Here is a 56,423-nt window from a genome sequence, read left to right on the forward strand (position 1 = left end):
GCCGACGTGCAGCCGGATCGTCCCGTCCCCCGCAGCCACGACCCTCACCCGCGTCAAGTCCTCCACGACCACGTCCGGCCCGTGGAACCGGGCTCGTGTCCCGACCCCCACGACCCGCATTCCGGCGGCCCGGCCGGCCGCGATGCCCGCGCCGGAGTCCTCGAACACGATGCAGTCGGCGGGGTCGACGCCCAGTGCCGCAGCCCCCTTCAGGAAGCCCTCGGGGTCGGGCTTGCTCGCGCCGACCGACTCGGCGGTGACGCGGACGTCCGGGAGGCCGAGCCCCGCCGCGGCCATGCGGGCCGTCGACAGTGCCATGTCGGCGGAGGTCACCAGGGCGTGCGGGAGCCCGCGCAGGGAGGCCAGGAACTCCGGCGCGCCGGGGATCGCGACGACGCCCTCCACGTCCGCGGTCTCCTCCGCGAGCATGCGGGTGTTGTCGGCGAGGTTCTGCTCGACGGGCCGGTCCGGCAGCAGGACCGCCATGGACGCGTGTCCCTGGCGCCCGTGCACGACCTTCATCACCTCGTCCGCGTCCAGCCCGTGCCGCTCGGCCCAGCGCCGCCAGATCCGCTCCACGACGGAGTCCGAGTTGACGAGGGTGCCGTCCATGTCGAGCAGGAGGGCACGGGCGGTGAGGACAGTGGGCGTGGCGGTGGCCGTCATCGGCAGCTCCAGGGCGGAAGGGAAGGCCAAGGCGGCCCCGCCCGCCGGTCAGGGAAAACGGGCGGGAGCCACTTTGTTCCTCCACGGTACAAAACCCGGGCGGGATCCCGCCACCCCCGGCAGGCATTCACCTGACGTTCAGCTCAGCCCGCCACGGCCTCCCACAGGCTCCACGCGCCGAGCGCCAGCATCAGCAGCGCCGCGATCTGCGTGATGAGCCGTAGCGGCACCCGCTTCATCAGGGCCTTTCCACCGACGATGCCGAGTCCGGCCACCGCCCACAGGCCGAGCACCGCACCGAGACCGACGGAGATCGGGTCGTCGTAGCGGGCGGCGAGGTTCGCGGTCATGATCTGCGTGAGGTCACCGAACTCGGCGACCAGGATGAGCATGAAGCCCGTACCGGCGACCTTCCAGAAGGACTGGTCGGCAGGCTTGCGGATCTCCTCGTCGTCCTCGTCCTTCTTCAGCAGCAGCATCGCGGCGCCGCCGAGGAAGAGGACACCGGTCAGCGCGTGCACGATCTGCTGGGGCAGCAGCGTCAGCACGCTGCCGGCCGCGACGGCGAGCGCCACGTGCAGCAGAAAGGCGGCGGCGACGCCCGCGAAGACGTACGAGGACCGGTAGCGGGTGCCGAGGACGAGGCCGGCCAGGGCGGTCTTGTCCGGCAGCTCGGCGAGGAAGATGACGCCGAAGGCGAGCGCCGTCACGGTGATGCTGATCAAAGTCCCTCAATCGGTCGGGGCTGCCCCACCGAGAGTGCTGTACGTCACACGGAGACACCTCGGCATGGCAGCACACGGCACCCGTGCCGTGAGGCACGGGCGTGCACTGCTTGCCGAAGGTCTCGCTGGCCGGCCTCGTGACCGAGGTCCGGCTCCGGGCGCCGGCTCAGGCTGGCTGAGCAGTATGTCGACGGTCCGGCGAGGAGCTACTCCCCTTCTGCGCCACCCATGGTACGCGACCGAAAGTTCGACCGTAAACCTTGTTGTGTCATGAACACGTCACTAACTTCTTACCGGACACACACCAAACGGCAACGCGGAGCCGGGAGCATTCCCTCGCTCGTGCTCCAACGCCCCCACCCCACAAGGGAGTTCGCATGCCGAAGTTCTACGCGCGTCGACGCCTCAGCATACTCGCGGCTCTTACCGGTCTCATAGCCTCCGCCGCACTGTTCAACTCCCCGAGCGCCTCCGCCGCCCTCCCCACCCCGGTCAGCGCCGCCACCGCCCGCAGCTACCTCGCCCAGCTCACCGTGGCCACCGAGAACCGCACCGGCTACAACCGCGACCTGTTCCCGACCTGGATCACGATCAGCGGCACCTGCAACACCCGCGAGTACATCCTCAAGCGGGACGGCACCAACGTCGTCACCAACTCCGCCTGCACCGCCACCAGCGGCAGCTGGTACTCCCCCTACGACGGTGCCACCTGGACCGCCGCCTCCGACCTCGACATCGACCACCTGGTCCCGCTGGCCGAGGCCTGGGACTCCGGCGCCGGCGCCTGGACCACCGCCCAGCGCCAGGCCTTCGCCAACGACGTCACCCGGCCCCAGCTGCTCGCCGTCACGGACAACGTGAACCAGGCCAAGGGCGACCAGGACCCGGCCACCTGGATGCCGTCGCGCACGGCGTACCGCTGCACCTACGTGCGCGCCTGGGTCCAGGTGAAGTACTACTACGACCTCTCGGTCGACTCGGCCGAGAAGACGGCGCTGACGAACTACCTCGCCGGCTGCTGATCGACCCACCGCAGATCGGCCAACTACTGATCGCCGAGGTCTGTCCGCCCTCCCCCGTCGTTCAATACCGTACGGATCACGACGACGGAGGTGAGCCGAAGGGGCGCGGCCGACAGCGCCCCGGAGGCGAACCGAGCAAAGAAGAGGGCGGGCGCCGTGGCCGGACTTCTGCTGGGACCGCTTCTGAGATACGCCGACGGCTCGTCCGCGACCGTCTGGGTCGAGACGAGCCGGCCGTGCGGCGCCGAGGTGCGCTGCGCCGACGGTGCCGGCGGCACGGCCCGCACCTTCCAGGTGGCCGGGCACCAGTACGCCCTGATCCAGGTGACCGGACTCACCCCGGGCACGTCACCGTCGTACGAGGTGCTCCTCGACGGCAATCGGGTGTGGCCGCTGCCCGACTCCCGTTTCCCGCCCTCCGTCATCCGCACGCCCGCCGAGGGCGACCCGGTCCGCGTGGTCTTCGGCTCCTGCCGCTGGGCCGCGCCCCCGGCCGACGACAAGGATCCGGCCGGGCCGGACGCCCTGGACGCGCTGGCGGCCCGCACTGCCGCCGACGGCGAGCTGCCCGACGTACTCCTGCTGCTGGGCGACCAGGTGTACGCCGACGAGGTCTCCCCGGCGACCCGGCGCTGGCTCGCCGCCCGGCGCGACCTGGGCGACCCGCCCGGCGGCGAGGTCGCGGACTACGAGGAGTACACCCGCCTCTACTACGAGTCCTGGCTCGACCCCGAGGTGCGCTGGCTGCTGTCCACCGTGCCCAGTTGCATGATCTTCGACGACCACGACGTCATCGACGACTGGAACACCTCCGGCTCCTGGCTCGCCGACATGCGCGCCACCGCGTGGTGGCAGGAGAGGTTGCTGAGCGGTCTGATGTCGTACTGGGTGTATCAGCACCTGGGCAATCTGTCGCCCGGTGAGCTGGCCGCCGACCCGCTGTACGCGGCGGTCCGCGAGACCCCGGACGGCACGGACGTACTGCGCGCCTTCGCCGCCGAGGCCGACGCCGACCCGGCCTCGGTCCGCTGGAGCTACCGGCGCGACTTCGGCCGGGTACGGCTGCTCATGGTGGACACCCGGGCGGCCCGGGTGCTCGACGAGGAGAGCCGTGCGATGCTCGACCCCGGCGAGGCGGCGTGGCTGCGCGAGCAGGCGCTCGGCGACCCGGGCTCGTACGACCATCTCCTCGTCGGCACCTCCCTGCCCTGGCTGCTGCCGCACCTGGTGCACGACGCCGAGACCTGGAACGCGGCCCTGTGCCGGGGCGACCGCGGCGCACGCTGGGCGCGCTTCGGCGAGGACCTGCGCCGCCGGGCCGACCTGGAGCACTGGGCCGCCTTCCCCGCCTCCTTCACCGCCCTGACCGATCTGTTCGCCGAGGCCGGATCCGGACCCCGCGCACCGGCCACGGTCTGCGTGCTGTCCGGAGACGTGCACCACGCCTATGTCGCCGAGCCCTCGTGGCCGGCCGACGGCCCCGAGGCCCGCGTCCTGCAGCTCACCTGCTCCCCCGTGCACAACGCCGTACCCCTGTCGCTGCGGCTCGGCTTCCGCTTCGGCTGGAGCGCCGCGGCCCGGCTCCTGGGACGCCGGCTCGCCCGGCACGGCGGCTGCCCTGCGCCGCCGGTCGACTGGCGCAGGACGGGCGGCCCTTGGTTCGGCAACCAGCTCATGTCCCTTACCCTGCAGGGACGTTCGGCGCGACTGAGGCTGGAGCGGGCACGGCGGGACGGGTCGCTGAAAACCGTGGAGGAGTCCTCCCTCACCCCCTCATGACGGACAACTGTGACGTCTGAGAAGCGCGTTGGCTTACGTGACGGGCGACGGCATGATGAGGCGGACCGTCCGCTTCCTGCGGGCGGTCTGCCGCCCTGCGCCCCACACGCCCGGGAGTCACCTCTTTGTCTGCACCGACCGAGGAATCCGCCGCGTTGTCCGTCGCCCTGGTCGGCGCCGGCCCACGCGGAACCAGCGTCCTGGAACGCCTCTGTGCCTCGGCACCGGAACTCCTCCCCACAGGTGTCCGGCTGACCGTCCATGTGATCGACCCGGCGCCGCCGGGACCGGGCCGCGTCTGGCGCACCGCACAGTCGCCGGAGCTGCTGATGAACACCGTGGCCTGCCAGGTGACCCTGTTCACGGACGACAGCGTGGACTGCTCGGGCCCGATCCGTCCGGGTCCGAGTCTGTACGAGTGGGCGGACGGTGAGCTGGATCCGGACGACTACCCGACCCGCGCCCAGTACGGCCGTTACCTGGAGTGGGCGTTCGGGAAGGCGGTGCGTGAGGCGCCGGGGGCCGTGCGTGTGGAGGCGCACCGGGCCCGCGCCGTACGGCTCTCCGACGGCACGGGCGGACGGCAGACGCTGGAGCTGGACGACGGCCGAGTGCTGTCGGGGCTGTCCGCCGTGGTGCTGGCGCAGGGCCATCTGCCCGTGGCCTCGGACGCGGCACAGCGGCGCCTCGCCGCCGACGCCGCTCGCCACGGCCTGCGCCACATACCGCCCGCCAACCCGGCCGACGTGGACCACTCCCCGCTGACGCCCGGGGAGCCGGTGCTGCTGCGCGGCCTGGGCCTCAACTTCTTCGACCATCTGGCCCTGCTGACGACCGGCCGGGGCGGCCGCTTCGCCCGCGCCGCCGACGGCTCCCTGCGCTACACGCCCTCCGGCCGTGAGCCGCGGCTGTACGCCGGTTCGCGGCGCGGGGTGCCGTACCAGGCGCGGGGCGACAACGCCAAGGGCACATACGGACGGCATCTCCCGCTCGTCCTCACCCCGGAGGTGATCGCTGGCTTCCGCAAGCGCGCGGACTCCGGGGAGGCGCCGGACTTCCTGACGGAGGTGTGGCCGCTGGTGGCGAAGGAGGTGGAGACCGTCCACTACGAAACCCTGGTGCGGCACGAAGAGTTCAGGGACCGCTTCCTCGCCACGGCGCACGGCAGCCCCGAAGAGGCCCGGGTCCTCGAGGAGTTCGGGATAGGCGACGCCGAGCGCTGGTCGTGGGAACGGATCTCGACGCCGTACGCGGGACGGTCCTTCACCGGCCCGGACGACTGGCGGGGGTGGCTGCTCGCCCACCTCCGCGAGGACGCCGCGCAGGCCGCCCTCGGCAATGTCGCCGGGCCGCTGAAGGCGGCCCTGGACGTGCTGCGCGACCTGCGCAACGAGATACGGCTGATCGTCGACCACGGCGGGCTGGCCGGCGCCTCCCGCCGCGACCACCTGGACCGCTGGTACACCCCGCTCAACGCCTTCCTCTCCATCGGCCCGCCCCGCCGCCGCACAGAGGAGCTGGCCGCGCTGATGTCGGCGGGCGTGGTGGAGGTGCTCGGGCCGCGCCTCGAGGTACGGGCGGAGGACGGGGCCTGGGTGGGCAGCTCCCCCGACGTGCCGGGCTCCGCCGTGCGCGCGAAGACGCTGGTCGAGGCCCGGCTTCCGGAACCGGATCTGCGGCACACGGCCGACGGGCTGCTCGGCCGGCTGCTGGAGTCCGGCGGCTGCCGGCCGCACACCGTGGACGGTTACGAGACCGGAGGGCTGGACGTGACGGAGCGCCCGTACCGCCTGATCGACGGCCAAGGGCGCCCACACGCACGGCGGTTCGCATTCGGGGTGCCCACGGAAGGGGTGCACTGGGTGACCGCGGCGGGGGCCCGGCCCGGGGTGGATTCGGTCACACTCTCGGACGCGGACGCGGTGGCGAGGGCGGTTCTCCGTGCGGCGGGCGCGGAAGCGGAAGCGGAACCATGGCCGGATGTTGAACTTGCAAGCATTAACTAGGGGTTCACCTGACCTGAGCCCCTCATCCGGTACCGACGCCCCCCACCGACCACCGAGGGAGCAACCCCCACATGTCCGGACGCCTCACCGAGGCAGGCACCTGGGCCGGCTGGTACGCGGCTCCGGCGCGTTCGGCCTGGACCGGCTGTTCGCCCGCCGCACCCCCGGGACATGCCGAGAAATTCCGTCGCCCGGCCGGGCCCGGAGTTGACAGACTGTGCGAACACATAAGCCCCCCGTGACCCTTCTGTCACACCCCAGGCGTACGCTGTATGGCTGTTATCGGGGGAGTAACGGGGAGTAGTCGTGTTCGATGACGTGGGGTCGCTGATCGCCGGCCCATGGATCTATGCCGCGGTCGCGCTATCGGTTCTGCTGGACGTCTTCCTGCCGGTGCTGCCCAGCGGGGTGCTGGTGATCACGGCGGCCACGGCGGCCGCGGCGGGTTCCGGGGCGACGGGGCATGTGCCGGACATTCTGGCCCTGACCCTCTCCGCGGCCACCGCCTCGGTGCTGGGCGACCTGGTGGCGTACCGGCTGGCCTGGCGCGGCGGTGAGCGACTGGACCGTGCGATCGCCCGCTCCCGGCGCCTGACCAGCGCGCAGGAACGTCTCGGCGCGGCCCTCTCCAAGGGCGGCGGCCCGCTGGTGATACTCGCGCGATTCGCCCCGGCCGGCCGCTCCATCGTCTCGCTGTGCGCCGGCGCGGCACACCGCCGCGCCCGCGAGTTCGTCCCCTGGTCCGCCCTGGCCGGCCTCTCCTGGGCCGCCTACAGCGTCGCCCTCGGCTACTTCGGCGGCCAGTGGCTGGGCGCCAGCTGGCTGGCCACGGCGGTGTCCTTCGCGGCACTGTTCGGAGCGGGGGCAGCCGCGGCCTACCTGATGCGCCGCCGACCGGAGGCTCCGGAGGCGTCGTGACGGGCAAGCGGCGCAGTCCCACCCCCCAGTGGCGGGCCCGCGTGCCAGACCTTCCGGAGGGGGCTGGGTGCAGCTCGGGGGCATCTGCGGGGCGGTCGCCGTCGGCTCTCGGGGGCCGACGGGCGCCTCGTGGCCCGCAAGACCAGCGGGCGCCCCAATGACCCCGCTCGGCCGACGGGCGCCTCACGGCCCCGCAAGTGCCGGCCGGCGCCCCTCGCCCCACGCCCAGCCGACGGGCACCCTACGGTCCCCCACGGCCCGCCCAGCCGACGGGCACCCCACGGTCCCGCGCGCCCCCGCCCATGAGGCGCCGACACCTTTTCCGCAGCCTGGTCCCGGTGGGGTGGCTCTACGCGCCCGTGCGGGCCGCCTGGCCCCGGATCTCCAGGGTGCCCAGCAGCTCGGCGGTGGCCAATGTGACGGCCTCCACGGCTCTGTCGAACGCCTCCCGGTTGTGCGCGGCCGGTGCCCGGAAGCCGGACACCTTTCGCACGTACTGCAGGGCGGCGGCGCGGATTTCCTCCTCCGTGGCCTCCTCGGCCAGCGCAGGCGGGCGAAGTGTCTTGATGCTGCGGCACATGCCCCCAGTCTCACGCACTCCCGCGCGCCCTGGAAAGATCTCCCTCGAAGGCGGCCACCGTTCCCGGGGCCGACCGACGAGAGGAACAACCACATCATGGCGAACGACCGACTCACCGTGGCCGTCCTGGGCCCGGGCGGCATCGGCGGCCTCCTCGCGGGCCTGCTGGCGCGCGACGGCCACCGGGTGATCTGCCTGGCGGGAGAAGAGACCGCCGACGCCGTGCGGACGGGTGGAATCCGCGTCCGCAGCGCCCAGTTCGGTGACTTCACCGCGCCCGTGGAGGCGGACACGGAACTCCGCGAAACCATCGACGCCTGCCTGGTCACGGTCAAGCACACGGCACTCGACGCGGCCCTCACCCGAGTCCCGCCCGGCGTCCTCGGCGACGCCCTCCTCGTGCCGTTCCTGAACGGCGTGGAGCACCCCGCGCTGCTGCGCGCCCGCCACCGCCCCGACCGCGTGGCCCCTGCCGTGATCCGGGTCGAGTCCACCCGCATCGCGCCCGGGCTGATCGAGCACGGCAGCCCCTTCACCGAGATCGATCTGGCCGGCGACCCGGTACCCCGCCCCCTCCTGGACACGCTCGCGACAGCCCTCGGCGCCGCCGGTCCGGCCACCCGGGTCTGCGAGGACGAGGCGTCGGCCCTGTGGGCGAAGATGTCGTTCCTCGCCCCGTTCGCCCTGCTGACCACCCGCTACGGACTGCCTCTCGGTGACGTACGCACGCGCCACCGCGAGGAGTTGACGGCCCTCGTCACGGAGACCGCGGCCGTCGCGGCCGCCTGCGGCGCCCCCGCGGACCCGGCCGGGGCGCTCGCCCGCTACGACGCCTTCCCCCCCGGCACGAAGTCGTCGATGCAGCGCGACGCGGAGGCGGGACGTCCCCTCGAACTCGACGCCATCGGCGGCGCGTTGCTGCGCGCGGCCGAGCGCCACGGAGTAACGGTTCCGGTGGCGGCACGTCTGGTCCGGGAGTTGCGGGCCTCCGGCCACTGAGGCAGACAGGTGGGCAGGCCGGTCATCCGGCCGACAGCCACCACGCCGAAACCAAGTGCACCACCCCGAGCGCACCCGCCGTGACCAGCATCCCCAGGTTGCGGCGGGCCGCGCCGATCGCCGCGTCGCCCAGTTGCGCGGCACCGGAGACGATCAGCACCGGTACGAGGGCTTCCCAGGAGCCGAGGGCGACGAGCGTCAGGACCGCCGCGCTGAGCGGGATCGCGCGGACGGCATAGGCGCGGGCGAAGAAGACGACTCCCGAGTTGAGGGGCTCGCCCGTGGCGAGGGGCAGGGACGGCCGGGCGAGTCCGACGCCCGCGGAGATTCCCGAGACGAGCGCCACGAGTGCGTTGAGGAGGCCTGTCAGCAGGTGCGCGGTGTGCGTGGTCAATTTAATCACCCCGTGAATCATTCTGATTGAGAATGGTTCTTGGAAGGTACCATCTCTGACATGAACGAAGTCAAGGGGCCCGACGGACTGCCGCGCACGCTCACGTTCCGGCTCGGCACACTGGGGGCGGTGATCGGCGACCGGTTCGCCGAGCGGATCGAGCGCTACGACCTCAAGCCCAAGCACGTGGGGCTCCTCACGGCCCTCACACAGGGCCCGTTCGCCTCCCAGCAGGACCTGGCGGGCCGCCTCGGCGTGGCCCCCAGCCTGGTGGTCTCGCTGGCCGACCACCTGGAACGGCTCGGCGCGGTGGAGCGCGTGCGCGACCCCGGCGACCGCCGCCGCCAGGTCCTCACACTCACCGACCGGGGCCGCGAACTGCTGGCCGACTGCGCCACCGAGGCCCGCGCCCTGGATGCCGAGATCACCACCCACCTCAGCGCCGACCAGCGTCAGCTCCTCCACGAGACGCTGGGTTCGCTGGCGGCGCGGGCGGGCCTGCCCACGGACTGAGCACTCGTTCGCATGAACCTCCGGAACGAACTCGCCTCCCAAAATCGAACAGGCGTAGCATTGCCGCGTGGCTGCGATCCATGACTTTCCAAGTGACCTCCTCGCCGGTCAGGAGGAGCTGCATCAGGTCCGGGCCGAGCTGTCGGCCCTCCTGAAGCGCCTCCCCTGGTCGGTCGAGCCGCTGGACGGATTCAGCGACGACAGCGGCTGGCGGAAGGTGGAGCGCCCCGCCTCCCCCGGCTGGACGGCCGACGAACAGGCCGAGGTGGAGAAGCTCAGGCAGCGGGAGCACGAGCTCGCGGTGTTCGTGAGCGGTCACCGCTTCTGGGCGGAGGTTGCGGAGGCGGACCGGGTGGATGCCCGGATGACGCTGAAGCACGCGCACGAGGGCCGCGAGGACGCGGACGACTGACGCGACGGCGAGAAGAACGGCGGCGAGAAGAACCAGGAGGAGCCGGGAACCAGAAGACCCCGGCCGTCAGCGGCCGGGGTCTTCTTCCTGTGTGGGCGCGGACGGTTTCGAACCGCCGACATCCTGCTTGTAAGGCAGGCGCTCTACCCCTGAGCTACGCACCCAGGACGAGTCGACAGCCTACATTGCCCCGGGCACTGTCTCGCAAACCCGTTTCGGGACTGCCGGCGCGGGAGACGTCCGGGGGTTATCCCCACCTCGAATACGGGAGCCGCCCGGATCGGCTCCCGGGCCGCCGATTCCTACCGTCGATGACATGACCTCCACTGCCCGAGCCGCCCGAACCGCCCCCGTCCGCCGTACGGCCACCGCCCTCGGCGCCACCGTGCTCCTCACCGCCGCGCTCTGCGCCTGCGCAGGCTCCGCGGCGGACGACAAGCACCCCGACCACCGTTCCTTCGCCCTGCACGGGCACACCCTCACCGTCGACTCCGACGACTCGGCGCTGGAGATCGTCGCCGCCGACTCGAACAAGGCGGGGACGGTCGAGGTCACCCGCTGGTTCAAGGGCAAGGTGGTCGTGGGCGGGGACCCGAAGGTGACCTGGTCGATGAAGGACGACCGGCTGGTGCTGCGGATGAGGTGCTCCGGGTTCGTCGCCGACTGCTCCGCCAGGCACCGCATCGAGGTGCCGCGCGGTATCGCGGTCAAGGTGGAGGACGGCGACGGCAGCGTGCGGGCGCGCGGGTTCGCCGACGCGCTCGGGATCCGTACGCACGACGGGTCCGTGCACGTCACCGATTCCACCGGGCCGCTGGAGCTCAGCTCCGACGACGGCTCCGTGCACGCCGAGGTCTCCTCGCCCCGGGTGCGGGCGACCACCCATGACGGCTCCGTCCGTCTCGAACTCGGCGCCGTACCCGACCTGGTGGAGGCCGGCAGTGCCGACGGCTCGGTCACGATCGCGCTGCCCCGGGCCACGTACCGGGTGACGACGAAGACCGGCGACGGCGGAGTGGACGTCTCCGTGCCCCGCAGCGACTCCAGCCCCCACGTCGTGTCCGCCCGCACCGACGACGGGAAAGTCACGGTGCGAACCGCGAACTGACCGGCTCGTGTGTTCGTCTTCAACGGGTGGGAGAATGACACCACCCAGGGCGAACCACAGCACGGGAGAGGGATGTGACGGCGACACCGGCGACACCCGAGCAGCCGACTTCGCCGTCCGCACGGCCCCGGCGCGGCCCCACGGCCCTGCGTGACGCCCTCACCCTGATGGGCCTGCCCGTGCTCGCCGTCCTCGCGCTGCCCGGCGCGTTCGCCGGCGGCGGCACCCGGCGCTGGTTCGGCGGCCGGTCCGAGAGCCAGCGGGCCGAGGCACAGGCCGCCAAGGACGCCGCGGCGGCCGCCTTCTACGAGCTCGACACCGCCCAGCGCGATCTGCGGATCTCGATCGAGACCATCTCGGCCGTCGACGACTCCCCCGCGGCCCGGCGCGCCGTCTCCGACTTCGAGGCGCTCGGCCGCCGTATCGACGAGGTCAGCAACCGCTACATCCAGGCGATCGACGCGCACGACCTCGACCGGGACGACCTGGAGGCCTCCGCGGCCGCCCGGGCCCGCTCCGAGCTGACCGCGGCCAAGGACGAGCTGGTCCGGGTCAAGCAGGAGCTGGACCGCTTCGGCAGCGGGCTCGGGTCGCTGCTCGGCAAGGCCGAGACCCAGCTGGCCCGGCTCGCGCCCGCCGTGGAGCGGGCCCGCCAGGCGCTGCTGGCCGCGTCCAACGCCCTGGACGCCGTACGGGGCTCGGGGCTGACGGCTCAGGACCTCGCGGCCCGGCTGGCGGCCCTCTCCCCCGAGCTGACCAAGCTGAACCAGGGCGCGGGGCAGCACGGAGTGCAGCAGACGCTGGAGCGGGCCGAACGGGTCCAGCGGGAGGCCGAGGCCGTCCGGGTGGAGGCCGGGCGGCTGCCGGAGAAGGCGGCCGAGATCGACCACCGGCTCGTGTCGCTGCGCACCCGGGCCCAGGCCCTGACCAACCGGGCCGGCCAGGTCGCCCCGGTGCTGAGCGAGCTGCGGCGCCGGTTCGCGGCGGCCTGCTGGCAGGACCTCCAGAACGTGCCGCAGCAGGCCGCGGAGAACGTGCGGCAGGCCGAGCTGAAGCTGAAGGAGGCGCAGGCCGCCCGGGACTCCCAGCGCTGGCCGGACGCCACCTCGCTGCTGTCGACGGTGCGGGCGCTGCTGAACACCACCGACGAGGCCGTGTCGGCCGCCGGTGACCGGCTGAACCGGCTGAACGCCGTGCAGAAGGACCCACAGCAGGAGATCGACCGGACCCGGTTCGCGATCCGGGACGCACAGCGGCTGGCCATGACGGGCCGTACGACCCCCGACCCGCGCCACGCCCGGCCGCTCGACGACGCCGTGGGCCGTCTGGAGCGGGCCATCGCCGGTCTGGAGGGCCGCCATCCCGACTACTGGCACTTCCTGACCGAGGCGGAGGCCGTGCGGCAGACGGTGGCACGGGTGGTGGCCCAGATCCGTGAGGATCGCGGGGGTCCCGCGCACTGAGCCGTTGCCGCCGGGGCATGGCGGGCGGATATTGGGAGAGACGTACGGCCTGCGCCGGTACTCACCCGCACAAGGAGGCGGACATGGCCTCACACGCATCGCGCTCGGACGCTCGGCGGATCAAGTTCGACGAGCACCTTCCCATGGACCACCGGCTGAACAAGGTCTACCGGGTGGGCGCCGGTCTGATGGGCCTGTTCCTGCTCGCGTTCGGCATCCTCGGCCTGACCAACAACATCGGTTTCTTCGACACCGGTGGGAACACGGCCATGGGGCTGAACACCAATGGCGCGCTGAGCGTCCTGTCCGTCTGTGTCGGGCTGCTGCTCTTCGTGGGCATGGTGATCGGCGGGAACTTCGCGTCCACGCTGAACATGACCCTCGGCATCCTGTTCCTGCTCAGCGGGTTCCTGAACCTCGCCCTGCTGGACACGCCCCACAACTTCCTGGCGTTCAAGATGCAGAACGTGCTGTTCAGCTTTGTGGTCGGGATCCTGCTGATGGTGTTCGGGATGTACGGCAGGGTCAGTTCCACCCTGCCGGACGACAACCCGTACTGGCGGGCCCGCCACCCCGACGCGGTGCGGCCGGAGCGGCGGGACCGGCCGGATCAGGTGCGGTAGGCGTAGAACGCGGCGTTCGGGTACGACGCGACGAGGCTCGCCACCGACCGGTTGTAGGTGTTGGTGGAGTGGTACGACACGTACGGCACGCCCATCGGGCTGCGGTAGGTGACGATCATGGAGTGGTCCTTGGACCCGTCCTTGTTGAAGTCCATCTGCAGCACGTCGCCCAGGTCCAGCTGGTAGACGTTGGCGAGGCTGGTGACCCGCTTGGAGGACAGGGCGAACCAGGAGAACTCGTTGACGCCGACGAACGAGTCCGACTGGATCTCGGAGTTGCCGAACCACTTGTGGAAGTCGTACGTGTAGCCGGGGACGTGCTTCCAGCCGCCCGCCTTCAGGGACTGGCTGACGAAGTTGGTGCAGTCGCCGCCGGCACCCTGACCGTTGTAGTCCGGGTAGTCGGGGTTGTACTTGTTCCAGTACTTGGTCGCGTACGCCACCATGGCCTTGTAGTCGTAGCCGCTGGCGGTGAAGTTCTTCGGGTTGGAGGGCCCCGGCCACGAGGTGCCCGCGCGGGGCGCCGAGGGCGGGGCGTCGTCGGCCGGGCTGGCCTTCACGGCGACGGTCGGCTGCTTGGCCACCTGGTTCACGGCGATGTAGCCGTTGTCGGTGTCCTTGATGTCGGTCAGCTGCCAGGTGCCGTGCCGGTCGGCCCGGAAGGTCAGCTCGTGGTGGGCCTGGAAGCCGGTGGTCTTCGGCTCTTTGCCCTTGACCTTCGCGTAGGTCAGCGTCGTGGTCTCGGTGACGTCGGCCTTGGCCGTGCGGCCGGTCACCCGGGTCGCGTCCAGCGTGACACGGGTACTGCCGGCGCGGTACTTCTCGCCCAGCTTCGCGAGACGCGACTTACGGCCGTGCAGTTCGGTCAGCGCCGAGGTCTCCTGGCGCGACTGCGTGGCGGACAGCTTGACGTCGCCCGAGAAACCGGACGTGGCCCGCTTCTTCTGGCCCCCGTCCACCAGGGCGTCCGTGCGGTCGGTGAAGACCGCGTCGGCCAGCCGCTGGAAGGTCGCCTTGGTCGCGGCGTCCACGGTCGGGTCGTCGACTACGGCCGCGCCCGCGCTCCAGTTGGGCACCAGGGCCACTCCGGCGACGACCGAGGCGGCGGCCACCGAGACTATTCCGGCACGACGGCCCTTACGGCTCAATCTTCTAGATTTCAATGATGTTCCCCTCTACACCGGTACACCTACCGGGGGATGGCATCTTCGCACGGCACGTGTGTCGGTTGTGAAGGGGGTTGCACAAGTGGAATCACCAGTGCACGGACCTCACTTGACCACCGCCGACCAGTCACCCGGCGACTGCGCCGGGTCCAGGCTGCGCAGGTTCGCCAGCGTCTCCGGCTTCTGCACGTCCATCCAGTCGGCCAGTTCCTTGAAGGAGACGCACTTGACGCCCTTCTTGGTGCAGACGTTCTTGACGACCTGGTCGATGGCCTTCATGTAGATGCCGCCGTTCCAGTCCTCGAAGTGGTTGCCGATGAACAGCGGTGCCCGGCTGCCGTAGTACACGCGGTTGAATCCGGCCATGTAGGAGTCGACCGTCTGCTGCTTCCACTGCGGGTACATCGCCGGGTTGCCGGTGGTCTCACCGTCGGACTGGTTGTAGAGGAAGTTGAAGTCCATCGACAGGGCCTGGATCTTGTCCCCGTACGGGAGCAACTGCAGCGGGAAGTTCCAGATGCCGTTCTTCTTCGACGGCCATATCTGGAAGTCGCCCGTGGAGCTGGCGTCATAGCGCCAGCCGTAGCTCTTGATGGCCTTCAGCAGGTTCGGCTGGCCCTCCAGACAGGGCGCGCGGCCCCCGGTGACCTCCTTCTCGAAGTCGAAGGGCAGTGCCGGGATGTCCGTGTAGCCGGTGTTGGTCTTCCAGTTCTCCACGAGGGAGAAGAACTGGTCGATCTCCTGCTTCCAGTCGTCGACGCTCCAGTCCTTGCCGCTGCCCTTGGTCTCGCAGAAGTGGCCGTTGAAGTGGGTACCGATCTCGTTGCCCTCGTCGTACGCCAGGCGCAACTGCTCCAGGGTGGTGCGGATGTGCTCGTCGGTGGGGTAGTCGATGGCCGCGGCGCCGGGCTTGTGCTGCGGCGGGTGGTACAGGTCCTTCTTGCTCTTGGGCAGCAGATAGATGCCGGTGAGGAAGAACGTCATATGGGCGTCGTACTGCTTCGCCAGCTCCCGGTAGTGGGAGAAGAGCTCGTCGTCGCCCTGCAGCGCGCCGTCCCAGGAGAAGACGACGAACTGGGGCGGCTTCTCGCCCGGCTTGAGCGGTACGGCCTTCAGCTCCCCCTTCTGGGGGCCCGTGTAGGAGGTCGAGCCGTCGCCCAGGATCTTGGTCTTACCGTCCCACTTGGGCTCCTTGCCGGGCTTCGGCGTGGCGGACCTGGAGCCCTTGGCGGACGCGGCGGGCGCCGTGTTGTCCTGGCGGGTCAGCGCCAGGAAACCGGCGACCAGCGAGGCCACGACGAGGAAGGCGGCCAGGGTCATCACTTCCGGGCGCGTTGCGCGGCGGGGTGCACGGCGGCGGGCACGGTCCCGGCGGCGACGGCCGGTCGGCTGCTTCCTGTTCATGCGCGGCTCATTCTGTGCGGGGGGGTGGGAGGTCGTGGGGTCATCGAGGTCAACCGAGGCCCATGGCCTTCGCCCATATGACGTACGGAATGCTGTCAGAGGTTGTACCGGCCAGGCCCTTGAGCGGAAGTGGTTCGAGGCTCTTGGCCAGGTCCATGCGGTAGACGACGACCGCGGTCGACACGGAGTCGGCCGTCCCGGCGTACCAGGCGGCGGTGTCGTTCTCGGTGGTCCCGGCCTTCCCGCCCGCCGAAAGGGCGGCGCCGGTGCGCCCGTCCACCGGCGTGGCGGGGGTGGCCGCGGTCGGGTGTGCGGTCAGCAGGGAGTCCGTCAGCGCCTGGGAGACCTCCTCCGCCACCCGGGCGCCGATCGCCCGGCGCTGTGCGGGGATGTCCATCCTGACCACCGAGCCGTTGCGGGTGATACGGCGCACCGAGTACGGGTCGGTGTGCTGCCCCTGCGCGGCGAAGGTGGCGTAACCGCTCGCCATCCGGATCGCGCTGGGCGTCGAGTTGCCCATGGACATCGCGGGCACCTGCGGCCCCATGCTGGAGGAGAGCAGGCCGGCCGCCTCGGCGGTCTGCCGCACCCTGGCCAGGCCGGTGTCCATGCCGAGCTGCATGAACGGCGTGTTCACCGACAGGGCGAGCGCCCTGCCCAGGCCGATCTGCCCGTAGGACTGCCGGCCGTCGTTGTGGGCGGCGACCCGCTTGCCGCTGCGGTCCCAGTACGGCCCCTCGGGGGTGGTGACCGGGACGCCGTCGTCGCCGTTGTAGAGGGTCTGCGGGGTGACCGGGGTCGCGGGGCCGTTGCGGGTCTTGTGGACGCCGTGCTCCAGACCGGCGGCATAGACGAACGGCAGGAAGGCCGAACCGGCCCGGACGGTGGACGCGTTGGACTCGTTGAAGCCCTGCGTACGGTGGTCGGGGCCGCCGTACACGGCGAGGATCCGGCCGTCGGTGGCGACCGAGGCGGCACCGTAGTGCGCGGTCTTCACGCCCTTCGGGTCGTCCTGCTTCGCCTGCTTGCGGGCCTTGGTGACGGCGTCGGTGAGCTGGAACTCCCGCTTGCGGTCGAAGGTCGTGTAGATCTGGTAGCCGCCGAGGTCGAACTGCTTGTCCGAGATGTGCGCGGACTTCTTGGCGTACTGCTGCGCCAGCTCGACCAGGTAGTCGCTCTGCTTGCCGGTGTCGTAGACCCGGGCCGTCTTGAGCGGCTCGGGGAACGTCTTGTACCGGGCTCGCTCCGACGGCGACAGCTTGCCGATCTTGACCATCCGGTCGAGGATCCAGGTCCAGCGCTCCACAGCCCGCTTGTGGTTGGCCGCGCTGAGCGTGGGGTCGTAGAGTCCCGCGCCCTTCAGCAGGGAGGCCAGCATGGCGGCCTCGCTCGCGTTGAGCTTGCTGACGTCCTTGCCGTAGTAGGCCTGTGCCGCGCGCTGGATGCCGTACGTTCCGCGGCCGAACCAGCTGGTGTTGAGATAGCCCTCGAGGATCTCGTCCTTGCTCATCTTGTTGTCGAGCTTGAGGGCGATCATCGCCTCGGTGAATTTGCGGCTGATGGTCTGGTTCTGGTTCAGATAGACGTTTTTGACGTACTGCTGAGTAATAGTGGAGCCACCCTCGGTGTCCCCTTGGCCGACCGTTCTCCACAGCGCTCGGGTGATGCCCTTGAAGGAGATTCCGGGGTCGGAGTAGAAGCTCTCGTTCTCCGCCGCCAGCACCGCCCAGCGCACGTCCTCGGGTATGTCCTTGAGCGGCATGGCCTGCCGCTGCACCCAGCCGGTGCGGGCCATCGGCGTCCCGTCGGACCAGAAGTAGACGTTGTCCTGCTGGGTGGCGTACGTGTTCAGGTTGGTCGGTATGTCCGTGGCGGCGTAGGCGACGACCAGGAACAGGCTGAGCAGACCGAAGGACGTCAGCCAGGCGCCCAGCCACTGGCGCCAGGAGGGCACCCAGCGGCGCCAGCCGGCGCGGCCGGGGCGCGGATAGAGGGGTTTGAGGCGGCGGGCGTACGGGGCGAGCGGCGCGAGCCGGGGGCCCACGGCGGCACGCAGGCCGGAGAGCGCGGCGATGAGGCGGGCGCGGGGGGTGGGGCGGGCGCTGCGGCGGCGGTCGGCGCGGCCGCCGGAGGCGGGGGGCGGCGGTGGAGGCGGCACGCGGAGTTGCATGGTGGCGTCCGCGCGCAGGGCGTCGACCTTCAGATGAAGGGTCTCGTCCGCGTTCAACGGCTCACCGGCTCCGGGCCGGGCGTGGTCTTCGCCCTCCGGGTCGTCCGCCCGCTGCGATGCGTCGGTCACGACTGCGTCTCCCCTCGCACTTCGTCTTGCTCGCGTGGGTTGAGACTCAGCGGGTGGCACAGCCGCGGCGGGCGCGGCGTCACGAGCCCCCCTGTTCCCCCGGTCTTACGGCTCCTCGCGGCCTGCCTAAATTATCAGTGATCTTTTCAAAATCTCCGCACAAGTATCGGACAGAGTCGAACACTCATGAAATTCTGAGGTGTAGTGATTACCGTCACGCCGGTTAACCTGTGCTTATGCCTCGCTACGAGTACCGCTGCCGGACCTGCGGCGACACGTTCGAACTGAGCCGTCCCATGGCACAGTCCTCCGACCCCGCCTCCTGTCCCGCCGGCCACGACGACACGGTCAAGCTGCTGTCGACGGTAGCCGTCGCGGGTTCGGCCTCCGCACCCGCCCCCACGCCCCGTGCGGGCGGCGGCGGAGGCGGCTGCTGCGGCGGGGGCTGCTGCGGCTGACGCCCCCTGGGAGAGCCCCTGGGGTCAGCCTAGGACGGCCGCCGCACCGTCCGCAGGAACTCCCGCAGGATCCGCTCCCCGGCCAGCACGCCCCGCTCGTGCAGCGCGCTGATCGCCGGCGCCGTCCAGTCGGCGTCGGCCAGTTCGCCGTGCCCCGGGCGCCAGCCCCGGTCGGCCGCGAGCAGCAGGTCGGCGTCGAGCAGGGAGTCACCGGCCGCCAGGGTGAGGTCGGCGCCGGTGCGGCGGGCGAGCTCACGGACGGCGGCACTCTTGGTGAGCGGCTTCGGCACGGCGTAGATCTTGCGGCCCTGCAACGAGACCGTCCAGCCCCGGTTCTCCGCCCACACCGCGAGCTCCTTCACCCACTCCTCGGGCAGCAGCTCGCGCTCGACCACCAGATAGGCGAAGAGGTCCTCGGCGACCCGGTGCTTGCGCACCCAGGCCGGGTCGGCGGTCTCCGCCAGATGCGCCCGCACCTCGTCCAGCGGCGCGCACTCGTCGGCCAGCCGGTTCACCACCTGCGCGTGCCAGTCGGGGTCCGAGACGCCGTCCACCAGCAGATGGCCGCCGTTGGCACAGATCGCGTACTTCGGCGCCGGGCCCGGCAGGTTGATGCGCAGGTACTGCTTGCGGGTCCGGGTCGTCGTCGGCACGAACACCGCCGAGTCGCCGAGGTCGCCCAGCAGCTCCGCCGCCGTCTCCGTCATATAGGACAGCGGCCTGCTCTCGTGCACCTCCACGCACAGCAGCCGGGGCGCCCGCGCGTCCGGCATGGTCAGCGCCAGGGCCGCGGAGGAGTAGATCAGCGTACGGTCGAGGTCGCTCGCCACCAGCACCGGCATCAGACCGTCACCGCCTTGCCGTCGGCACCGGTCGCACCGCGCGTGTACCGGGGGTGGATGAGACCCACACAGGTGTACGGCAGTTCGTCGACCTCCTCGACGGGCACCCCTCTCTGCTCGGCCAGCAGCCGGACGTGATCGAGGTCGGGGCCCGCCCCGGCGCGGGCGAGGATCTTCCAGGGCACCCGGCGCAGCAGCACCCGGGTGGTCTCGCCGACGCCGGGCTTGACGAGGTTCACGTCGTGGATGCCGTACTCCTTGCTGATCCGCTCGACCGCGGCCCAGCCCTCCCAGGTCGGGGTGCGGTCGGCGGCGAGGAGCTCCTTGACCGCCGTGTCCACGGCGTCCGTGACCTCGGGGAAGCGCGCGGCGACGGCGTCCAGGAAGGCCACCGACACATCCACGCCGGCGAGTTCGCGGTAGAACTTGGCGCCGTGGAAGTCGTTCGGGCCGACCAGGTCGGCGCGCAGGACGGTGCGTGAGATCAGGCCCGAGACCGTGGAGTTGAGGCAGGCCGACGGGATGAGGAAGTCCTCGCGGGTGCCGTACGTCCGCACGCAGGAGCCCGGGTCGGCGAGCACCGCGATCTCCGGGTCGAAGCCGGTGATCCCGTCGCCCGCCTCGAACTCCTCGATGGCGTCGGCGAGTTCGCGGGTGATCGCGCCCTTGCCCGTCCAGCCGTCGACGAAGACGACGTCCCGCGGATCGTGGTGTGCGGCCAGCCAGCGCAGCGCGTTTGCGTCGATGCCCCGCCCGCGCACGATCGACACGGCGTAGTGCGGCAGGTCGAGTCCGTGCCGGTACTTGGCCCAGCGGCGCATCAGCACGCCGACCGGGGTGCCCGCGCGGGCCAGGGAGACCAGCACCGGCCGGGGCGACCGCTCGGCGATCACCGTCTCGGTGACCACGCCGACCGCGTGGGCGATCCGTTCGGCCGAGTCCTCCAAGGCCGCGTGGAACAGTCTCTGGTACTGCTCGCTCGGCTGGTACTCCACCGGCAGCGACTCGGCGTAGTGCGCGCCGCCGCTCTGGATCGCCTCCTCGCGCTCCTCGGTCGGCGCCTCCAGCGTCACGTCCGAGAGGTCCTGCAGCAGCCAGCCGACCTCGTCGGGCGCGTACGAGGAGAAGGCGGGGCCGCGGAGGGGCTCGGGCAGCATGGCGGGCCTTTCGGGTACGTACAGGGGCTCGGGCACATACGACGGTACGACGGCGAGCAGAACGTGCGGCGTGTGCGCGGCCAGCCGGGCCAGCAGGCCGTCGGGGGCGTGCAGCCGGGGCGTGTCGGCGGCCGAGTCGACCACCGCGACGACGGTGTCGAAGCCGGCGCCCGCGACGTTGTAGGCGTAGCGCTCGCCGGGGCCGTCGGCCGGGTCGTCGTGCGCCGGGAAGACCAGGCGGGTGCGTATCGCGTAGCCGGGGTCGTCGACGGCGAGGACGGGCGAGCGGGTGGTGGTGGAGTAGCGCACCTCGACGTTGGCGACCTGCTCCAGCTCACGGGCCAGCCGCAGGGGTGCGTACATCAGCTCCTCGAAACCGAGGACCAGGACACGGCGCGCGCCGCCGGGTATCGCCTCGGCGAGCCGGGCGGCCATGGCGGGCAGGGCGCGCTCCAGCCGGGCCCGGTGGGCGGGCGTGAACCCGTGCCGGCCGCCGTCGGGCAGACCGCGCGGCCAGTGCAGCTCGACGCGGGTGATCCGGCCGTCCTCGGCCCCCGGTGCGGGCGCCTCCCGGGACTCGTACCTGGCGACCAGCTCCTGGCCCTTCTCCAGCACCCCCTCGGGCAGCCGTACGGTGCCCGAGGCGGCGGCGACCAGGTCCACGCGGGCGCCGATCTCGCGGGCGAAGCTCTCCAGGCGCCCCGCGTCCGCGGGTGAGCGCATGTCGACGAGGGCGACCACGACGTACCGTTTCCGCGGGTAGCGCTCGTGCAGGTCGCGGATGGTGTTCAGGACCGTGTTGCCGGTGGAGAACTCGTCGTCGACGAGGACCAGCGGGCCGTCGCCGGCCAGCAGCGCCGGGTCCTCCGGCAGCAGCAGGTGCGAGGTGGCGTGCGAGTGCGACTCCTCGAAGCCGCCCGCCCGGGCGACGCCCGCGACCGGGCGGCGGGTGGAGTGCAGATAGGGGGCGAGGCCCAGGCCGTCGGCGACCGAGTGGCCGAGGCCGGTGGCGGTCTCCGCGTAGCCCAGGACGACCGCCCTGCCCGCCTCCTCGTCGCCGAGGAGCTCGCGCACCCTGCGGCCCAGGGCGAACCCGTGCCCGTACACCACACCCGGCGACTGCGGCACATGCTTGCCCAGCACATTGGAGACGAGCAGATGCGCCCGCTTGGGGTTGCGGCGCAGCGCGAGCCCGAGCAGGCCCGTCAGCGTGTCGTCGCCCAGCAGTCCGACCCCGAGTCGCTCGGCGACCCAACTGCCGGACCAGGCCCCGTTGTTCACTGCCTTGTTCATGCGTTCCTTGGGTTGGGCGGTGGTCAGCCGGGGATCCCGGCGGCGAGCAGTTCCACGAAGCTGACGTCCTCGTTGGCAACACCGAACACCTCGGCGCGCAGCATGGTCCGCTCGGCCCAGGCGCGGTGCGGCTTCACTTCGTTCATCTTGTTCGTGTAGGCCGACCTGAGTACACCCCCGCCGCCGCGTTCCGGCCGCAGAATGTCCTGGGCGTCACTGAACTCCTCGTGACTGACCACTGACAGCGCGTGCACCGGCAGGACGTGCGAGGGGTGGATGCAGGTCTTGCCGAGCAGTCCGTTGGCCTGGTCCAGGGAGATCTCCCTCAGCAGCCCGTCCATCGCGTGCTCGATCAGTCTCTCGCGCAGCTCGACGGCCTGCCCCTCGAGGAAGGGGCTGGTCCGCAGCATCGGCTTGAACATGCGCTCGGGGACCCGGAAGTACTCCCACACCGGACCGGTCACCGTGAACCCGGTGCCGTCGGCCCGCCCCAGCATGTTCACCACGTCGGCGATCACGGACGCGATGATCTGCACGTCGTACGCCGTCATGTCGGGGGCGCGGCGCAGTCCGTACGAGGAGCAGAAGTCCGTGACGCCCAGGCGCAGCGCCAGCACCCGGTCGCGGAACTTGTCGACCGCGCGGGCGATGCCCTCCAGGGCGTCGACGCGCGATTCCCGGTACATCAGCTCGGGCGTCTCAAGCACCGGCATCCCGAACAGCCGCCGCCCGCTCTCCGCCTCGGCGGCGGCAAGCGCCTCGAGGAAGGGGATGCCGCGCTCCTCGGTGAACTTCGGGAACACGAATCCGGACAGCAGCCGGACGGTCGCTCCCAGACGGCGCACCAGGTCGGCGATCTGTTCCGGATTGCGGACCCGGATGAAGAGCAGGGGCAGGCCCACGCCCGCCCGGGAGTCGAGGTCGACGAACTGGCGTACGAGATTCTCCTCGCCCGCCGGAACGTCCTCGTCCCCTATCGAGTCCTCCAGGCACAGCACCATCGAGACCACGCCGTGCGAGGCCTGCTTGACGATGTCGTCGGCGAGCCTCGGCCGGGTGGCCGGGCTGTACAGCGTGGCGCCCAGGGCCGCGGAGAGCAGCCGGGCCGGGGAGTCGGCGGTGAACTCGCACGGCTCCTGGTGGAAGAGACGCTGCCGCACCTCAGGGGCGATGTGCCCGAAATGACGCATAGAACTCCCCCGTGGCGCAAGGTGACCGAGTGGATTTGGTGGACAGGTGGCCGGTAATAGTACGTACGGATCCATGTCATGGGTTCCCGCCAGGCATGAACTTCAGGTAACGCCGGCAAGCACAGCCCTGTCGGTTGCGGTTACCCCGCATTGTCGTGACCAGGACCGAGAAGGCAGGATGACCGCATGACGCACGCGATGCTGAAGGGGTCGAACGTCCCGCTGGAAGCCACGACGGTGCGCGCCGTGCTGCGCTGGACGCCCGGGCAGGGGGTCCCGGATGTCGATGCCTCGGCGCTGCTCCTCGGCCCCGACGGTCGTGTGCGCTCCGACGAGGACTTCGTCTTCTACAACCAGCCCCGGCACCCCTCCGGGAAGGTGTGGCGCCTCGGCAAAAAGCGTATCGCCGAGGGTCTGACCGACACGATCCAGACGGATCTCGCCGGTGTCGAGACCGGTGTCAGCCGTATTCTGCTGGTCGCTTCGGCGGACGGCGTCGCCTTCGAGCACGTACGCGCACTGCGCATCGTGCTGTACGACGCGTCCACCGCCGACGGCGATCCGCTGGCCCACTTCGACATCAAGCCGGAGACCGGCGCCGAGACCGCGCTGATCTGCGGCGAGCTGTACCGGCGCGGCGAGGGCTGGAAGTTCCGGGCGCTCGGCGAGGGCTACTCGAACGGCCTGAAGGGCCTGGCGACCGACTTCGGCATCTCGGTGGACGAGTCGGAGGGGGCCGAGGAGCCGCCCCAGTCCCTGCCCCTGCCCCCGGAGCAGCCGACCGTGCTGCCGGAGCAGCCGACGGTGCTGCCGACACAGTCCGCGTACGGCTATCCGCAGCCGCAGACCTCTGGGCCGGCCCAGACCCAGCCGGCCTACGGCTATCCGCAGCCCGCCGGCCGGCCCGCGTACGGCTATCCCCAGGCACCGGCCGCGGCGGCCACCTCGGCCCAGTCCGGCTACGGCTATCCGCCCCCGGTGACAGCGGTCCCGAACCCGGACTTCCGGCTGCCCCCGCAGGGCCCGCAGTTCATCGGCCGCTGAGGGTCTACTCCACCTTGGTCTTGTAGCCCCGGCCCCACTGCAGTCCCCACCCGTAGAGCCGGTCCAGCTCGCCCTGGAAGCCGTAGACGAACTTGACCTCGCGGCGGACGAGCAGTTCCCCCTTGACGTTCTCGATCATCACGACGGCACACGAGCGGGCCTGGGGATGCCGCTCGTCGAGGCCGATCTCGATGCGCGGGCCGTTGCTGGGGTAGAGCGTGACGATGGCGTGGGTGCGGTCGAAGGCCGGGGTCTGGTCGTAGATGTAGACGAAGACCAGCAGCCTCTTGATCTCCTCGCGGTGGTCCAGGTTGACGTAGATCGTCTCGCCGGACGCCGACCCGAACCGGTCGTCGCCGCTGAGTTTGACGTACGGCGGCGAGTTGACGTCCCCGAGGTAGTTGCCGAGCGGCTGGACGACGCCCTTGGTGCCGTCCATGAGCTCGTACAGGCAGCCCAGGTCGAGGTCGACGTTGACCATGCTCTGCCCGTGGCCCAGCACCTCCGCCGGCCTGAGCGCCTTGAAGGGGTGCCGGAACAGACTGGTGCGCTGGTCGCCGCCGATGTCGGACGTCCGCATGCGCCAGGTCAGGTTGACGCGCAGGTGCCCGGTGGCCGCGTCCTGCTTGGTCAGGGACACCTGCTGATGCCGTTTGGTGAGCTTGATCGAGTTGGTGGCGGCGCTGCCCGAGTCGAACTCGGCAGCCCGGCCGGCCAGCAGCCCGTCGAAGAAACCCATTCCCGCCCCCCACGTACATGCGTGTCACAACACTGCGGGCGGCCGCCGTCGACAGCCGCCCGCAGTGAGCGTTCCTCACCGGAGCCCGGTTCACACCGCCGAGAACGAGACCCCGGCGAGTGAGCCGAAGGGGCGCGCCGGAGGCGAACCGAGCCGAATAAAGGGGGCCTAGACCCCCGACGAGACCTCGGCCTTCTCGTCCGAGCCCGCGTTTCCCTCGGCCTCCGCCAGAGCGCGGTTGCGGCGGACGGAGGACCAGAAGGACCAGGCGATCAGGACGACGCCGACGAGGCCGGTGATGACCTCGTTGATCTCGTACTGGATGGTGACCATGAGGATCACGGCCAGCGCGCCGATCGCGTAGTGGGCGCCGTGCTCCAGGTAGACGTAGTCGTCGAGGGTGCCCTGGCGGACCAGGTAGACCGTGAGCGACCGGACGTACATCGCGCCGATGCCCAGGCCCAGCGCCATCAGGACGATGTCGTTGGTGATGGCGAACGCGCCGATCACGCCGTCGAAGGAGAAGGACGCGTCCAGGACCTCCAGATAGAGGAACATGAAGAACGCGGCCTGCCCCGCCAGTACCACCGGCGAGCGCTTCTTGCCGGCGCGGGCGGCCTCTTCCTCCTCCTCGTGCTCCCGCTCCTCCGCTTCCTCCAGCCTGTCCTCGAAGTAGCCGGAGAGACCGCCGACGATCATGTACGTGATCAGACCGGCGATACCGGCGATCAGCACCGTCTGCGCCTTGTCGACGTGCGCGCCGCCGTGCTGGTGGGCGTGGGTGGCGAAGGTGAAGGAGGTGATCAGCAGGACGATCAGGGAGATGCAGACCGACAGCATGTCGACCTTGCCGAGCTTGGCCAGCGGCCGCTCGATCCAGCGCAGCCACTGGATGTCCCGGTCCTCGAAGATGAAGTCGAGGAAGATCATCAGCAGGAACATGCCACCGAAGGCGGCGATCGCCGGGTGGGCGTCGGTCACCAGTTCCTGGTAGCGGTCCTTGTTGTTGAGAGCGAGGTCGACGGCCTCGATGGGGCCCATCTTGGCGGTGACGGCGACGATCACGACCGGGAAGACCAGCCGCATGCCGAAGACCGCGATGAGCACACCGACCGTGAGGAAGATCTTCTGCCAGAAGGCATTCATCTTCTTCAGGATTCCGGCGTTGACCACCGCGTTGTCGAACGACAGGGAAATCTCGAGGACGGAGAGGATCGCCACGATGCCGAAGGCCTCCCACCCCCCGTAGAAGACCGCCGCGACCAGACCGAGCGCGGTAATCGCGAACGACCAGCCGAAGGTTTTCAGAAGCACTGGCTACCCAATCGTGTGTGTACGGGTCTCCCCCGCGCCGTACTCGGCTTTACTCATTGTTGACCCCGAAGTGTAGGGCCTGTCCCTCAAGCCGGGCCAGGAGGGGCGCCCGGCCCCGGAACACACAGGTCCGAGATGGTGCGGCCACCCGTCGGGGCCGTCTACGAGACGTTGACCCCGAAGTCGAGGGCGATGCCCCGCAGCCCCGACGCGTACCCCTGTCCGACGGCCCGGAACTTCCATTCCCCGCCGTAGCGGTAGAGCTCGCCGAAGATCATGGCCGTCTCGGTGGACGCGTCCTCGCTGAGGTCGTAGCGCGCGAGCTCCTGGCCGTCGGCCTGGTTGACGACCCGGATGAAGGCGTTGGAGACCTGGCCGAAGGTCTGGCCGCGCTCGTCCGCCATATGGATCGAGACCGGAAAGATGATCTTGTCGCAGACGGCCGGGACCTTCAGCAGGTCGACCAGAATCGATTCGTCATCGCCCTCGCCCTCACCGGTGAGGTTGTCGCCGGTGTGCTCCACCGAGCCGTCCGGGCTCTTGAGCTGGTTGTAGAAGACGAACCACTCGTCGCCGAGCACCCGCTGGCCCTGGCACAGCAGCGCGCTGGCGTCCAGGTCGAAGGGGGCTCCGGTGGTGGAGCGTGCGTCCCAGCCGAGCCCGATCAGCACATTCGTGAGATTGGGTGCGGCTTTGGACAGGGAGACGTTGCCCCCCTTGGCGAGCGTGACGCCCATGATGCTGGTCCTCCCCTAGGTGGTGCTTCTTCGGTTGTCCTGCACGTCCGGCGCCGACCGTAAACGGTGCGGCGCCGGACGAGGCGGTCAGATCTCAGACGTTGACGCCGAAGTCCTGCGCGATGCCGCGCAGGCCCGAGGCGTAGCCCTGGCCGATGGCACGGAACTTCCACTCCGCGCCGTGCCGGTAGAGCTCGCCGAAGACCATGGCCGTCTCGGTGGACGCGTCCTCGCTCAGGTCGTAGCGGGCGATCTCGGCGCCGCCGGCCTGGTTGACGACACGGATGAAGGCGTTGCGGACCTGGCCGAAGGACTGCTGGCGGTTCTCGGCGTCGTAGATCGACACCGGGAAGACGATCTTGTCCACGTCGGCCGGGACCGTCGCCAGGTTGACCTTGATCACCTCGTCGTCGCCCTCGCCCTCACCGGTGAGGTTGTCGCCGGTGTGCTCCACCGAGCCGTCCGGGCTCTTCAGGTTGTTGAAGAAGACGAAGTTCTGGTCACTGCCGACCTTGCCCGACGAGTCCAGCAGCAGGGCGCTGGCGTCGAGGTCGAAGTCGGTGCCGGTCGTGGTGCGGACGTCCCAGCCAAGACCGATGAGGACCGCGGTCAGACCCGGGGCCTCCTTGGTCAGGGATACGTTGCCGCCCTTGCTGAGGCTGACTCCCACGAGTCCCTCCATGTCGTGTCCAGGGGCGGGGAGCCCCGTGGTGCTTCGGATACCGGATCAACGATTCGATCCTAGTGACGGGTTCCCGCCCCCCGCAGGCCCTGGCCCCGAAGAATCACAGGGTGTCGAGCGCCTTCACGTACTCGTTCAGGTCCCGCGCGTCCGGCAGGCCGTTGATCACGGTCCACCGCACGACGCCTTCCCTGTCGATGATGAAGGTCCCGCGGACGGCGCAACCCTTGTCCTCGGCGAAGACGCCGTAGGCGCGCGAAATGTTGCCGTGCGGCCAGAAATCGCTCAGCAGGGGGTACTCCAGGCCCTCCTGCTCGGCGAAGACGCGCAGGGTGTGGATGGAGTCGTTGGAGACGGCGAGCAACTGGGTGCCGCGGTCCTCGAACTTGGGCAGGTTGTCCCGCAGCTCGCACAGCTCCCCGGTGCACACGCCGGTGAAGGCGAACGGGTAGAAGAGCAGCACCACGTTCTTCTCGCCCCGGAAGTCGGAGAGCTTCACGGTGCGGCCGTGGTTGTCCTTGAGCTCGAAGTCGGGCGCCTTGTCGCCGACCTGGATCGCCATGGTCCTGCATCCCTTCGGAGGGGCTGTTCGGGTGGCACCACCCTACGCAGCCGCCATCGGGGCACAGCGACGGCCGGGCTGGGCCTTCGGCCCAGCCCGGCGGAAATCAGCTCGTCCGGCGACGGACGACAGTCACTTCTTCGATCAGCGCTTGGACTTCGCGGCCTTCGGCGTCACCAGCCGCGAGCCGCTCCAGTCCTTGCCCACACTGACGCTCTTCGAGGCCGACAACCCCGCCGTCACGGCGGCCTCCGAGATGTCGCTCGGCTCCACGTACCCGTCACGGCCGGTCTTCGGCGTGAGGAGCAGGATCGCGCCGCCCTCCTCGATGTACGTGGTGGCGTCCACCAGCACATCCGTCAGGTCGCCGTCCTCGTCGCGGAACCACAGCACCACGGCGTCCGCGACGTCGTCGTACTCCTCGTCCACGAGTTCGCTGCCGATGACTTCCTCGATGGACTCGCGGAGCTCCTGGTCGACGTCGTCGTCGTAGCCGATCTCCTGGACCACCTGCTCGGGCTGGAACCCCAGCCTGACGGCAGGGCTCGTCCGCTCCTCCGCGTGGTCCGCGGTCGCGCTCACGGGTTGCCTCCTGATCATGTCTTGGTAAGTATCTCAGCCACGCGCGTGCGCGAAGCATTGGCCGTAGTCCACACGGGCGGGACGGATCGCGCAAGTACCCGGCCGTTCAGACCGCCGAAACGGTGACGATCCCGGCCGTGTCGTCGCAACTCCTGGCACCCCTTCCAAACCCAGAGTGACCTACACCACATTCTTCTGCACCCTTGTGCCCGCTTTGCGCGCTTGGGAACCCTATCGGGATCACCCGGGAGTGCGGCTCTCGAACACCTTTGCCAATCACGTCCTACGCTGGACGTATCGTTGCGTTTTGGCCCGAGCCGCCCGAGTACGGCTTGAGGGAGACCGTACGGACGTCTCGGTTACCCCCCAGTAGAGATGACGTAGGCCTCCCCGAGGTACACGATGGGGGACGGTGCTGGCACAAGGAATACGCCCGAGCAGAAAAGCCCAAGCAGAAGCGGCCCTCTGACAGGTAAGGAACAGCGTGGCTTCCGGATCCGATCGCAACCCGATCATCATTGGCGGCCTTCCGAGTCAGGTTCCTGACTTCGATCCCGAAGAGACCCAGGAGTGGCTCGACTCCCTCGACGCCGCCGTGGACGAGCGCGGCCGGGAGCGGGCCCGTTATCTGATGCTCCGCCTGATCGAGCGCGCCCGCGAGAAGCGCGTGGCCGTGCCCGAGATGCGCAGCACGGACTACGTCAACACGATCGCGACCAAGGACGAGCCGTTCTTCCCCGGCAACGAGGAGATCGAGCGCAAGATCCTGAACGCGACCCGCTGGAACGCCGCTGTGATGGTGTCCCGCGCGCAGCGCCCCGGCATCGGCGTCGGCGGCCACATCGCCACCTTCGCCTCCTCCGCCTCGCTCTACGACGTGGGCTTCAACCACTTCTTCCGCGGCAAGGACGAGGGCGACGGCGGCGACCAGGTCTTCTTCCAGGGTCACGCCTCTCCCGGCATCTACGCTCGCGCCTTCCTGCTCGACCGGCTCACCGAACTGCAGCTGGACGGCTTCCGCCAGGAGAAGTCGAAGTACCCGAACGGGCTCTCCAGCTATCCGCACCCGCGCTCCATGCCGGACTTCTGGGAGTTCCCGACGGTCTCCATGGGCCTCGGCCCGCTGGGCGCGATCTACCAGGCGCGGATGAACCGCTACATGGAGGCGCGTGGCATCGCGGACACCTCCAAGTCGCATGTGTGGGCGTTCCTCGGCGACGGCGAGATGGACGAGCCGGAGTCGCTCGGCCAGCTGTCCATCGCCGCGCGCGAGGGGCTGGACAACCTGACCTTCGTGGTCAACTGCAACCTGCAGCGGCTCGACGGCCCGGTGCGCGGCAACGGCAAGATCATCCAGGAGCTGGAGTCGGTCTTCCGGGGCGCCGGCTGGAACGTGATCAAGCTGGTCTGGGACCGCACCTGGGACCCGCTGCTCGCCCAGGACCGCGACGGCGTGCTGGTCAACAAGATGAACACCACGCCGGACGGCCAGTTCCAGACGTATGCGACCGAGTCCGGCGCGTACATCCGCGACCACTTCTTCGGCGGCGACCACCGGCTGCGCGCGATGGTCGAGCACATGACCGACGACCAGATCCTGCACCTGGGCCGTGGCGGTCACGACCACCGGAAGATCTTCGCGGCGTTCTCGGCGGCCAAGGCGCACAAGGGCCAGCCGACGGTGATCCTGGCCAAGACGATCAAGGGCTGGACGCTCGGCCCGAACTTCGAGGGCCGCAACGCCACGCACCAGATGAAGAAGCTGACGGTCGCCGACCTCAAGGGCTTCCGCGACCGGCTGCACCTGCCGATCTCCGACAAGGAGCTGGAGTCCGGCCTGCCGCCGTACTACCACCCGGGCCGGAACTCGGAGGAGATCCAGTACATGCACGACCGGCGCAAGGGGCTCGGCGGGTACGTCCCGACGCGCGTCGTGCGCTCCAAGCCGCTCGCGCTGCCCGACGACAAGACGTACGCGGGTGTGAAGAAGGGCTCGGGTCAGCAGTCGATCGCGACGACCATGGCCTTTGTCCGGCTCCTCAAGGACCTCATGCGGGACAAGGAGCTGGGCAGGCGGTTCGTGCTGATCGCACCGGACGAGTACCGCACGTTCGGCATGGACTCCTTCTTCCCGAGCGCGAAGATCTACAACCCGCTGGGCCAGCAGTACGAGGCGGTGGACCGCGACCTGCTGCTCGCGTACAAGGAGTCGCCGACGGGTCAGATGCTGCACGACGGCATCTCCGAGGCGGGCTGCACGGCCTCCCTGATCGCGGCCGGCTCGGCCTACGCGACGCACGGCGAGCCGCTGATCCCGGTGTACGTCTTCTACTCGATGTTCGGTTTCCAGCGCACGGGTGACCAGTTCTGGCAGATGGCCGACCAGCTGTCGCGCGGCTTCGTTCTCGGCGCGACCGCCGGCCGTACGACGCTGACCGGTGAGGGTCTGCAGCACGCGGACGGCCACTCGCAGCTGCTCGCCTCGACGAACCCCGGCTGTGTCGCCTACGACCCTGCGTACTCGTACGAGATCGCACACATCGTGCAGGACGGCCTGCGCCGTATGTACGGCGGCGACGCGCAGCACCCGCACGGCGAGGACGTCTTCTACTACCTCACCGTCTACAACGAGCCCATCCAGCACCCGGCCGAGCCGGCCGATGTGGACGTCGAGGGCATCCTCAAGGGCATCCACCGGATCGGCGCGGGCACGGCGGGCTCCATCCCGGCGCAGATCATGGCGTCCGGTGTCGCGGTGCCGTGGGCGGTCGAGGCACAGCGGATCCTCGCGGCGGAGTGGGACGTACGGGCCGACGTCTGGTCGGCGACCTCCTGGAACGAGCTGCGGCGCGAGGCCGTGGCGTGCGAGGAGCACAACCTGCTGCACCCGGAGGAGGAGCAGCGGACGCCGTACGTCACGCGCAAGCTCAGCGGCGCCGAGGGGCCGTTCGTGGCCGTGTCCGACTGGATGCGGTCGGTCCCGGACCAGATCGCCCGCTGGGTGCCGGGGACGTATCAGTCCCTCGGTGCGGACGGCTTCGGCTTCGCGGACACGCGGGGCGCGGCCCGCCGCTTCTTCCACATCGACGCGCAGTCGATCGTGGTGGCGGTGCTGACCGAGCTGGCCCGGGAGGGCAAGGTCGACCGTTCGGTGCTGAAGCAGGCCATCGACCGGTACCAGCTGCTGGACGTGTCGGCGGCGGATCCGGGAGCGGCCGGCGGCGACGCGTAGCTCGAGCGGCTCTTGAGCTGCTGAGGGGCGGTGGGGCTCGATGCTCCACCGCCCCTGTGTTTTCCTTACGATGCGGGCATGGAGGAACAATCGGCGCAGGCGCGTTGGGAGCGGCACACCCAACGGCCCCTGCTGGCGCTCGCGGTGGCCTTCGCCGTCGCCTATGCCGTGCCGATCGTGGACAGTTCGGCGGGGCACTTCCTGACGGCCGCGTGCACGGTGGTGGAGTGGGTGGTGTGGGGGTCCTTCGCCACGGACTACCTGGTACGGCTGGCGATCGCGCGCCGGCGCAAGGAGTTCGTACGGACGCACTGGCTGGACCTGTGCGCGGTGGTGCTGCCGATCCTCCAGCCGCTGCGGCTGCTGCGGCTCGTCTCGACACTGCTGCTGGTGGGGCGGCGGGCACGGATGGCTTCGCAGATCCGGCTGACGACGTATGTCGCGGGGGCGGTCGTCGGGTTGCTGATGTTCGGGTCGCTGGCCGTGCTGTCGGTGGAGCGGGAGTCGCCGAACGGGAACATCCGGACGCTGGGTGACGCGGTGTGGTGGTCGTTCACGACGATGACGACCGTCGGGTACGGGGATCATGCGCCCACCACCGGGCTGGGGCGGATGATCGCGGTCGGGCTGATGCTGTCCGGGATCGCGCTGTTGGGTGTGGTGACCGCGAACATCGCCGCGTGGTTCATTGCGCGGTTCGAGAAGGACGATGTGGAGGAGCGGCGGCAGACCGAGGCGATCGAGTCCTTGGCCGAGGAGGTACGGGCCCTTCGGGCGGAGGTGGCCGCGCTGGCCGCTGCACGGGAACCGGTGGACGAGCGGCAGGGGTAGAGAGGTTCGCGGGGCTGTCCTGTGGGGGGTGGGTCGCGCTGCCCGCAGTCGGGGACGGCGTCAGAACATGCCGTTGCCCGGGGTGGAGGTGCCTGCCAGCCAGATGATGGCCAGGACGGTGTCTATTGCGCCCAGGACCACTGCCACCAGGGCCGGGATCGGGCGGGAGGGGGACCATGTTCGGCCCATCGCCAGCCAGCCGCAGGCCAGTGCGACCGGGCCGAGGACGATGCCCAGTGTGAAGAAGCCGGCCACCGCGCAGATGGTTCCGACGATGCCGAGCGTCGCCTGATCCGGGCCGGTCCGATGCCGTGTGCGGCCGCGGGAACGGGAATACGCCATCATCAACTCCCTGGTCCTAGGGGACATTTCGGGTGTGATGAAGCGGGTACCCCGGTTCCGCGACCGCAGACCTGCCGCGCGCTGCCCCCCTCCGGCAGCGCGCCGCAGCCCGGTGGTCCCCCATGCCCTGCGGAGGACTTGACCCACTGTGAACTGCGGCGCGTACCGGAGGCGAGGGATCTTTAGCGGAGTCACCCTGATAGGCGAACTCAGATGTGGCCCACGCCCGCACCCGCATCGGCGTTCTCGCCACGCTTGGTGAGCAGCGCCACCAGCACGGCCACGGCCGCCACGCCCGCCGCGACCAGCGACGCCAGGCTCATCCCGGAGATGAAGGTGTCGTGCGCGACCGAAGTGATCTTCGCGACGATCACGTCCGGCGTGCCCTTGGCCACCGGCGCGACACCGACCTGGACCGCCTCCGAGGCCTGGTCGAGCTGGGTCGGCGTGAGCTTCGGGAGCCCCGCGTCGGCCCAGTTGCCCGGCAGGTCGCTGTCGACCTTGGAGGCCATCACGGCGCCCAGCACCGCCGTACCGAGGCTGCCGCCGATCTGCATCGCCGCCTGCTGGAGACCGCCGGCCACACCGGAGAGCTCCATCGGGGCGTTGCCGACGATGACCTCCGTCGCGCCGACCATGACGGGCGCGAGGCCGAGGCCCAGCAGGGCGAACCAGAGCGACATCACACCGCTGCCGGTGTCCGTCTCCAGCGTGGACATGCCGTACATGGCGACCGCGGTGGCCACCATGCCGCCGGCCAGCGGGATGCGCGGGCCCAGCTTGGTGATCATCGCGCCGGCGAGCGGCGAACCGACGATCATCATGCCGGTGAGGGGCAGCAGGTGGAGTCCGGCGTCGATCGGGCTCATGCCGTGGACGTTCTGGAGGTAGAACGTCACGAAGAACAGACCGCCCATGAAGGCGATCGCCATCAGCACCATCAGGACCACGCCCGCGGACAGCGGGACCGAGCGGAACAGGCCCAGCGGGATGAGGGGTTCCTCGACCTTCGTCTCCCAGAAGGCGAAGACGCCGAAGAGCAGAACCGACGCGGCGATGAACGCCCACGTCATGCCGTCGCCCCAGCCCCAGGCCGGCGCCTTGATGAGCGCCCAGACCAGGCAGAACATCGCACCGGAGAGCAGTGCGATGCCGAAGAGGTCGAAGGAGCGCGGGGCGCTGTGCTCTTCCAGCGGGCTGCGCCCGCGCGCGGCGCGGTGGTCGCGGAGGATCAGCACGCCCAGGACCAGGGCGATCAGGCCGACCGGCACGTTGATGAAGAACACCGACTGCCAGTTGACGTGCTCGACCAGGACACCGCCGAGGATCGGACCGCCCGCGGTGGAGGCGCCGATGACCATGCCCCAGATGCCGATCGCCATGTTGAGCTTCTCGGCCGGGAAGGTGGCCCGCAGCAGGCCGAGGGCGGCCGGCATCAGCAGCGCGCCGAACAGGCCCTGGCAGACGCGCAAGGTGACGACCGCGGCGATGCTGTGCGACAGGCCGATGGCGCCCGACGCGGTGGCGAAGCCGGTCACACCGATCAGGAAGGTCTGCCGGTGGCCGAAGCGGTCACCGAGCTTGCCCGCGGTGATCAGGCAGACCGCGAGGGCCAGGAAGTAGCCGTTGGTGATCCACTGGACCTGCGCGAACGTGGCGCCGAGGTCCTTCTGGATCGCCGGGTTGGCGATGGCCACGATGGTGCCGTCGAGGGCCACCATCATGACCCCTACGGCGACGGTTATGAGGGTGAGCCAGGGGTGGCCGCGCAGGCCCGCGGCCGGGACCGGGTCCGACGGGGCCGACGGAACCTGGTCCGCCCTGTCCCCCGACCCCGTCGTGTCGATGGTGGTCTGACTAGTCATGCCTTCGAGGCTAGTGACAGCCACTGACATTTGACAAACCAAATCACAAGTCGGTAACTGACACATATGGAAACACTGCGCGAACGCAAGAAACAGCGCACCCGGGACGCGCTGCTGCGGTCCGCGCTCGAACTGTTCACCACCCGGGGCTACGAGGAGACGACCGTCGACGAGATCGCCGAGGCCGTCGATGTGTCGCAGCGCACGTTCTTCCGTTACTTCGCCAGCAAGGAGGACGTGGCCTTCTTCGTGCCACGGCTCGCCGAGTCGCACTACGTCGAGGCCGTGCGCGAACGCCCGTCGCACGAGGTCCCGCTGGAGGCTCTGCGCCGGGCCGTGCTGGAGAGCTGGGACACCATCGAGGAGGCCGTCGAGCAGGTCGTCCCGGTCGAACTCCACATGCGTGCCTACCGGATGATCGAGGCGACGCCCGCCCTGCTCGCCGCCCATCTGCGGCGCTCGGCGGAACTGGAGGAGCAGATCGCGCGGATCATCGCCGAACGCGAGGGCCTGGACGTGGATACGGACCCGCGGCCGCGGCTCGTGGTGGCCGTCTTCGGCGCGGTGATCCGGGTCACCGAACGCGCCTGGTCCGTGGGGGACGATGTGAGCGTGGGGGCGATCCGCGAACTCACCGCCGCCTACCTCGATCAGGTGGGACCCGCGCTCGGCGGGAACTGGCGGGAGGACTGAGGCCATCGTCACGTTCACTGAAACGTGATCCCTGTCACTCAGTTACCGCGAGACCCTCCCGTTCTCCTAGTGTGTCCTCCCAGTGACTTCCTTCGAAACCTCCCCGCAACTCAACGTCTGGCGCGCGCTGCTCGCGCTGGGCGTCGTGTTCGTGATGCTCGCGACCACCGGCTGGACCGCCCTGCGCACCCACCGGGGGACGACCGCCCTCCAGGCCTCGGTCACGAAGTGGGAGCACGGCCGCATCCACGGCCACCACCTGCCGGACCCGGACGCGTCCCCCGCCCGGCTCGCCCGTTTCTTCGCCTCGCTCACCGAGCAGGAGCGCGACCGCCTCGCGCACCGCTACCCGCTCGCGGTCGGCAATATGAACGGCGCCCCCGTCGAGCTGCGCTACCACGCCAACCGCATCGCCATGAAGCAGGCGCGGAAGGTCGAGAAGAAACGCATGCACGACAGCCGGCTCAGCCCGGCGGGGCAGCAGCAGGCGGGCCGTCGTATGCACCGCTACGAGTCGCTGATGACCGAGGGCCGCCAGATCCTCGCCTTCGACCCCGAGGGCACGGGCCGGATCGCGGAGGTGTTCGGGAACCTGGACACGGCCGAGCGCATCTCGGTCGTCGTCCCCGGCGTCGACACCGACCTGCTCACCTTCCAGAAGACCAACCGCAAGTACTCGGCGACGGCCGGCATGGCCGAGGCCCTCTACTCGGCCGAGCGCACGGCGAGCCCCACGACCCGTACGGCCGTGATCGCCTGGGCCGACTACACCGCGCCCAACGGGCTCGGCGTGGACGCGGCCACCGCGATGCGCGCCGAGGACGGCGCCGTACGTCTCAACGCCCTGCTGCGCGCGCTGCCCGGCATCGCGCCCGTGTCGACGTTCTGCCACAGCTACGGCTCCGTGGTCTGCGGGGTCGCCGCGCACGCGATGCCGGACCGGGTGGCCGACATAGCCGTGGCCGCGAGCCCCGGTATGCGGGTCTCCAATGCCGCCCACCTGGACACGTCGGCGCGCGTGTGGGCGATGCGGGACGCCACCGACTGGGTCCAGGACGTGCCTTACATGGAGGTCGGCGGCCTCGGGCACGGCGCCGATCCGGTGTCCTCGGCGTTCGGTGCGCGGGTGCTGTCCGCACGGGACGCACAGGGACACAGCGGCTATTTCGAGCCGGGCACGGACAGCCTGCGGAACTTCGCCGACATCGGTGTTGGCGCGTACCGCGCGGTGACATGTGCGCGCGATGTCGAGGTGTGCCGGGAGGGTTTGTCCGGCACCGCGACGGCAGGACGCGCGTAGAGGCGCAGGAACTGCGGTCTGCGCGGAGAGGGGACGAAAAAGCGCGTGCCGCATACGATGAGCCGCATGGGTGATGTACTGGCCGGATTTCATGCCGCCTGGGAGTTCGAGTCCGACTCTGTGCTCATCCGCTACGAACGAGGGATTCGAACACCGAAACTGTTCCAGGCCCTTGGGGAACGGCGCATCCCGCTCACCGCGCTCTCGGGTGTCACGCTCGGCGTCGGCAAACGCGGCAACGTCGTGCTACGCGCCGAGCCCCGCCCCGGCGCGGATCCGCTGATGGAGGCGGCGGCCGGGCAGTTGAAGGAGGGCTCCGACCCCTATCGGCTGGTCCTGCCCGCCGAACGCGAGACCCTCGCCGAGTACTACGCCGACGAACTGCGGGCGCAGCTCACCGAGTCCGGGCCCGCGGAACGCCATCTGGTCGCCCCGCCCGAGGCGCCCCGGCACTTCAAGGCGTACGACGGCAAGGCGTCCTTCGACGGAACCTCCGTGCAGTTCCGGTGGTCCTGGACGGGCGCCTCCTCGGCGAAGTGGAAGGCCGGCGACCAGAGCTTCCCCGTCGCCGAGCTGAGCGGGGTCGAGTGGCGCTCGCCCGAGGTCTTCGAAGGTCATCTGCGGCTCCTGCACCGCGACTCCGCCGTCGAGCAGCCCGCCCAGCCCGACCAGGATCCGGCGACGGTCGTCTTCGGCCTCGGTTACGGCCCCGTGCACGAGTCGCTGCCCTTCGCCGCGGCCGTCCTGGCCGCGGTGCGGGCGCGGGGACCGGCGGCGGCGGTTCCGGCCACGGCGGCCCGGCGCGACCCCGCGAACATCGCCGAGCGGATCCGTCATCTCGGGGAGCTGCACCGGGCCGGGCTGGTGACGGACGAGGAGTTCTCGACGAAGAAGGCCGAGCTGCTGGCGGAGCTCTAGGGGGTGCTTCCGCCCGCGTAGAAGCTGATCTTCCGGTCGAGTACGGCGAGCGTGTCCCGGAGTTCGGCGATACGGGCCAGCACGTCCCTGCGGGTCGACTCGAGCAGCTCGTGCCGCTCGGCGTAGGTGCTCTCGCCCTCGCGCACCAGCTCCGCGTACCGGACCATGTCCGCGACCGGCATCCCGGTCAGCCGCAGCTTGCTCACGAAGTCCAGCCAGTCCAGATCGCGGTTGCTGTAGCGGCGCTGGCCGGTGTGCGAGCGGTCGATGTGGGACATCAGCCCGATCCGCTCGTACCAGCGCAGGGTGTGGGCGGTCAGTCCGGTGAAGGCGACGACCTCGCTGATCGTGTAGGTGTCCTGACCGTCGGGCCGCGGATGCCGCCGGGGCGGCGCGGAGCAGAGGTCCACAGGGGTCGAAGCTTGCTCGGTGGCCACGGGCGAGGTCTGCATCACCGTCATGGTCCCCACGCTATGGCCTTCGAGTGCGCTCCAAGCAAGCGGAACCCGGTAAGAAGTCGTTCCACCCCTCGATGCGAGCGGTGCCGGTGGCGGCTTAGGCTCGACGGCATGTCGTTGCAGAGCCTCACGCTGATCGAGAACTGGCCCGTTGCCACCGCCGCGGCGGGTGTCGTACGGGCCGACGGCACGGTCCTGGGGGCCCATGGTCCGGCCGGGCAGCGCTTCCCGCTGGCCTCGGTCACCAAGCCGCTCGCGGCGTACGCGGCGCTCGTCGCGTACGAGGAGGGGGCGATCGAGCTCGACGAACCGGCCGGGCCGCCCGGGTCCACCGTCCGTCATCTGCTCGCCCACACCTCCGGGCTGGCCTTCGACGAGCACCGGGTGACCGCCCCGCCCGGGGAGCGGCGGCTGTACTCCAACGCCGGGTTCGAGCAGCTCGGGGACCACATCGCCAAGGCGACGGACATTCCGTTCGCGGAGTATCTGCGGCAGGCGGTGCTGGAGCCGCTGGGTATGACCTCGACCTCGCTGGAGGGGTCGCCGGCCAAGGACGGAGTCTCGACGGTCGAGGATCTGCTGCGGTTCGGGGCCGAGGTGCAGGCGCCTCGGCTGCTGGATCCGCGTACCGTCGCCGAGGCGATGACCGTGCAGTTTCCTGGGACGAAGGGCGTGCTGCCGGGGTACGGGCATCAGAATCCGAACGACTGGGGGCTCGGTTTCGAGATCCGGGACTCCAAGTCGCCGCACTGGACCGGGGGTTCGTCCTCGCCGCGGACGTTCGGGCATTTCGGGCAATCCGGTACGTTTCTTTGGATCGATCCGGATACGGGGGCGGCGGGGGTTGCCCTGACGGACCGGGCGTTCGGGCCCTGGGCGGTCGAGGTGTGGCCGGTGTTCACCGACGCGGTGCTGGCGGAGTTGCGGGGCTGAGTCAGGGCTGAGGGGCCATCTCCCAGAGGAGCAGCTCCGCTGCCGTTGCCCCCTCTGCCTCCAGGTCCTTCGAGTCCGTGATCCGTGCCGAGTCGCCCCGGCCCAGTTCCTCGCCGTCCAGACGGATCTCGCCCCGCACCACGTGGACGTACACGTACGCCGCGTCCGGTACCGCCGTCCGTTCGCCCGGTGCCAGGCGGCGTACGTGGAGCATCGCGCCCGACTCGGGGACGGCGTACGGGGTGGAGTCGGCGATGCCGCGGACGATCTCGTAGGCCGGGTCGCCGCCGGGGTCCAGAGGCGCCAGCCACATCTGCACGAAGGTGAGCGGGACGTCCCCGTCGTTGCGCTCGACATGGCGGACGCCGCCCGCCGAGCTCAGGCGCTGCACGTCTCCGGGCCGGACCAGCGTCCGGTGGCCCTGGGAGTCGCGGTGCGTCAGCTCACCCTCGACCACCCATGTGACGATCTCGGTGTGGCTGTGCGGGTGCTCGTCGAACCCGGCGCCGGGGGCGAGCCGCTCCTCGTTGCAGGCGATGACCGCGCCGAAGCGCAGGTTTCCGGGGTCGTAGTGCGGGCCGAAGGAGAAGGCATGGCGGGAGTCGATCCCGGTGCCGGGGTCTCCCCCTCGATAGCGCTCCGTGGCGCGCCGTACGTCCATCACGGCACCACCGTAGTCCGCAGTCCCGACCCGGCGACGCACGCTCCCGTCCGGATAAGGCAGTCTTGTCCCGTGCCCGAACCCGAAACCCGCAAGCCCGAACACGCAACGCACGACGTCCATACACACTCAGCGACCCTGAAGCGGCTGGAGAAGTCGTCCGGCAGCCTCGCCGCCCAGGCCATCGCTCGCATGGACGAGACCCTGCCGTGGTACCGGGCCATGCCACCGGAGAACCGTTCCTGGATCGGGCTCGTGGCCCAGGCGGGCATCGCCGCCTTCACCGAGTGGTTCCGGCACCCGGACGCCCCGCAGGCCATCTCGACGGACGTCTTCGGCACCGCACCGCGCGAGCTGACCCGGGCCATCACCCTGCGGCAGACCGTCGAGATGGTGCGCACCACCATCGAGGTCATGGAGAGCGCGATCGACGAGGTCGCCGCTCCCGGGGACGAGGGCGTACTGCGCGAGGCACTGCTGGTGTACGCGCGGGAGATCGCCTTCGCGACCGCCCAGGTGTACGCGCAGGCCGCCGAGGCACGCGGTGCCTGGGACGCGCGACTGGAGTCGCTGGTCGTGAACGCGGTGCTCAGCGGGGAGGCCGACGAGGGCGCCGTCAGCCGGGCCGCCGCCCTCGGCTGGAATTCGCCCGAGCACGTGTGCGTGGTGTTGGGGACCGCGCCGGACGGTGACTCCGAACTCACGGTGGAGGCCATCCGGCGGGCCGCCCGGCACGCCAAGCTCCAAGTGCTCACCGGAGTGCTCGGGGACCGGCTCGTGGTCGTCGCGGGCGGCAGCGACAATCCGCTCGCCGTCGCCAAGTCGCTGATCGGGCCGTATGCCGCGGGACCGGTGGTCGCGGGGCCCGTCGTACCCGATCTGCTGGCCGCGACGCGGTCCGCGCAGGCCGCGGCCGCCGGGCTGAAAGCGTGTTCCGCCTGGCAGGACGCGCCCCGGCCGGTCCTGGCGGACGATCTCCTTCCGGAGCGGGCCATCGCGGGCGATCCGAGCGCCCGTGAGCAGTTGGTGGAGGAGATCTACAGACCACTGGAAGAGGCCGGATCTGCGCTCCTGGAAACCTTGAGCGTTTATCTGGAGCAGGCGAGCAGCCTGGAGGGTGCGGCGAGGATGCTCTTCGTTCACCCGAACACCGTGCGCTACCGGCTCCGACGTGTGACTGACGTCACCGGCTGGTCGCCATCCGATGTACGATCCGCGTTCACGCTGCGGATCGCGCTGATCCTGGGGCGTCTGACAGATGGAGATCCTCAACCCTAGGTTTTTGTCGGGGGCCCACAAAACCCCTTCCTGTTCTTCGTCCCTGTCCCCACGGGCGGCCTTGGCCGTCCCCAAGAGAGAGTGTGAGAGTGCTCGTACTCGTCGCTCCCGGCCAGGGCGCCCAGACGCCCGGCTTCCTGACTCCCTGGCTCGACCTCCCCGGTGCCGCCGACCGCGTCGCCGCATGGTCGGACGCCATCGGACTGGACCTCGTCCACTACGGAACCCAGGCCGACGCGGACGCCATCCGTGACACCGCGGTGGCCCAGCCGCTGCTGGTCGCCGCCGGGATCCTGTCCGCCACGGCACTGGGTGACATCTCCCCGGGCGCGGTCGCGGGCCACAGCGTCGGCGAGATCACCGCCGCCGCCTTCGCGGGCGTTCTGGACGAGGCCGCCGCGCTGGGTCTCGTACGCAGGCGCGGGCTGGCCATGGCCGATGCCGCGGCGATCACCGAGACCGGGATGTCGGCTCTGCTGGGCGGCGACCCCGAGGTGTCGGTCGCGCATCTGGAGAAGCTGGGGCTGACGCCGGCGAACATCAACGGGGCGGGCCAGATCGTCGCCGCGGGCACGCTGGAGCAGCTCGCCGCGCTGAACGAGGACAAGCCCGAGGGCGTCCGCAAGGTCGTCCCGCTGAAGGTCGCAGGCGCCTTCCACACTCATCACATGGCCCCCGCGGTCGAGACGCTGGCCAAGGCCGCCGCGGATCTCGCGCCCGCGGACCCGAAGGTCACGTACGTCTCCAACAAGGACGGCAAGGCGGTCGCCGACGGTGCCGAGGTGCTCGAGCGCCTGGTCGGCCAGGTCGCCAACCCGGTTCGCTGGGACCTGTGCATGGAGACGTTCCAGCGGCTCGGCGTCACCGCGCTCGTCGAGGTGTGCCCCGGTGGCACGCTGACCGGCCTGGCCAAGCGCGCCCTTCCGGGCGTCAAGACGCTGGCCCTGAAGACCCCCGACGACCTCGACGCGGCCCGCGAGCTCATCGCCGAGCACGCCTGACGCCTAAGGAGCCGTACCGAATCATGTCGAAGATCAAGCCCAGCAAGGGCGCCCCGTACGCGCGCATCCTCGGTGTCGGTGGCTACCGTCCCACCCGTGTGGTGCCCAACGAGGTGATCCTCGAGAAGATCGACTCGTCCGACGAGTGGATCCGTTCGCGCTCCGGCATCGAGACCCGGCACTGGGCGGGCCCGGAGGAGACCGTCGCCGCGATGGCGATCGAGGCCTCCGGCAAGGCGATCGCCGACGCGGGCATCTCCGCCGAGCAGATCGGCGCCGTGGTCGTCTCGACCGTCTCGCACTTCAGCCAGACCCCGGCCGTCGCGACCGAGATCGCCGACAAGCTGGGCACGGCCAAGGCCGCCGCGTTCGACATCTCGGCAGGCTGTGCGGGCTTCGGCTACGGCCTGACACTGGCCAAGGGCATGGTCGTCGAGGGCTCGGCGGAGTACGTGCTCGTCATCGGCGTCGAGCGGCTGTCCGACCTGACCGACCTGGAGGACCGCGCGACGGCCTTCCTGTTCGGCGACGGCGCGGGCGCGGTCGTGGTCGGCCCCGCGCAGGAGCCGGCCATCGGCCCGACCGTCTGGGGCTCCGAGGGCGACAAGTCCGAGACCATCAAGCAGACGGTCCCCTGGGACCGCTTCCGGGTCGGCGACCTCGCCGAACTGCCCCTGGACAGCGAGGGCAACGTCAAGTTCCCCGCGATCACCCAGGAGGGCCAGGCGGTCTTCCGCTGGGCCGTGTTCGAGATGGCGAAGGTCGCCCAGCAGGCGCTGGACGCGGCCGGGATCAGCGCGGACGACCTGGACGTCTTCATCCCGCACCAGGCCAATGTGCGGATCATCGACTCGATGGTGAAGACCCTCAAGCTGCCGGAACACGTCACGGTCGCCCGTGACATCCGCACCACCGGCAACACCTCGGCCGCCTCGATTCCGCTCGCCATGGAGCGGCTTCTGGCGACCGGCGAGGCGAAGAGCGGCGACACCGCGCTCGTCATTGGATTCGGGGCGGGTCTCGTCTACGCCGCCACGGTCGTTACCCTCCCCTAGGCACTCAGTGCCGGATCCTGCGATCCGGCACGGGAACCGCAAACACCTGCCGCTCACGCGGCGGGCGCCACACACCGTCTGGATATCTAAGAAGGAGCGCCTGACATGGCCGCCACTCAGGAAGAGATCGTCGCCGGTCTCGCCGACATCGTGAACGAGATCGCCGGCATCCCGGTTGAGGACGTCCAGCTGGACAAGTCCTTCACCGACGACCTGGACGTCGACTCGCTGTCCATGGTCGAGGTCGTCGTCGCCGCCGAAGAGCGCTTCGACGTCAAGATCCCGGACGAGGACGTCAAGAACCTGAAGACCGTCGGTGACGCCACCGACTACATCCTCAAGCACCAGGCCTGAGTCACCGCTCGAGCCTGAGGCTGCAAGGCCCCGCCACCCGGCGGTGGCGCCGTAGTCCCCGCTGACGCGGGGGTAGTCCTCCCGTATCCGTTGGAGAAAGAATTCCCGTGAGCCCGACCAATCGCACCGTGGTCGTCACCGGTATCGGCGCAACCACACCGCTGGGTGGCGACGCAGCTTCGTTCTGGGAGGCCCTGGTCGCCGGCAAGTCCGGCGTCAGCCTCCTGGAGCAGGAGTGGGCGGCTGAGCTGCCGGTCCGAATCGCCGCGCAGATCGCCGTCGAACCGGGCGAGATCCTGCCCCGCCCGCAGGCCCGCAAGCTGGACCGCTCCGCGCAGTTCGCGCTGATCGCCGCTCAGGAGGCCTGGAAGGACGCAGGTTTCACCGCCAAGGCCGGCGAGGACGCGTCCGTGAACCCCGACCGGCTGGGTGCGGTCATCGCCTCCGGCATCGGCGGTGTGACGACCCTCCTCGACCAGTACGACGTCCTGAAGGACAAGGGCGTTCGCCGTGTCTCCCCGCACACCGTGCCGATGCTGATGCCCAACTCCCCGGCGGCCAACGTCGGTATCGAGCTGGGTGCCCGTGCCGGTGTGCACACCCCCGTCTCGGCCTGCGCCTCCGGCGCCGAGGCCATCGGCTACGCGATCGAGATGATCCGCACCGGCCGCGCCGACGTCGTCGTCGCGGGTGGTACCGAGGCGGCCATCCACCCGCTGCCGATCGTCGCTTTCGGCAACATGATGGCGATGTCCAAGAACAACGACGACCCCGAGGGCGCCTCCCGTCCCTACGACTCGGGCCGCGACGGCTTCGTGATGGGCGAGGGCGCCGGCGTGATCGTCCTGGAGTCCGAGGAGCACGCGAAGGCCCGCGGTGCCCGGATCTACGTCGAGGCCGTCGGCCAGGGCATCTCGTCCGACGGTCACCACATCACGCAGCCCGAGCCGTCCGGCAACGGCATCGCGCACGCGCTGCAGAACCTGCTCGACAACACCGACCTCAAGCCGACCGAGATCGTGCATGTGAACGCGCACGCCACCTCGACCCCGCAGGGTGACGTCGCCGAGATCAAGGCCCTGCGCAAGGTGTTCGGCGACGACGTCGACCACATGGCGATCTCCGCGACCAAGTCGATGACCGGCCACCTGCTCGGCGGCGCCGGCGGCATCGAGACCGTGGCGTCGATCCTCGCCCTGACCAACCGCCTCGCCCCGCCGACCATCAACGTCGACGACCTCGACGCCGAGGTCAACGCGGACGTGGTCCGCGGTGAGGCGCGTCAGCTGCCCGAGGGCCGTATCGCCGCGCTGAACGACTCGTTCGGCTTCGGCGGGCACAACGTGGTGCTGGCGTTCCGGACGATCTGAGAAACGCCGGTACGCAAGCGAAGGGCCCCCACCGGGCGGTGGGGGCCCTTCCTCGTGTGCGGATTCCTAGACCACCTGGTGCAGCCAGCGCACCGGGGCTCCCTCGCCCGCGTACCGGAACGGCTCCAGTTCGTCGTCCCACGGCTTGCCCAGGAGCTTGGCGATCTCCGCCTCCAGGTCCGTCTCGCCGCGCTGGGACCGGGTCAGCGCCGCGCGGAGCCGGTCCTCGGGGATGAGGATGTCGCCGTGGATGCCGGTGACGGCATGGAAGATGCCGAGCTCGGGGGTGCAGCTGTAGCGCTCGCCCTCGGCGGTCGGGCAGGGCTCCGCGGTGACCTCGAACCGCAGGAGGTGCCAGCCGCGCAGCGCGGAGGCCAGCTTGGAGGCCGTGCCGGCCTCGCCCTGCCAGGAGAACTCCGAACGCCAGGTGCCGGGTGCCGCGGGCTGCCGGATCCAGTCGAGGTTGACCCGGGTGCCCAGCACCCCGGCGACGGCCCATTCGACGTGCGGGCACAGCGCGCGCGGAGCGGAGTGCACGTACAGAACTCCACGTGTCGTCACCGGAACCTCCGGGCAGAGCGGGACATCTTGCGGACTGGCCGGCGCCAGTGGCGCGACGGCCGCGTTGATGGCGAGGCTACCGTGCGTCGGCGCAAGGAGTGTGACGTACCGTCGGTCCCGGTGCCAGGAAACCCCGCCATTCACCCAGGGGGACGCTTGTAGGAGTGTGAGCCGTTGCATGCCGCCCGTCGGGAACCCTCGCGCGTTGTTATGGGTTGGGGACCATGACGGCACGACAAGGGGATGGACCAGGGCATGCGAAACCGACGCCGGCGTTCACGGGCCGTCCTCGCCGTCCTGCTGGCGGCGGGCCTCGGCACCGCCGGCTGCGACACGGTGGGTGACAACTCCCCCGCGCCGGACGTCACGAAGGCACGGGCCACCCGGGCGGCCCCGGTGTGGAACCGCAGCCCGTCCTCGATCGCCGCCGTCGGCGACTCCATCACCCGTGGCTTCGACGCGTGCGCGGTGCTGTCCGACTGCCCCGAGGTGTCCTGGGCGACCGGCACCAGCACCCAGGTCGACAGTCTGGCGGTGCGGCTGCTGGGGCGCGAGAAGGCGGCCGAGAACAGCTGGAACTACGCGGTGACCGGGGCCCGGATGGCCGACCTGCCGGACCAGATGGCTCACGCGGTCGCCCGTAGGCCGCAATTGGTGACCGTGATGGCGGGGGCGAACGACGCCTGCCGGGCCAGGGCCTCGGCGATGACCCCGGTGGACGACTTCCGCGACCAGTTCGAGGAGGCGTTGAGCACGCTGCGCGAGTCCCTGCCGAAGACGCAGGTGTATGTGGCGAGCGTGCCGAACCTGAAGCGGCTGTGGTCGCAGGGCCGTACGAACCCGCTGGGCAAGCAGGTGTGGAAGCTCGGCATCTGCCCGTCGATGCTGAGCGACGCGGACGACCTGGCCGCGGCGGCGACCCTGCGCAGGGACAAGGTGCAGCAGCGGGTGGAGGCCTACAACAAGGTGCTGAAGGAGGTCTGTGCCAAGGACCGCCGGTGCCGCTTCGACGGGGGCGCCGTATTCGACTACGAGTTCGGCACCGACCAGCTGAGCCACTGGGACTGGTTCCACCCGAGCACGGACGGTCAGGCGCGGCTCGCGGCCATCGCGTACCGCACCGTCACCGCGGCCGAGCCGGTGACCTAGGGTTTCCGACATGAGCGAACTTTTCGGCACACTTTCGGACGGAACCTCGGTGCACCGCTGGACGCTGGAGCGCGCCGAGGTGCGGGTGCGGGTCCTGACGTACGGCGGGATCGTGCAGTCCATCGAGGTCCCGGACCGATGGGGGACCCCCCGCTCGAGCGAAGCCGAGAGTGGGGGAGGACGGACGGCGAACGTCGTGCTGGGGTTCGCCGGCCTCGACGACTATCTGGCGCATCCCGAGCCGTACTTCGGCGCGCTGATCGGGCGGTACGCGAACCGGATCGGGAACGCCCGCTTCCCGCTCGACGGTCTGACGTACGCGCTTGAGCCGAACGACGGACCCCACTGCCTGCACGGCGGCGACCACGGCTTCGACAAGCGCGTCTGGACCGCGGAGCCGGTCGAACACGGCGTGCGGCTCACCCGGGTCAGCCCGCACGGCGAGGAGGGCTTCCCGGGCCGGCTGGAGGTCTCGGCGACCTACGCCCTCGACGAGTCCGGCGCGCTGCGGATCTCCTACGAGGCGGTGACGGACGAGCCGACCGTGGTGAACCTGACCAGCCACAGCTACTTCAACCTGGCCGGCTCGGGCAACGCGGGCGGCCATGAACTCCGGATCGCCGCCTCCCGGTTCACCCCGGTCGACGCGGGGCTGATCCCGACCGGCGAGCTGCGGGGCGTGACCGGCTCCCGCTTCGACTTCCGCACAGCACGCAAGGTCGGCTCCGGCTACGACCACAACTTCGTGTTCGACAAGGGGGTGACCGAGGCGCCCGCGGAGGTCGCCGAGCTGCACGACCCGACGTCGGGGCGGCTGCTGACGATCGCGACCACCGAGCCCGGCATCCAGGTCTACACGGCGGACCATCTGAGCGACCCGTTCGAGCCGGGCGCCGGCATCGCCCTGGAGACCCAGCACTTCCCGGACTCCCCCAACCGCCCGGGTTTCCCCAGCGCCCAGCTGCGGCCGGGCGTGGTGTACCGGTCGGAGACGGTGTACGGCTTCGGCGTCCGCGAGTAGGGCAGGGCCGGACCGCGCCCAGGGCCTGTCCGGCGGTGCAGCGGGTACGGCTGCTGACCGCCGTACGGCCCCGGCTGCTGCTGACCTGGATACATCTGGGCACGAGCCCCGGCCCAGGGGTCAGGTCCCGGACCGGGGCTGCTCATGGGGAGACTTGTCCCGGCTCAGACGTTAGTCGTGGCTGTGAGACGGCGGTCGACGATCGAGCTCCCCACCGTGATCTCGTACGAACCCTTCACACACACCCACGAGTCGTCCCAGATTTCGAAGGCGCGCCGTGGGACGTCCACGGTCAGCTCGACGCTCTCGCCGGGCCCCGCCTCGACGCCCGCGAACCCGGCCAGCCAACAGGCGGGGCGGTGCACGTCGGGCTCGGCCGGCGCCAGATAGACCTGCACGACCTCCCGGCCCGCCCGCTCACCGGAGTTGCGGACGCGGACCTTCACGGTCGTGCCCTCGACCTCCAGCGACTCGTACGTCCACTCGGTGTAGCCGAGTCCGTGGCCGAAGGCGTACGACGGGGTGCGGCCCGCCTTCTCCCAGGCGCGGTAGCCGATGAACACGCCCTCGGCGTAGGGGAGCTCGCCGTCGTCCGGGACGACCTGGGTGACCGGGGCGTCGTCCAGGGAGCCCCAGGTGGTCGGCAGCCGGCCGCCGGGCTCGTACGCCCCCGTCAGCACGTCGGCCAGGGCCGCGCCGCCCTCCTGACCGGGGAACCAGCCGAGCAGCACGGCCGCGACCTCGTCGCGCCAGGGCAGTTCCACCGGGGAGCCGGAGTTGACGACCACGACGGTGTCGGGGTTGACGGCGGCGACCGCGCGGACCAGGTCGTCCTGGCGGCCGGGCAGACGCAGGTCGCGGCGGTCGAAGCCCTCCGACTCGACCCGTTCGGTGGTGGCGACGACCACGACCGCGGTGTCGGCGTCGCGCGCGGCCTCGACGGCCTCGGCGATCAGATCGTCCGGGTCGCGCCGGGGGTCCTGGTGGGCCACGGCGAAGACGACGCTCTTGAGGGGGCGCTTCCCGGGGTGGGGCACGACATGGGTGAGGGAGACGTCCACCGGTTCGCCCGCGGTGAGTGCGGCCCGGGCGCGGGGCACCGGAGTGCCGAAGAAGGCGGCGAAGGGGTCGCCGCCGGTGGGGCGCTGGACGTCGTCGTAGCACGTCGTGCCGCCGATCGTGAGCGTGAAGGCGCCCAGACCCTTGATGCCGAAGGAGTGCTCGCCGGTGTCGCGCGGGGTGTAGCTGCCGGTCAGTTCGACGGTGTGGAGCGTGTCGAAGGTGACGCCCTCGGGTAAGTCGGAGCCGGTCCAATGGATCTGGCCACCCGGGGCGGTGCCGGTGCCGATGACCCGGCCCGCGGCGTCCCGGCAGACGGCGCGCAGCGCGAACCCACGCTCGCCGACGGCGAGTTCGGTGCTCGGGTCGGCGCCGACGGCGTAGGTGAGTCCGCCCTGTGGGAGGGCCGCGGTGAGGGCGTCGAGCAGGGAGACGATCCGGGACGGGAAGACGGTGGCGGAGCCGCCGCCGAGGATGCGGGCGTCACGGGCGGCGGCGCCGATCAGGGCCACCTTGCGGCCGGCCGCCAGGGGCAGGGCACCGCGCTCGTTCCGCACGAGGACGAAGGAGCGGCGGGCGATCTCGCGGGCCAGGGCCTCCCCGTCGACCGGATCCGGCAGTTCGGTGACGACCGGCTCGGCGCCCTCCAGGATGCCGACGCGTGCGGCGAGGCGCAGTACGTTCCGTACGGCCGTGTCGACCGCCGCCTCGGACACCTGCCCGGCGCGGACGGCCCGCGCGAGCGGTTCGCCGTACACCGTGACCGGTCCGGGCATCGCCGCGTCGAGGCCGCCCTCGATCGCGGCGACGGTGGAGCGGGCGGCCGTCCAGTCGGAGACGTTGAGGCCGTCGAAGCCCCATTCGCCGCGCAGGACCTCGTTGACCAGGTGGTGGTGCTCGGTCATCGTCGTGCCGTTGACCGAGTTGTAGGCGGTCATGATGCCCCAGGGGCGGGCGTTCTCGACGATCGCCTCGAAGGGGGCCAGATACAGCTCGCGCAGGGCGCGTCCGGAGACCAGGTTGTTCACCGTGAAGCGGTCGGTCTCGGCGTCATTGGCGACGAAGTGCTTGACGGTGGTGCCGACGCCGCCGGACTGCACACCGGTCACATAGCCGGTGCCGATCCGTCCGGTGAGGTACGGGTCCTCGCTGTAGGCCTCGAAGTGGCGGCCGCCGAGCGGGGAGCGGTGCAGGTTGACGGTGGGGGCGAGGAGCAGATGGACGCCCTTGCGGCGGGCCTCCTGGGCGAGCAGGACACCGGCGCGGCGGGCCAGTTCCGGGTCCCAGGTGGCGGCGAGCGCGGTCGGGGAGGGCAGGGCGACGGACGGGTCGTCGGCGGTCCAGCGCACGCCCCGGACGCCGATCGGGCCGTCGGACATGACGAGGGACTTCAGGCCGATCTCCGGCAGGGCGGGCAGGGTCCAGATGTCCTGGCCGGCCAGGAGGCGGGTCTTGGCGTCCAGGTCGAGCCGCCGGAGGGCAGCCTCCACGACGGCCTCACGGGCCGCGTCCGCTCGGGTGTTCCCGGTCTCCGCCACGGTGGTACCTCCTCGTCGAAGTCCGCTGGGTACCTCCCATCGTGTCCATCACCCGGTCACTGCCGCCAGAGGACCGCCAGCGTCTTGCTGACCGCGCAGACCAGTGCGAAGGCGATCCCCCAGCCCGTCGCCCCGGCGGCGAACAGCGCGAGCACCCCGGCCCCGAACCACAGCAGTTCGAAGCCGGCGCGGGCCGCTCCGCGTGTCGTGTACGACGCCTTCGGCGAGCCGAACAGCGCCCACAGCACGACGAGTACGGCGGGCGCGGCGAGGCCGAGCAGCCACCGCGCGGGGGCGGACGCGTCTCGGGTGAAGCCCCAGTGGGCGGCGGCCGCGAGGGCGCCGAGTTCTATCAGGAACAGGACGCCCAGGTTGACGGCCTTCGCTGTCTTCATGCGCGGCAGTATCACCTGCCTCCGGGCACCGCCGCCACGATTTCGATCTCGACCAGAGCCTCCGGCCGGAACAGCCGCGGCACCTCGAAGGTCATGCTCGTGGGCGGGGCCCCGGTGAGGAACTCCCTCGTACGGCGCCGTGTTCGTCGAGCCGGGAGATGTCCGTCGCCGCCGTGGCGATCGGCAGGCGCGCCCTGGGGCACCCGATCCGGCGACGGACAGCACCGCCCCCGTATCCCCGGACCACGGACCCGATCCGTCGACACTGGACGCGGCGCGAACGCGGTGAACGTGGTCCTGCTGCCCGTCCTCGACGAGGGTGCCCCCGCGCGGGCGGTGTACGCGGCAACGGTTCGGGGGCGGACGCCGACGCCGGCCACGGGGGCGTTCCGCACGGCCCGGCGTGCGGCCGCGGCGAAGGTCCCGGGCATCGAGGGCACCATGGCGTAGACCACACCCGTCACGCGATACTTCCGCCGTCCCGCGCCAAGCGCCGCACAGCGATGAAAGGACTTGAACTCCCTTGAATTCTTTACGTGTTCGGATCGGCGTCCTCGGACTGGCTCTGATGGCCGGGATGGCGGTCCCGACGGCGACGGCGTCCGCCGGCACGGCGTCCGCGCCGACCGTCGAGGAACAGCGGCTCGACAAGGCCGTGCCCCAGGAGATCCTCCGGCGCTCGGGATTCGACACCGTGGCCCCCGAGTTCGCCCGCGCGCTCGACTCCGCGCACGCCTACGCCCAGGCCCGTCGCATCGTCGTACGGGAGGGATCGGCGCTGTGGCGGCGGGCGGTCGAGCGGGCGCAGGGGCGGGGGCCCGCGGGCGGTGACCTCAGCCGGGACGACGACCGGCCGCTGTACTGGGCCCGGCTGGGGATGACCCGGGAAGTGCGGACGTGGGAGCCGGAGTTCGGGCTGTCGGACGCACAGCGGTCGGCGCTGCTCTCGGAGTTGGAGCGGACCTCGCGCGGTCAGACCGGCATCCGCTATCCGCACGGCAAGGGCGTCCGCCGGATCCTGGTCACCGGCTTCGACCCGTTCACCCTCGACCGCGACATCCGCATCTCCAACCCGTCCGGGGCCACGGCGCTCGCGCTCGACGGCACGGTGATCGAGACGGCAGACGGTCCGGCGCGCGTGGAGACGGCCGTGTTCCCGGTGCGCTGGCAGGACTTCGCGGACGGAGCGGTGGAGCGGACGCTGCGGCCCTACCTGCCGAAGGTCGACCTCTTCACGACCGTGAGCCAGGGCCGGCTCGGGCGCTTCGACGTCGAGCGCACCAACGGGGCCTGGCGGGGCGGCTTCCCGGACAACGACGCCATCGGCCGGACGGAGACGATCCCGGTCACCGACCCGGCCTCGCAGCCGCAGTGGACGACCACCACGCTGCCCTACTCGGCGATCGTGGCCGCGCACACCGGGCGCTTCCCCGTGTACGACCACACGGAGGTGACCGAGATCCCGGCGGGCGGCACCGATCCCGTCGTACGGGCCGACGGCCCGACCCCCGGCTCGGCGGCCCGCGCCGGCGGTGGTGGCAACTACCTCTCCAACGAGATCGCCTACCGCGCGACGCTGCTCCGGGACCGCCTGGGCCTGCACGACACCCTGCCCGGCGGCCATGTCCACACCCCCGTGCTCCAGTTCGGCACCGGAAACACGGACCCGGCCTCCGGCACGGTCACGGACCCGGAGTTCGTGCGGAACCGGCTCGACATCATCGACCAGGTGCGGTCGATCGTGACGGTGGCGGCGGACGCCGCGTTCAGGAGGTGACCTGCTCCGCCTCGGTGTCGTCCGTGTCCTGGTCCGCGTCCTCGTCGGTCTCCTCGCCCAGCAGATCCCGTGCCAGCAGCGTCGCCCCGGCGACCGCGCCCGGCATCAGGAAGACCGCGACGAACGGGACCAGGAAGGCCAGGCCGAGGGGGGTGCCGAAGCCCCAGACCAGGGTCTTGCGGGAGCGCAGCAGGGTGAGCCGGGCGCGCAGCTCGACGCCCCGGCGCTGCAGGGCCACGGCGGCGAGTTCCTCGGTGAGGAAGAAGCCGGTGACGAGGAACCCGAGCACCGGTCCGGCCGTCTGGCCGACGAACGGCAGGAATCCGAGGGCGAACAGCAGCACGCCCCAGACGGCGGCGCGGATCAGGATGCGCAGGCTGTCGCGGGCCGAGATCCACAGTTCGCGCCACAGGGGGAGGCCCGACTCGGGTGCCGTGCCGTCGGGCGACACGTCCCGGTCGACCTTCTGGGAGAGGTTCTCGTAGAAGGGCTGGCCGATCAGAAGGGTGAGCGCGGTGAAGGTGAGGACGGCCATCAGGAGGCCCAGGGCGAAGAGCACCGCCGTGAGGAAGCCCCGGAACAGACCCTGCCAGGGGCTCGACCAGTCGTCGGCGAAGGGCGTGGCCCAGCCGACGACGTCCTCGCCCCAGACGGCCAGCGCGACGAGCGCGGCCGCATAGAGGACCAGGGTGATCAGGCCGGGCACGAGGCCGAAGCCGTACTGCTTGCCGTGCCGGGCCACCCAGCGCTGGCCCCTCAGGAGATAACCGAATCCCGCCCCAAGATCGCGCATGACGAAAACTTTACCGGGGTGCCCCAAGGAGCCCCAGGGGCCCGGGGGCCTATCCGTCCAGCATCCGTCGCAGCAGGTCCCGCAGGGACAGCCGCTCCTCGTCGGAGAGTCCGGCGAGGGGCTCGCGGGCGAAGCGCAGGCCGTCACGGAGGTCCTGGGCGACCTGCCGGCCCTCGTCGGTGGCGGCGGCGAGCTTCACCCGGCGGTCCGCCGGGTCGGGACGGCGCTCGACCAGGCCGCGGGACTCCAGGCGGTCCACGATCCCGGTCACGTTCGACGGCTCGCACTTCAGTTTCTGCGCGAGCTTGCGCATCGGCAGCGGCTCCAGGGACAGGAGGCTGAGCAGGCGGGCCTGCGCTCCGGTCAGCGTGTGCTCACCCGCCGCTTCCTCGTAGTCCGCGTAGAACCGGGCCACGACGTCCCCGATCAGCTCGACGACCTCCATGGTCAGCCGGTCGGGGCGATAGGTCTTCTGTGGGGTGGACATGCCCTCAAGAGTACCCGGTTACTTGACATCATGAAATATTCAGGCGCATGGTTGTTTCAGTTACTGAAACAAATCCGAAAGGCACTGTCATGATCAACCGCGAATGGCACCTCCTCAGCCGTCCCGTCGGCTGGCCGAAGCCCGAGGACTTCGCCCTGGTCGAGGCAGAGGTCCCGACGCCAGGCGAGGGCCAGGTGCTGGTACGGAACAAGTACCTCTCGGTCGACCCGTACATGCGCGGCCGGATGAGTGCCGCCAAGTCGTACGCGGCCCCCTACGAACTGGGCAAGGTCATGCAGGGCGGCGCGGTCGGCGAGGTCGTGGCCTCCAACGCCGAGGGAATCTCGGTGGGCGACCACGTCCTGCACTTCTTCGGCTGGCGCGAGTACGCGGCCATGGACGCGAAGAACGCCGTCAAGGTCGACCCCGCGGCCGCGCCGCTGTCGACGTATCTCGGCGTCCTCGGCATGACCGGCCTCACCGCCTACGCCGGCCTGCTGCGCACCGCCTCCTTCAAGGAGGGCGACAGCGTCTTCGTCTCCGGCGCCGCGGGTGCCGTGGGCAGCCAGGTCGGCCAGATCGCCAAGCTCAAGGGCGCCTCGCGGGTCGTCGGCTCCGCCGGGTCCGACGAGAAGGTCAAGCTGCTGGTGGAGGAGTACGGCTTCGACGCCGCCTTCAACTACAAGAACGGCCCGGTGGCCGAGCAGCTGCGCGAGGCCGCTCCCGACGGCATCGACGTCTACTTCGACAACGTCGGCGGCGACCACCTGGAGGCGGCCATCGGGTCGCTGAACCAGGGCGGCCGGATCGCCGTCTGCGGAATGATCTCCGTCTACAACAACACCGAGCCCGCCCCCGGCCCGAGGAACCTCGCCCGGCTCATCCAGACCCGTGGCCGTATCGAGGGCTTCCTGGTCGGCGACCACTACGACCTGCAGCCGCAGTTCGTGGCCGAGGTCGGCCCGTGGGTGGCGTCGGGGCGGCTGAAGTACCGCGAGACCGTCGTCGAGGGCATCGAGAACAACCTGGAGGCGTTCCTCGGGGTCCTGCGCGGCGACAACACCGGGAAGATGATCGTCAAGCTCTAAGGGCTTCCCGGCCGTTTTCGGCATGCGGTAACTTCTTTCCGACATCCATGGCGATCGTGGGCGCGAGTCGCCATGGACCGAGGAGAGAGACAACCGCATGCCCATTCAGCAGTCCGACGTCCTTTACACCGCCGTCGCCACCGCGGAGAACGGCCGCGACGGACGGGTCGCCACCGACGACGGCAGGCTCGACGTGGTCGTGAACCCGCCCAAGGAGATGGGCGGCAGCGGCGCCGGCACCAACCCGGAGCAGCTGTTCGCCGCCGGCTACAGCGCCTGCTTCCAGGGCGCCCTCGGTGTCGTCGCCCGCCAGGAGGGAGCCGACATCTCCGGTTCGACGGTCACCGCCAAGGTCGGCATCGGCAAGAACGACGACGGCTTCGGGATCATCGTCGAGATATCGGCGGTGATCCCGAATGTCGATGCGGACACGGCACGGGGTCTGGTTGAGAAGGCTCACCAGGTGTGTCCGTATTCGAAGGCTACGCGGGGGAACATTACGGTCGTGTTGGGCTAGCTCCTCGTGGTGGCCGCCGCCTGCTGTCCCCGTCAGATCTTCAGTGCTGCTCCGTGTACGGCTCTTGCCAGGCGGTCGTTCTCCGGGGCCGCGCCGCCCGGGAAGGCGAAGCGGCGGCGGGTGTAGCCGTAGGCCAGGCCGCTGCGGGGGTCGGCGAAGGACTGGGAGCCCGCCGCGCCGCTGTGGCCGATCGCGCCGACCCCCAGGAACGGGTGCCAGGTGTCGGCGGTCGTCTGGAAGCCGAGGCCGAACGACTTGTGCGCCCGCGCCACCAGGTCGTAGCCGACGGAGTGGAACTGGCCGAACTCCGCCACCGTGTCCGGCTTCAGCAGCGGTGCCTTGCCGTCGATGTCGCTGATCATCGCCGCGTACAGCCCGGCGAGCCCACGCGCCGAGGCTACCCCGCCGACCGATGCCGGGCCCTTCGCACGGATCAGGCGCTCGTTGGCGAGGGACTCCAGGTCGGTCGGCTCGGCCGCGTGGCCGTTGAAGGCGATGGACGCGAGGGTGTGCGGACCGCTCGGCTGCGCGTCGAGCAGAGACTGCTGCCCGGAGGTCGGCAGCATCGGCTGGGTGGTGCGGAAGCGCGGCTCGCGGGAAGCGGGCAGGCCAAGATAGAAGTCCAGGCCGTAGGGGGCGCGGACCCGCTCCTCGTGCAGTTCCTGGATCGTACGGCCCGTGGCGCGCCGTACGACCTCACCGGTGAGCGCGCCGATGACCAGGGCGTGGTAGCCGAAGGCGGTGCCGGGCCGCCAGAACGGCCGCTGGTCGGCGAGGCGTTCGGCGATCGCCCGGTCGTCGGCCAGCTCCGCCAGTGTGAACCCGGAGTCTGTGCCGACCAGGCCCGCCCGGTGCGCCAGCAGATCGCGCAGGGTCAGCGAGCCCTTGCCCTCCGCGGCGAACTCAGGCCAGTAGTAGGTGACTTTGCGGTCCAGTTCCAGGGTGCCGTCCTGAACGAGCGTCGCCGCCACGAGATGGGCGGCTCCCTTGGTGGAGGAGTACACGCCGTAGAGGCAATCCCCGTCGGCGTCCTCCCCCACCCATAGGTCGACGACCCTCCGCCCGTTGAC

55 protein-coding genes and 1 tRNA gene (1 of these 56 running past the window's edge) are annotated in these 56,423 nt (G+C 70.4%); 29 read left to right on the top strand and 27 right to left on the bottom strand.

The window, feature by feature from the left end:
* Both Q8A52_RS30495 and Q8A52_RS30500 read right to left on the bottom strand, forming a co-directional pair.
* Positions 1-666, bottom strand: a 666-nt coding sequence (locus Q8A52_RS30495) for an HAD-IA family hydrolase (RefSeq protein WP_316757242.1), incomplete at its 3' end; no start/stop codon positions are given.
* Positions 667-809: 143 nt separating this feature from the next.
* Positions 810-1,391, bottom strand: a complete 582-nt coding sequence (locus Q8A52_RS30500) for a TMEM165/GDT1 family protein (protein WP_316757244.1) — start codon at positions 1,389-1,391, stop codon at positions 810-812.
* A gap of 377 nt (positions 1,392-1,768) precedes the next feature.
* Here Q8A52_RS30500 and Q8A52_RS30505 point away from each other — a divergent pair, with 377 nt between their 5' ends.
* The 4 genes from Q8A52_RS30505 to Q8A52_RS30520 all read left to right on the top strand — a co-directional run bounded on the left by Q8A52_RS30505 (position 1,769) and on the right by Q8A52_RS30520 (position 7,116).
* Positions 1,769-2,413 carry an HNH endonuclease family protein gene (locus Q8A52_RS30505; protein WP_316757246.1) on the top strand — a complete coding sequence of 215 codons (645 nt, stop codon included), beginning with the start codon at positions 1,769-1,771 and terminating at the stop codon, positions 2,411-2,413.
* A gap of 156 nt (positions 2,414-2,569) precedes the next feature.
* On the top strand, positions 2,570-4,192 hold the full coding sequence (locus tag Q8A52_RS30510; RefSeq protein ID WP_316757248.1) for an alkaline phosphatase D family protein: 1,623 nt from the start codon (positions 2,570-2,572) through the stop codon (positions 4,190-4,192).
* Between the two features lie 125 nt (positions 4,193-4,317).
* Positions 4,318-6,198: an FAD/NAD(P)-binding protein gene (locus Q8A52_RS30515; RefSeq protein ID WP_316757249.1), complete on the top strand. Its 1,881-nt coding sequence runs from the start codon at positions 4,318-4,320 to the stop codon at positions 6,196-6,198.
* A gap of 306 nt (positions 6,199-6,504) precedes the next feature.
* The gene (locus Q8A52_RS30520; protein WP_316757251.1) at positions 6,505-7,116 is read left to right on the top strand and encodes a DedA family protein; all 612 of its coding nucleotides are present in this window, start codon (positions 6,505-6,507) and stop codon (positions 7,114-7,116) included.
* A 349-nt stretch (positions 7,117-7,465) separates the two neighbouring features.
* Here Q8A52_RS30520 and Q8A52_RS30525 read toward each other — a convergent pair whose 3' ends face one another.
* A complete protein-coding gene (locus Q8A52_RS30525; protein ID WP_316757253.1) occupies positions 7,466-7,696 on the bottom strand; it encodes a DUF2277 family protein in 231 nt (76 codons plus the stop codon).
* A 96-nt stretch (positions 7,697-7,792) separates the two neighbouring features.
* Here Q8A52_RS30525 and Q8A52_RS30530 point away from each other — a divergent pair, with 96 nt between their 5' ends.
* Positions 7,793-8,695 (top strand): ketopantoate reductase family protein, encoded by a 903-nt coding sequence (locus Q8A52_RS30530; RefSeq protein ID WP_316757255.1) that lies wholly within the window; start codon positions 7,793-7,795, stop codon positions 8,693-8,695.
* Between the two features lie 22 nt (positions 8,696-8,717).
* Here Q8A52_RS30530 and Q8A52_RS30535 read toward each other — a convergent pair whose 3' ends face one another.
* Positions 8,718-9,089, bottom strand: a complete 372-nt coding sequence (locus tag Q8A52_RS30535; protein WP_316757257.1) for a hypothetical protein — start codon at positions 9,087-9,089, stop codon at positions 8,718-8,720.
* Positions 9,090-9,149: 60 nt separating this feature from the next.
* On the opposite strand from Q8A52_RS30535, the gene Q8A52_RS30540 reads away from it, so the two are divergent.
* Positions 9,150-9,602, top strand: coding sequence for a MarR family winged helix-turn-helix transcriptional regulator (locus Q8A52_RS30540; RefSeq protein WP_316757259.1), 453 nt, complete (start codon positions 9,150-9,152; stop codon positions 9,600-9,602).
* Between the two features lie 67 nt (positions 9,603-9,669).
* A complete protein-coding gene (locus Q8A52_RS30545; protein WP_316757261.1) occupies positions 9,670-10,014 on the top strand; it encodes a hypothetical protein in 345 nt (114 codons plus the stop codon).
* A 92-nt stretch (positions 10,015-10,106) separates the two neighbouring features.
* Here Q8A52_RS30545 and Q8A52_RS30550 read toward each other — a convergent pair.
* Positions 10,107-10,178, bottom strand: a tRNA-Val gene (locus tag Q8A52_RS30550).
* Positions 10,179-10,330: 152 nt separating this feature from the next.
* Here Q8A52_RS30550 and Q8A52_RS30555 point away from each other — a divergent pair.
* From Q8A52_RS30555 to Q8A52_RS30565, 3 genes are all read left to right on the top strand, one after another.
* Positions 10,331-11,122 (top strand): DUF4097 family beta strand repeat-containing protein, encoded by a 792-nt coding sequence (locus Q8A52_RS30555; RefSeq protein WP_316757263.1) that lies wholly within the window; start codon positions 10,331-10,333, stop codon positions 11,120-11,122.
* Between the two features lie 74 nt (positions 11,123-11,196).
* Positions 11,197-12,585 carry a coiled-coil domain-containing protein gene (locus tag Q8A52_RS30560; RefSeq protein ID WP_316757264.1) on the top strand — a complete coding sequence of 463 codons (1,389 nt, stop codon included), beginning with the start codon at positions 11,197-11,199 and terminating at the stop codon, positions 12,583-12,585.
* Between the two features lie 83 nt (positions 12,586-12,668).
* A complete protein-coding gene (locus Q8A52_RS30565) occupies positions 12,669-13,208 on the top strand; it encodes a DUF4383 domain-containing protein (protein WP_316757266.1) in 540 nt (179 codons plus the stop codon).
* Here Q8A52_RS30565 and Q8A52_RS30570 read toward each other — a convergent pair.
* From Q8A52_RS30570 to Q8A52_RS30580, 3 genes are all read right to left on the bottom strand, one after another.
* Positions 13,196-14,320 (bottom strand): amidase domain-containing protein, encoded by a 1,125-nt coding sequence (locus Q8A52_RS30570; RefSeq protein ID WP_316757268.1) that lies wholly within the window; start codon positions 14,318-14,320, stop codon positions 13,196-13,198. The genes Q8A52_RS30565 and Q8A52_RS30570 overlap by 13 nt on opposite strands.
* A 159-nt stretch (positions 14,321-14,479) precedes the next feature.
* Complete coding sequence (locus Q8A52_RS30575) at positions 14,480-15,778, bottom strand: polysaccharide deacetylase family protein (RefSeq protein ID WP_316757270.1); 1,299 nt, start codon at positions 15,776-15,778, stop codon at positions 14,480-14,482.
* Positions 15,779-15,827: 49 nt separating this feature from the next.
* Positions 15,828-17,948 carry a transglycosylase domain-containing protein gene (locus tag Q8A52_RS30580; protein ID WP_316757674.1) on the bottom strand — a complete coding sequence of 707 codons (2,121 nt, stop codon included), beginning with the start codon at positions 17,946-17,948 and terminating at the stop codon, positions 15,828-15,830.
* Between the two features lie 365 nt (positions 17,949-18,313).
* On the opposite strand from Q8A52_RS30580, the gene Q8A52_RS30585 reads away from it, so the two are divergent.
* Positions 18,314-18,535 carry an FmdB family zinc ribbon protein gene (locus Q8A52_RS30585; protein ID WP_316757272.1) on the top strand — a complete coding sequence of 74 codons (222 nt, stop codon included), beginning with the start codon at positions 18,314-18,316 and terminating at the stop codon, positions 18,533-18,535.
* 29 nt (positions 18,536-18,564) lie between these two features.
* Here the strand turns inward: Q8A52_RS30585 and Q8A52_RS30590 are convergent, their stop codons facing one another.
* From Q8A52_RS30590 to Q8A52_RS30600, 3 genes are read right to left on the bottom strand one after another with little or no spacing between them, the layout of a single operon-like run.
* Positions 18,565-19,377, bottom strand: coding sequence for an HAD family hydrolase (locus tag Q8A52_RS30590; protein WP_316757274.1), 813 nt, complete (start codon positions 19,375-19,377; stop codon positions 18,565-18,567).
* On the bottom strand, positions 19,377-21,827 hold the full coding sequence (locus Q8A52_RS30595; RefSeq protein WP_316757276.1) for a phosphoribosyltransferase: 2,451 nt from the start codon (positions 21,825-21,827) through the stop codon (positions 19,377-19,379). The genes Q8A52_RS30590 and Q8A52_RS30595 overlap by 1 nt, the downstream gene beginning before the upstream one ends.
* Positions 21,828-21,850: 23 nt before the next feature.
* Positions 21,851-23,017: an HpcH/HpaI aldolase/citrate lyase family protein gene (locus Q8A52_RS30600; RefSeq protein WP_316757278.1), complete on the bottom strand. Its 1,167-nt coding sequence runs from the start codon at positions 23,015-23,017 to the stop codon at positions 21,851-21,853.
* A 186-nt stretch (positions 23,018-23,203) separates the two neighbouring features.
* On the opposite strand from Q8A52_RS30600, the gene Q8A52_RS30605 reads away from it, so the two are divergent.
* A complete protein-coding gene (locus Q8A52_RS30605; RefSeq protein ID WP_316757279.1) occupies positions 23,204-24,061 on the top strand; it encodes a TerD family protein in 858 nt (285 codons plus the stop codon).
* Between the two features lie 4 nt (positions 24,062-24,065).
* Here the strand turns inward: Q8A52_RS30605 and Q8A52_RS30610 are convergent, their stop codons facing one another.
* The 6 genes from Q8A52_RS30610 to Q8A52_RS30635 form a co-directional block, all read right to left on the bottom strand.
* On the bottom strand, positions 24,066-24,800 hold the full coding sequence (locus tag Q8A52_RS30610; protein WP_316757281.1) for a TerD family protein: 735 nt from the start codon (positions 24,798-24,800) through the stop codon (positions 24,066-24,068).
* 168 nt (positions 24,801-24,968) lie between these two features.
* Positions 24,969-26,114: a DUF475 domain-containing protein gene (locus tag Q8A52_RS30615; protein ID WP_316757283.1), complete on the bottom strand. Its 1,146-nt coding sequence runs from the start codon at positions 26,112-26,114 to the stop codon at positions 24,969-24,971.
* A 161-nt stretch (positions 26,115-26,275) separates the two neighbouring features.
* Complete coding sequence (locus tag Q8A52_RS30620; protein ID WP_316757284.1) at positions 26,276-26,851, bottom strand: TerD family protein; 576 nt, start codon at positions 26,849-26,851, stop codon at positions 26,276-26,278.
* Positions 26,852-26,945: 94 nt separating this feature from the next.
* Complete coding sequence (locus tag Q8A52_RS30625) at positions 26,946-27,521, bottom strand: TerD family protein (protein ID WP_316757286.1); 576 nt, start codon at positions 27,519-27,521, stop codon at positions 26,946-26,948.
* Positions 27,522-27,636: 115 nt separating this feature from the next.
* Complete coding sequence (locus tag Q8A52_RS30630) at positions 27,637-28,095, bottom strand: peroxiredoxin (protein WP_316757288.1); 459 nt, start codon at positions 28,093-28,095, stop codon at positions 27,637-27,639.
* A 144-nt stretch (positions 28,096-28,239) separates the two neighbouring features.
* Positions 28,240-28,677 carry a DUF3052 domain-containing protein gene (locus Q8A52_RS30635; RefSeq protein WP_263208317.1) on the bottom strand — a complete coding sequence of 146 codons (438 nt, stop codon included), beginning with the start codon at positions 28,675-28,677 and terminating at the stop codon, positions 28,240-28,242.
* Between the two features lie 484 nt (positions 28,678-29,161).
* On the opposite strand from Q8A52_RS30635, the gene aceE reads away from it, so the two are divergent.
* Positions 29,162-31,909 carry a pyruvate dehydrogenase (acetyl-transferring), homodimeric type gene (gene aceE / locus Q8A52_RS30640; RefSeq protein WP_316757293.1) on the top strand — a complete coding sequence of 916 codons (2,748 nt, stop codon included), beginning with the start codon at positions 29,162-29,164 and terminating at the stop codon, positions 31,907-31,909.
* A 78-nt stretch (positions 31,910-31,987) separates the two neighbouring features.
* The gene (locus Q8A52_RS30645) at positions 31,988-32,740 is read left to right on the top strand and encodes a potassium channel family protein (protein WP_316757294.1); all 753 of its coding nucleotides are present in this window, start codon (positions 31,988-31,990) and stop codon (positions 32,738-32,740) included.
* A gap of 60 nt (positions 32,741-32,800) precedes the next feature.
* Here the strand turns inward: Q8A52_RS30645 and Q8A52_RS30650 are convergent, their stop codons facing one another.
* Positions 32,801-33,082 (bottom strand): small hydrophobic protein, encoded by a 282-nt coding sequence (locus Q8A52_RS30650; protein ID WP_316757296.1) that lies wholly within the window; start codon positions 33,080-33,082, stop codon positions 32,801-32,803.
* 209 nt (positions 33,083-33,291) lie between these two features.
* Complete coding sequence (locus Q8A52_RS30655; RefSeq protein ID WP_316757298.1) at positions 33,292-34,947, bottom strand: MFS transporter; 1,656 nt, start codon at positions 34,945-34,947, stop codon at positions 33,292-33,294.
* A gap of 66 nt (positions 34,948-35,013) precedes the next feature.
* Between Q8A52_RS30655 and Q8A52_RS30660 the strand changes: the two genes are divergently transcribed.
* The 3 genes from Q8A52_RS30660 (at position 35,014) to Q8A52_RS30670 (ending at position 37,858) form a co-directional block, all read left to right on the top strand.
* Positions 35,014-35,640: a TetR family transcriptional regulator gene (locus tag Q8A52_RS30660; RefSeq protein ID WP_316757300.1), complete on the top strand. Its 627-nt coding sequence runs from the start codon at positions 35,014-35,016 to the stop codon at positions 35,638-35,640.
* A gap of 82 nt (positions 35,641-35,722) precedes the next feature.
* Positions 35,723-36,940, top strand: a complete 1,218-nt coding sequence (locus tag Q8A52_RS30665; protein WP_316757302.1) for an alpha/beta hydrolase — start codon at positions 35,723-35,725, stop codon at positions 36,938-36,940.
* A 66-nt stretch (positions 36,941-37,006) separates the two neighbouring features.
* On the top strand, positions 37,007-37,858 hold the full coding sequence (locus Q8A52_RS30670) for a DUF4429 domain-containing protein (protein ID WP_316757304.1): 852 nt from the start codon (positions 37,007-37,009) through the stop codon (positions 37,856-37,858).
* Here Q8A52_RS30670 and Q8A52_RS30675 read toward each other — a convergent pair.
* Positions 37,855-38,319, bottom strand: a complete 465-nt coding sequence (locus tag Q8A52_RS30675; RefSeq protein WP_316757306.1) for a MerR family transcriptional regulator — start codon at positions 38,317-38,319, stop codon at positions 37,855-37,857. The genes Q8A52_RS30670 and Q8A52_RS30675 overlap by 4 nt on opposite strands.
* Positions 38,320-38,427: 108 nt before the next feature.
* Here Q8A52_RS30675 and Q8A52_RS30680 point away from each other — a divergent pair, with 108 nt between their 5' ends.
* Entirely contained in the window at positions 38,428-39,249 is an 822-nt protein-coding gene (locus Q8A52_RS30680; RefSeq protein ID WP_316757308.1) for a serine hydrolase domain-containing protein, read from the top strand.
* A gap of 1 nt (position 39,250) precedes the next feature.
* On the opposite strand, the gene Q8A52_RS30685 is transcribed toward Q8A52_RS30680, so the two are convergent.
* Positions 39,251-39,910, bottom strand: coding sequence for a pirin family protein (locus tag Q8A52_RS30685; RefSeq protein ID WP_316757676.1), 660 nt, complete (start codon positions 39,908-39,910; stop codon positions 39,251-39,253).
* A gap of 72 nt (positions 39,911-39,982) precedes the next feature.
* On the opposite strand from Q8A52_RS30685, the gene fasR reads away from it, so the two are divergent.
* The 5 genes from fasR to fabF all read left to right on the top strand — a co-directional run bounded on the left by fasR (position 39,983) and on the right by fabF (position 44,968).
* The gene (gene fasR / locus Q8A52_RS30690; protein ID WP_316757310.1) at positions 39,983-41,188 is read left to right on the top strand and encodes a fatty acid biosynthesis transcriptional regulator FasR; all 1,206 of its coding nucleotides are present in this window, start codon (positions 39,983-39,985) and stop codon (positions 41,186-41,188) included.
* An 89-nt stretch (positions 41,189-41,277) separates the two neighbouring features.
* Positions 41,278-42,189 carry an ACP S-malonyltransferase gene (locus Q8A52_RS30695; protein WP_316757312.1) on the top strand — a complete coding sequence of 304 codons (912 nt, stop codon included), beginning with the start codon at positions 41,278-41,280 and terminating at the stop codon, positions 42,187-42,189.
* A gap of 23 nt (positions 42,190-42,212) precedes the next feature.
* Positions 42,213-43,244, top strand: a complete 1,032-nt coding sequence (locus Q8A52_RS30700) for a ketoacyl-ACP synthase III (protein WP_316757314.1) — start codon at positions 42,213-42,215, stop codon at positions 43,242-43,244.
* A 105-nt stretch (positions 43,245-43,349) separates the two neighbouring features.
* Complete coding sequence (locus Q8A52_RS30705) at positions 43,350-43,598, top strand: acyl carrier protein (protein ID WP_015660680.1); 249 nt, start codon at positions 43,350-43,352, stop codon at positions 43,596-43,598.
* Between the two features lie 107 nt (positions 43,599-43,705).
* Positions 43,706-44,968, top strand: a complete 1,263-nt coding sequence (gene fabF / locus Q8A52_RS30710) for a beta-ketoacyl-ACP synthase II (RefSeq protein WP_316757328.1) — start codon at positions 43,706-43,708, stop codon at positions 44,966-44,968.
* Positions 44,969-45,034: 66 nt separating this feature from the next.
* On the opposite strand, the gene Q8A52_RS30715 is transcribed toward fabF, so the two are convergent.
* Complete coding sequence (locus tag Q8A52_RS30715; RefSeq protein ID WP_263208345.1) at positions 45,035-45,529, bottom strand: DUF3145 domain-containing protein; 495 nt, start codon at positions 45,527-45,529, stop codon at positions 45,035-45,037.
* A gap of 255 nt (positions 45,530-45,784) precedes the next feature.
* Here Q8A52_RS30715 and Q8A52_RS30720 point away from each other — a divergent pair, with 255 nt between their 5' ends.
* Positions 45,785-46,678, top strand: a complete 894-nt coding sequence (locus Q8A52_RS30720; protein ID WP_316757331.1) for an SGNH/GDSL hydrolase family protein — start codon at positions 45,785-45,787, stop codon at positions 46,676-46,678.
* A gap of 10 nt (positions 46,679-46,688) precedes the next feature.
* Positions 46,689-47,699: an aldose epimerase family protein gene (locus Q8A52_RS30725; RefSeq protein ID WP_316757333.1), complete on the top strand. Its 1,011-nt coding sequence runs from the start codon at positions 46,689-46,691 to the stop codon at positions 47,697-47,699.
* Positions 47,700-47,863: 164 nt separating this feature from the next.
* Here the strand turns inward: Q8A52_RS30725 and Q8A52_RS30730 are convergent, their stop codons facing one another.
* Both Q8A52_RS30730 and Q8A52_RS30735 read right to left on the bottom strand, forming a co-directional pair.
* Positions 47,864-50,296 (bottom strand): beta-glucosidase family protein, encoded by a 2,433-nt coding sequence (locus tag Q8A52_RS30730; RefSeq protein WP_316757335.1) that lies wholly within the window; start codon positions 50,294-50,296, stop codon positions 47,864-47,866.
* A gap of 56 nt (positions 50,297-50,352) precedes the next feature.
* Positions 50,353-50,691 (bottom strand): YrdB family protein, encoded by a 339-nt coding sequence (locus Q8A52_RS30735; protein ID WP_316757337.1) that lies wholly within the window; start codon positions 50,689-50,691, stop codon positions 50,353-50,355.
* 285 nt (positions 50,692-50,976) lie between these two features.
* On the opposite strand from Q8A52_RS30735, the gene Q8A52_RS30740 reads away from it, so the two are divergent.
* Together Q8A52_RS30740 and Q8A52_RS30745 are read left to right on the top strand one after the other, a co-directional pair.
* On the top strand, positions 50,977-51,141 hold the full coding sequence (locus tag Q8A52_RS30740) for a hypothetical protein (RefSeq protein ID WP_316757701.1): 165 nt from the start codon (positions 50,977-50,979) through the stop codon (positions 51,139-51,141).
* Between the two features lie 73 nt (positions 51,142-51,214).
* Entirely contained in the window at positions 51,215-52,468 is a 1,254-nt protein-coding gene (locus tag Q8A52_RS30745) for a pyroglutamyl peptidase (RefSeq protein WP_316757339.1), read from the top strand.
* Here Q8A52_RS30745 and Q8A52_RS30750 read toward each other — a convergent pair.
* Together Q8A52_RS30750 and Q8A52_RS30755 are read right to left on the bottom strand one after the other, a co-directional pair.
* Positions 52,458-53,261 (bottom strand): EI24 domain-containing protein, encoded by an 804-nt coding sequence (locus Q8A52_RS30750; RefSeq protein WP_316757340.1) that lies wholly within the window; start codon positions 53,259-53,261, stop codon positions 52,458-52,460. The genes Q8A52_RS30745 and Q8A52_RS30750 overlap by 11 nt on opposite strands.
* Before the next feature lie 49 nt (positions 53,262-53,310).
* Positions 53,311-53,748, bottom strand: a complete 438-nt coding sequence (locus Q8A52_RS30755; protein ID WP_316757342.1) for a MarR family winged helix-turn-helix transcriptional regulator — start codon at positions 53,746-53,748, stop codon at positions 53,311-53,313.
* Positions 53,749-53,837: 89 nt separating this feature from the next.
* Between Q8A52_RS30755 and Q8A52_RS30760 the strand changes: the two genes are divergently transcribed.
* Both Q8A52_RS30760 and Q8A52_RS30765 read left to right on the top strand, forming a co-directional pair.
* On the top strand, positions 53,838-54,836 hold the full coding sequence (locus Q8A52_RS30760) for an NADP-dependent oxidoreductase (RefSeq protein WP_316757344.1): 999 nt from the start codon (positions 53,838-53,840) through the stop codon (positions 54,834-54,836).
* A gap of 97 nt (positions 54,837-54,933) precedes the next feature.
* The gene (locus Q8A52_RS30765) at positions 54,934-55,353 is read left to right on the top strand and encodes an organic hydroperoxide resistance protein (protein ID WP_316757346.1); all 420 of its coding nucleotides are present in this window, start codon (positions 54,934-54,936) and stop codon (positions 55,351-55,353) included.
* 32 nt (positions 55,354-55,385) lie between these two features.
* Here Q8A52_RS30765 and Q8A52_RS30770 read toward each other — a convergent pair whose 3' ends face one another.
* Positions 55,386-56,423, bottom strand: partial view of a serine hydrolase domain-containing protein gene (locus Q8A52_RS30770; protein WP_316757347.1) — the 3' portion only. Its footprint extends 120 nt past the window's final position; only the last 1,038 of its 1,158 coding nucleotides appear in the window; its start codon lies off the right edge, out of view; its stop codon occupies positions 55,386-55,388.

Source organism: Streptomyces herbicida (genome assembly GCF_032656585.1).
Lineage (GTDB): Bacteria > Actinomycetota > Actinomycetes > Streptomycetales > Streptomycetaceae > Streptomyces > Streptomyces herbicida.

Coding starts and splice junctions, on each gene's coding strand:
- Q8A52_RS30555 (WP_316757263.1), top strand. CDS start 10,331: ATGACCTCCACTGCCCGAGCCGCCCGAACCGCCCCCGTCCGCCGTACG.
- Q8A52_RS30750 (WP_316757340.1), bottom strand. CDS start 53,261: ATGCGCGATCTTGGGGCGGGATTCGGTTATCTCCTGAGGGGCCAGCGC.
- Q8A52_RS30620 (WP_316757284.1), bottom strand. CDS start 26,851: ATGGGCGTCACGCTCGCCAAGGGGGGCAACGTCTCCCTGTCCAAAGCC.
- Q8A52_RS30645 (WP_316757294.1), top strand. CDS start 31,988: ATGGAGGAACAATCGGCGCAGGCGCGTTGGGAGCGGCACACCCAACGG.
- Q8A52_RS30565 (WP_316757266.1), top strand. CDS start 12,669: ATGGCCTCACACGCATCGCGCTCGGACGCTCGGCGGATCAAGTTCGAC.
- Q8A52_RS30670 (WP_316757304.1), top strand. CDS start 37,007: ATGGGTGATGTACTGGCCGGATTTCATGCCGCCTGGGAGTTCGAGTCC.
- Q8A52_RS30660 (WP_316757300.1), top strand. CDS start 35,014: ATGGAAACACTGCGCGAACGCAAGAAACAGCGCACCCGGGACGCGCTG.
- Q8A52_RS30760 (WP_316757344.1), top strand. CDS start 53,838: ATGATCAACCGCGAATGGCACCTCCTCAGCCGTCCCGTCGGCTGGCCG.
- Q8A52_RS30680 (WP_316757308.1), top strand. CDS start 38,428: ATGTCGTTGCAGAGCCTCACGCTGATCGAGAACTGGCCCGTTGCCACC.
- Q8A52_RS30650 (WP_316757296.1), bottom strand. CDS start 33,082: ATGGCGTATTCCCGTTCCCGCGGCCGCACACGGCATCGGACCGGCCCG.
- Q8A52_RS30735 (WP_316757337.1), bottom strand. CDS start 50,691: ATGAAGACAGCGAAGGCCGTCAACCTGGGCGTCCTGTTCCTGATAGAA.
- Q8A52_RS30600 (WP_316757278.1), bottom strand. CDS start 23,017: ATGCGTCATTTCGGGCACATCGCCCCTGAGGTGCGGCAGCGTCTCTTC.
- Q8A52_RS30720 (WP_316757331.1), top strand. CDS start 45,785: ATGCGAAACCGACGCCGGCGTTCACGGGCCGTCCTCGCCGTCCTGCTG.
- Q8A52_RS30685 (WP_316757676.1), bottom strand. CDS start 39,910: ATGGACGTACGGCGCGCCACGGAGCGCTATCGAGGGGGAGACCCCGGC.
- Q8A52_RS30580 (WP_316757674.1), bottom strand. CDS start 17,948: ATGCAACTCCGCGTGCCGCCTCCACCGCCGCCCCCCGCCTCCGGCGGC.
- Q8A52_RS30605 (WP_316757279.1), top strand. CDS start 23,204: ATGACGCACGCGATGCTGAAGGGGTCGAACGTCCCGCTGGAAGCCACG.
- Q8A52_RS30700 (WP_316757314.1), top strand. CDS start 42,213: ATGTCGAAGATCAAGCCCAGCAAGGGCGCCCCGTACGCGCGCATCCTC.
- Q8A52_RS30765 (WP_316757346.1), top strand. CDS start 54,934: ATGCCCATTCAGCAGTCCGACGTCCTTTACACCGCCGTCGCCACCGCG.
- Q8A52_RS30610 (WP_316757281.1), bottom strand. CDS start 24,800: ATGGGTTTCTTCGACGGGCTGCTGGCCGGCCGGGCTGCCGAGTTCGAC.
- Q8A52_RS30590 (WP_316757274.1), bottom strand. CDS start 19,377: ATGCCGGTGCTGGTGGCGAGCGACCTCGACCGTACGCTGATCTACTCC.
- Q8A52_RS30585 (WP_316757272.1), top strand. CDS start 18,314: ATGCCTCGCTACGAGTACCGCTGCCGGACCTGCGGCGACACGTTCGAA.
- Q8A52_RS30505 (WP_316757246.1), top strand. CDS start 1,769: ATGCCGAAGTTCTACGCGCGTCGACGCCTCAGCATACTCGCGGCTCTT.
- Q8A52_RS30525 (WP_316757253.1), bottom strand. CDS start 7,696: ATGTGCCGCAGCATCAAGACACTTCGCCCGCCTGCGCTGGCCGAGGAG.
- Q8A52_RS30540 (WP_316757259.1), top strand. CDS start 9,150: ATGAACGAAGTCAAGGGGCCCGACGGACTGCCGCGCACGCTCACGTTC.
- Q8A52_RS30755 (WP_316757342.1), bottom strand. CDS start 53,748: ATGTCCACCCCACAGAAGACCTATCGCCCCGACCGGCTGACCATGGAG.
- Q8A52_RS30705 (WP_015660680.1), top strand. CDS start 43,350: ATGGCCGCCACTCAGGAAGAGATCGTCGCCGGTCTCGCCGACATCGTG.
- Q8A52_RS30530 (WP_316757255.1), top strand. CDS start 7,793: ATGGCGAACGACCGACTCACCGTGGCCGTCCTGGGCCCGGGCGGCATC.
- Q8A52_RS30725 (WP_316757333.1), top strand. CDS start 46,689: ATGAGCGAACTTTTCGGCACACTTTCGGACGGAACCTCGGTGCACCGC.
- Q8A52_RS30630 (WP_316757288.1), bottom strand. CDS start 28,095: ATGGCGATCCAGGTCGGCGACAAGGCGCCCGACTTCGAGCTCAAGGAC.
- Q8A52_RS30575 (WP_316757270.1), bottom strand. CDS start 15,778: ATGAACAGGAAGCAGCCGACCGGCCGTCGCCGCCGGGACCGTGCCCGC.
- Q8A52_RS30595 (WP_316757276.1), bottom strand. CDS start 21,827: ATGAACAAGGCAGTGAACAACGGGGCCTGGTCCGGCAGTTGGGTCGCC.
- Q8A52_RS30655 (WP_316757298.1), bottom strand. CDS start 34,947: ATGACTAGTCAGACCACCATCGACACGACGGGGTCGGGGGACAGGGCG.
- Q8A52_RS30675 (WP_316757306.1), bottom strand. CDS start 38,319: ATGACGGTGATGCAGACCTCGCCCGTGGCCACCGAGCAAGCTTCGACC.